Origin of the sequence: Ruegeria lacuscaerulensis (genome assembly GCF_013033355.1) — a bacterium.
Classification (GTDB): domain Bacteria; phylum Pseudomonadota; class Alphaproteobacteria; order Rhodobacterales; family Rhodobacteraceae; genus Ruegeria; species Ruegeria lacuscaerulensis_A.
Window position 1 is genome coordinate 1 of record NZ_WQDY01000006.1, and the last position, 57,671, is coordinate 57,671.

Genomic DNA, 57,671 nt, shown 5'->3' on the forward strand with positions numbered 1-57,671 from the left:
TCCACCATCCTTTTAAACTGTGATTACCCGCCCCCGATGACCGCGGCACCCGAAAGATGGGTTGCCACATACATCATAAATGGGAGCGGGCGGACTCGCCTTCGGTTACATCTGCTCGGGCAAAAGCGCGACAGGAATATCCTGATAGCAGACCGGACGCAGGAAGCGACGGATCGACAGCGTGCCCACAGAAGTTGCACCAAAATTGGTCGACGCGGGGTAGGGGCCACCATGCACCATGGTATCACACACCTCGACCCCGGTAGGGAAGCTGTTGGCCAGCAGACGCCCTGCTTTACGCTCTAGCAACGGCAGCAACGCCTGTGCGTCGGCCGTATCACCCGCGTCCAAATGCAGGGTACAAGTCAACTGACCTTCGATGGCGCGCGCCACCTGCAGCATCTGGTCGGCATCGCGAACACGTACAACTATACCCAGAGGGCCAAAGACCTCTTCCTGCAGCTTGTGGTCGGCCAGCCAATCGTCGCCCGAGACGGTAAACAGATAGGGTGCCGCGTCGCGGGTTTCGCAACTGGTGCCAATGATCTGAGTCACGCCGGTGCCGGACGCAACGCGCGATACGCCATCGCGATACGCGGCGGCAATCCCGTCGGTCAGCATGGTCTGGTTGGCAACAGCGGACAGGCCGGTTTCAGCCGCCGATTGGAACGCATCCGCGTCCGGCCCGTCGATCACAACGGCAATACCCGGATTGGTGCAGAACTGCCCCGCACCCATGGTCAGTGAACCCGACCAACCCGTCCCGATCTCGGCCCCGCGCGCAGCGGCGGCCTGAGGCAGGATGAACATCGGATTGACCGAGCCCAGCTCACCAAAGAAAGGGATCGGCTCATCGCGTTGCGCGCACAGGTCGAATAGGGCACGACCACCGCCAAGGCTGCCGGTAAAACCCACGGCCCGGATTAGAGGGTGCTGCACCAAACGAGTGCCCACATCGCGCTTACCGCCTTGAACCAGCGAGAACACACCCGGATGCACACCGGTCGCCTTGATCGCGGCATCAATGGCCTGCGCCACGATCTCACCCGTGCCGGGGTGCGCCGAATGGCCCTTGACCACCACCGGACAACCCGCGGCCAGCGCCGCAGCGGTATCCCCACCCGCGACCGAGAACGCCAGCGGGAAATTCGATGCGCCGAACACGGCGACGGGGCCCAGCGGGCGTTGGATCATCTTCAGATCGGGGCGGGGCAGGGGCGCGCGGTCCGGCATAGCCGGGTCGTGGCGCAGGTCCAGATAGTCGCCCTTTTCGATATGATCTGCGAACAGGCGCAGCTGGCCGACGGTGCGGCCACGCTCACCCTGCAGACGCGCCTCGGGCAGGCCGGTTTCTTGCGTTCCGATTTCGGTGATGGCATCGCCGCGGGCGTCGATCTCATCAGCGATTTTGCGCAGCAACGCGGCGCGATCCGCACGCGAAGACCAACCAAAGCTGGCAAATGCCTCTTCAGCGGCTTCGACGGCTGCATCAACCAACGCAGGCGTGCCCACGCAAAAGTCGTGGCTGGGCCCGTGCGCCGGTTCCGAGGTAAAAGGAGCGTCGGTCGCGACCCATTCGCCCGCGATCAGGTGTTTTCCGGTCAACATGTTCAAATTTTCCTTAAATCAGCCCGCGTTGGGCCAGGTTTCGCATCAGATGAGACGCCCCGAACGTCCATTCCGGGCATTCCGTCGACAGGCGCACCGTATTGGTCAGAGCGCCCAGTTTGTCGTTTGCAATCGTGACAGCGTCACCGATCTTGTGAGTGAACCCGCCACCCGGAGTGTCACGATCCTGCGTCGGAGCGAAAAGCGTTCCGAGGAACAGCATGAACCCGTCCGGATATTGGTGATGACGCCCGACGGTTTGCTTCACCAGATCCGCGGGATCACGGCTGATTTGGGACATCGACGAATTTCCGTTCAGCACAAACCCATCCGGGCCGGTTACAGTCAGGGTCAATTCGGCATTGCGCACGTCGTCCAGATCAAAGTTGTCGTCGAACAGGCGGATCATGGGTCCGATGGCGCAAGAGGCGTTGTTGTCCTTGGCTTTGCTCAGCAGCAAGGCTGAGCGCCCCTCAACGTCGCGCAAGTTCACATCATTGCCCAGCGTCGCCCCCTTGATTTCACCCTTGGACGTCACAGCCAGCACGACTTCGGGCTCGGGGTTGTTCCACGTCGAAATTGGGTGGAGCCCAACATCCGCACCGAATCCAACCGAGGACAGTACCTGCGCCTTGGAAAACACTTCGGCGTCTGGCCCGATGCCAACTTCCAGATACTGGCTCCACAGACCTTCCGAGATAAGCGCCGCCTTTACCTGTGCCGCATCTTCCGAACCGGGCACGATATTGGACAGGCTGTCACCAATACGGGCACCAATGCGCTTGCGGATGGCTTCGGCCTTGGCCGGGTCGCCGGCTGCCTGCTCTTCGATGACACGTTCAACCATAGAGCCGGCGAACGTGACACCACAGGCTTTCACCGCCTGCAGGTCACAAGGCGCCAGCCATTGATGTTCCCCATCTAGCGGCCCGAGCGTCTCGCCCGAAGCCGAGCGCACGTACCCCGCGGCATCGTCCATTTCGAGGATGTCGCGCACGGTCGGTGCAGTTTTCGAGGTGATGTCGACAACCTGACCATCGCGCAGGGTTACGACAGCAGGGCCAACACCGGGGCGTTCAACACGCCCGAGCCACAGCCCGTCTGAATCCAGTTTAGGAGAAGTCATTTCAGTCCCTGAGGTTATAGGCACGGGCGGCATTACCGCCCAGAACCGCATTGCGTTCGTTTTCCGAGAGATCGCTCAGAAGTGTGTCGGTGGTGTCCAACCAGCGCTGATATGTGCTTGCCAAGGTACAAACTGGCCAGTCGCTGCCCCAGATCAGGCGTTCCGGGCCGAACGTGTCCAAGAGGTGCTGGACATACGGGCGCAAGTCGTCAGTGCTCCAATCCGCAGCTGCTTCGGTCACAAGGCCGGACAATTTGCAATAGACCGAGGTTTCCTGCGCCAAGGTCGCCATATCCTGAGCCCATCCGTCGATCACACCATCGCTTATCAAAGGCTTTGAGCCGTGGTCGATGACCACGCGCATCTCGGGATGGCGCGCCAGCAACTGACGCAGAGGGGCCAGATGTTGGGGCAAAGTCAGTGCGTCAAATGTCAGGTCGTTCTGCTGAATGGCCAAAAACGCAGCAGACAATGCGTCGTCCAACATCCAAATGGGATCAGCTATGTCCTGAATCATCGGCCGCAAACCGACAAGCGCCGGATGCGCGGACAGCGCCTTGATCTGATCGGCCACGTCCTCCGCTTCGAAGTCGACCCACCCGACTACCCCTTTGACAAAAGGCGTGTGGTCCGCCAGAGACAACATATATTCCGTCTCGGCCACAGTCGGCGCCGCCTGTACAAGAACGGTCCCCTCGATCCCAGCCGCTTCGATCAAAGGGGCTAGGTCTGACGGACCAAAGTCCCGACAAATCGCGGCCAGTTCCGAAGTGAGCCAACCATAATCGCCCCGAGCCAAAGCCCAGAAATGCTGGTGCGCGTCGATCTTCATCCAATCACACCCTTTTTCAGGATGATGTTGCCATACAACCTGCGCTCACCTGTCTGAACAACGGCAAAAGCTGTTGCGGCGCGATCATAGAACGCGAAGCGTTCAAGACCCTGCACCACTGCCGGGTTGTCTGCCGTTTCATTGATGATCTGCTGAAAATCCGCGACCGCCTCTGGCACAGCATCGGGGTCTCCGACCACCTGCATCGTCAGTGCTGGGTCCGGCACAAAATTGTCCAGTGGCATCACCGACAAAACTGCGCGCAGGATCTCACTGACCGACGATCCGTCGGCCCGAATGCAGAGCGTTCCTGTACTCGTTCCCGGAAAATTGGCGTCCGCGATCACGATTTCATCGCCATGGCCCATCGCACGCAAGGTGTGCAGCAATTCGGGTGACAGGATCGGGTCGATGTCACGCAGCATCGGCGGCCTCCGAAGGAAGCGGGGCATCAGGCCGGATCAGCCCTTCGCCCCGCAGGTCGGACCAAAGGCCGGCAGGAATCTCGCGATCTAACAACGCGACATTGGCCTGCACCTCTGCGGCGTTTACCGCGCCCGGGATCACAGTTTTGACGGACGGATGCCCCAACACGAACTGTAATGCCGCCGCGATCAGAGGTGTCTTGTGCGCCTGACATAAAGCTTCGATGTTGCGGACGCGCTGCAAAATCTCCTCTGGCGCATCATCGTAGTTGTATTTTGCGCCCGGCACTGCACCGGTTGCCAGAATCCCCGAATTGTAGGGACCGCCCAGGATAATTCCTACGTCACGCTTTTCACAAAGCGGCAAAAAGCTGTCCAGCGCCTCTTGTTCCAACAGGGTGTAGCGCCCCGCCAGAAGGAAGCCATCGAAATCGCCCAGACCAAGTAGTTTTTCGCAAACTTGCCATTCGTTCACGCCCGCTCCGATGGCTGCGATTTCACCGGCGTCACGCAGCTCTACCAGCGCTTTGTAGCCGCCGCCGTCAAACAGCTCGCGCACCTTGGCATCGGACAGCTCCTGACTGCCCTGGCTGAAAACGCAGACGTCATGGATCAGCAGAATATCCGCGTTGGCCACCCCGATCCGTTCGCGGCTGGCCTCGTAGGAACGCATCACTCCGTCATAGGTATAGTCAAATACGATCCGCTTTTGCGGCACGTCAACAAAAGCCTCAGGGGTCACTTCATGCGGTTCACAATCCAGCAGAAGTCGCCCGATCTTGGTCGACAGCTGGATATTTTCGCGTCCAAAGCGGGCGATTGCTTCGCCAAAGCGTTGCTCGGAGCGTCCAAGCCCGTATTGCGGTGCAGTATCAAAAAAGCGGATACCCGCATCATAGGCCGCCTGCAGGGCCGCTTGGGCGTCTTCGTCGGAAACCTTACGATAGAGGTTCCCCAATGGTGCGCCACCGAAACCCATGCGGGTCAATGGTACAGGGCGCGCCGTGCGGTTGTTCAGTAATTCTGTAGTTGAAGCGGTCATCCTGCCTCTCGTTCGGTTTGGAGCGATAAGTTGAAAAGGTGGGGTTTTTCCTGACGCAAGACTTCGATCCGAGGCATGAGCTGGCCCATATGGCGGCGCATGGCCTGCTGCGCCATGTCTTCATCGCGCTCTACTATTGCGTTGAATATCGACCGGTGCTCATCAAGCGTTTCAACGATCCGGCCTGGCGTCGGCAGCAGCAGCATACGTGCGCGGCTAACCTGAAGGGAAACGGTCTGCGCAACATCTGCCAAACGGTGGAAACCCGTGAAATCCATCAGCAGAGCATGAAATTCCTCATCGGCCTGATAAAAGCCCGAGATATCCTCATCCTCGACCAGAAGCTCTTGCAAACGCATGTTGCGACTTAACCTGCGACGCTGATCCTCGGTTAGGTCGCGGGCGACTTTGGCAATTGTCGCCAATTCTAACGCTTCGCGCAGAAACATGCCTTCGCGTATCTCTGACATCGAGAAATAAGAAACTCGGGTTCCGGATTGCGGAACGACGTCCACCAACCCTTCTGCATCCAGTCGCGCGATGGCTTCGGCAACCGGCGCGCGGGACACGCCAAGCCGTTCGCATATCGGCGCTTTCCTGAGGTTCGCTCCGGGCGCAAAGTCCAGAGACAGGATTGCGCGTTTGATAGACAAATAAACACGGTTGGCCAACGAACCTTCGGTCGATGAAATGTCACGCAAAAGCGTCGCGTCGATATCTTGTGGCTTATTCATGAAAGTTGATCTAGCATACTAACATGTTAGTTGACAAGTATGTGATCGCAGTTTAGCAATCACTGGCAAGCAAGCAGGAAAACGATGCAAGCAGATCAAGAAATAAAGGCTTTCACGCCCCCGACTCGCGATACGGTGAAGCTGAGCCCCGATGACAATGTCGTTATCGCACTGCGTGAACTGCAAGCAGGCGAGCAGCCCAATGACGTGCCGGTTCCGTTGGTCTCTCAGATTTCGCGAGGCCATAAAATCGCGGTTGCGCCAATTTCCAAAGGGCAGAACGTGATCCGCTATGGTCAGATCATTGGTCAGGCGAAATCGGATATTGCGCCCGGTGACCATATTCACGTCCACAACCTGGGCATGGGCGCGCATCAACAGGATTATGCCTACGCGTCCGCAAACTCCGCGTTACCCGCAATTGCGGAAGAGCGGACTTTTTTGGGCTACCACCGCGCGGATGGCAAAGTGGGAACACGGAATTACATCGGGATTCTGACCACGGTGAACTGCTCGGGCTCGGTTGCACGGTTCATCGCCGAGGCAGCCGAGAAATCCGGAATGCTTGACGAGTTTCCCAATGTAGACGGCGTGGTCCCGATTGTGCACGGCACAGGCTGCGGGATGTCCGGTAAGGATGAAGGGTACGCGACCTTGTTCCGCACTCTTGCGGGCTATGCGCAGCATCCTAACTTTGCGGGTATTCTTCTGATCGGTTTGGGATGCGAAGTTATGCAGGTGGCCGATCTGGTGGGGGGTCGTCCGATCCGCCCCGATGGTGCTCTGCGCTATATGACTATTCAAAACGAAGGCGGAACGCGGCGCACGATTGACCGAGGCTTGGCCGAGATCAAGGGTATTGCCGAACTTGCCAATCAAGTGACGCGCGAACCCGCGCCAATCAGCGAAATTACGGTAGGGATGCAATGCGGAGGCTCGGACGGGTATTCGGGCATCACTGCAAACCCTGCATTGGGATATGCATCCGACCTGCTGGTGCGTCACGGCGGAACGACAATCCTGTCGGAAACGTCCGAAGTATACGGCGCCGAGCATCTTTTGACTCGCCGCGCCGAAACGCCCGAAGTTGGCGCCAAGCTGATCGAGCGCATCCAGTGGTGGGAAGACTACACCGAACGCAACGGCGGCGAGATGGACAACAATCCAAGCCCCGGCAACAAGCGCGGTGGACTGACAACCATCCTCGAGAAATCTCTGGGCGCGGTTGCCAAAGGCGGCACTGCTCCTATGCGGGACGTCTATAAGTTTGGCGAGATCGTGGACAAGAAGGGCTTTGTCTTCATGGACAGCCCAGGTTTCGACCCGTGTTCGGTGACGGGGCAGGTGGCCTCAGGCGCGAACCTGATCGTTTTCACCACCGGGCGGGGTTCGGTCTCGGGCTATCAGCCGACGCCTTGCGTCAAGCTGGCAACGAACTCTGAGATGTACGCACGGATGGCCGACGATATGGACCTGAACTGCGGTGACATCGTCACCGATGGTGTCAGCATCGAGGCGAAAGGAGAAGAATTGTTCGAAATTCTGATCCGCGTTGCCTCAGGCGAGAAAACCAAAAGCGAAGAGCTTGGATTTGGGGGGGTCGAGTTTGTCCCCTGGCAGATCGGCGCGGTAATGTAATTACGCACCCTGGGGGATGAGGGTAGCATGGGAGGGAACATGACAAAACTGGTCGACATGACGGGGATCGAAAAGTATTTCCCCGGCGTGCACGCGCTGAAAACGGTGCAGTTCGATCTGTTTTCGGGCGAGGTTCACGCACTTATGGGCGAGAACGGTGCCGGGAAAAGCACGCTGATGAAGATCCTGTCGGGGATTTATCAGCGCGACGGTGGTGATCTGGTGATCGAAGGCAAGTCGGTCAGCCCGACCACGCCCGGCGAAGCGCAGGATCTGGGCATCGGTATCATCCATCAGGAACTGAGCCTGATGAATGATCTGACCGTAGCGCAGAACATCTTTATCGGTCGGGAGCCCCGCAAGAGCTTTGGTCGATTGGACGAGGCCGCGCTAAACGCACAGACGGCCGAGATTTTCGCCTCGATGAACCTGTCGCTGGATCCAAAGACATTGGTAGGCAGCTTGACCATTGCGAAACAGCAGATGGTCGAGATTGCCAAGGCGCTGTCTTTCCGGTCCAAGGTTCTTATCATGGACGAACCCACAGCGGCCCTGAACGATGCCGAGATCGCCGAGCTGTTCGTAATCATTCGCCGCCTCAAGGCCGAAGGCGTGGGCATCGTCTATATCAGTCACAAAATGGACGAGCTTAAGCAAATCGCCGACCGCGTCACCGTGATGCGCGATGGCGAATATGTGGGCACCGTAGGCGCGGCTGAGACACCAATCAGCCAGATCATCGCCATGATGGTGGGGCGTGAGGTGAACGAGAAACCTCTGGACGTGCCCGATCTTGGCGACGCCGAAGTTTCGCTTGAGGTGTCCGGTCTAAATCGCGGCAAAGAGATCAAGGATGTCAGCTTCTCGGTCCAGAAGGGCGAGATTCTTGGGTTCGCGGGCCTGATGGGGGCCGGTCGGACCGAGGTTGCGCGCGCGATCTTCGGCGCGGATGTGAAGGACAGCGGAACGATCCGCGTTCATGGCCAAGAGGTTTCGATCAAGTCGCCCAAGGATGCCGTGACTGCGGGCATCGGTTATCTGTCCGAGGACCGCAAACATTTCGGGCTGGCCACCGGCATGAACGTGCGCGACAATATCGCGCTGGCTTCGATGGATCTGTTCACCGGCACCGGAGGGGTGTTGAATGACGGTGAAATCAGCACCACGGCCAAGGGATATATCGCACAGCTGGGCATTCGCACGCCCTCGGACGTGCAAGAGGTCCGACTGCTGTCAGGGGGCAATCAGCAAAAGGTTGTGATTGCAAAATGGCTGCTGCGCGATTGCGATATCCTGATCTTTGACGAACCCACGCGGGGCATCGACATCGGTGCGAAGTCCGAGATTTACAAGCTGCTCGAAGAACTCGCAGAGCAGGGCAAGACTATCATCGTGATCTCGTCGGAACTACCCGAGATCATGCGCCTGAGCCATCGCATCGCTGTGATGTGCGAAGGCCGACTGACCGGCATTCTGCCCGGCGGAAAAGACACCACTCAGGAAGACATCATGCATCTGGCCACCCAACGTGCGGCGGCGATGCAGGTAACGGGGGCACCACAATGACCACGGCAACAGACGTTGAAAAGAAGAAACCACTCGCGGGACTGTCCGACAGCGGCGCGTATCAAAAACTACTGGCATTCGCCAGTTTGATCGCGCTGCTGATCGGCTTCTCGATCGCGTCGCCAAACTTCATGCAGACCTCGAACATGATCGCCATTTTGCAGGCGACCTCGGTCAACGGGGTGCTGGCAGTGGCGGCAACGCTGGTGATCATCACCGGGGGGATCGACCTGTCGGTGGGCACGCTGATGACCTTTTGCGCCGTGATCGCAGGCGTGGTGCTGACCTATCTGGGGATGCCCCTGCTGCTGGGCGTGGCGGCAGCCATCGCGGCGGGCGCGTTCTGTGGGCTTTGCTCGGGCACTTTCGTTGCCAAAATGAAGATCCCGCCTTTCATCGCCACGCTTGGCATGATGCTGATCCTGAAAGGCCTGTCGCTGGTCATCTCGGGTACGCGGCCGATCTATTTCAACGACACGCCGGGCTTTGACCAGATCTCACGCGGGTCGCTGATCGGAGAGATTTTCCCGGCTCTGCCCATCCCGAACGGCGTGCTGATCCTGTTCCTGGTGGCGATTGCAGCGTCTTACATCCTGAGCCGGACGGTTCTTGGCCGCTACACCTTTGCCTTGGGTTCGAACGAAGAAGCAGTTCGCTTGTCCGGTGTGAACACCGACGCTTGGAAGATGCGCATTTACGCTCTGGCGGGCGCAATCTGCGGCATCGGCGGCATATTGATTGCCTCGCGCCTGAACTCGGCGCAGCCTGCGCTGGGTCTGGGATACGAGCTTGAGGCCATCGCGGCCGTGGTGATCGGCGGCACGTCGCTGTCGGGTGGACGCGGTACCATTCTAGGCACGCTGATCGGCGCACTGATCATGGCGGTCCTGACCAACGGCCTGCGCGTGCTGTCCGTGGCGCAGGAATGGCAAACCGTTGTCACCGGCGCAATCATCATTCTGGCGGTCTATGCCGACATGGCGCGGCACAAAAAGTCCGGCTGAAGAAACCAAATAACAAACGACCAACTGTGGAGGAGAAAAACATGTTTTCACGTCGTTTCATTCTGGGGGCGCTGAGCGCTGCCACCCTTGCAGCCCCGGCCTCGATGGCCACTGCAGAGGAAATCTATATCCCGCTGGTATCCAAAGGTTTCCAGCACCAGTTCTGGCAGGCCGTGAAATCCGGGGCCGAGCAGGCGGCAGACGAATACAACGTCACAATTACTTTTGAAGGCCCCGATAACGAAACCATGGTGGACCGTCAGATCGACATGCTGGCCGCTGCACTGGCCAACAACCCCAAAGCCATCGGCTTTGCTGCACTAGACAGCCAGGCGGCTATCCCGCTGCTGCGTCAGGCGAATGACAAGGGTATCCCGATCATCGCGTTCGACAGCGGTGTTGACAGCGACATCCCGCTTTCAACAGCTACCACCGACAATCTTGCTGCGGCCGGGCTGGCCGCCGACAAAATGGCTGAGAAAATCGGCGGCAAAGGCAAAGTCGCCGTTGTAGCACACGACCAAACCAGCCGGACCGGTATCGACCGCCGTGATGGCTTTGTGAACCGTATCGAAGAAAAATATCCCGATATCGAAGTTGTCACCGTTCAATACGGTCAGGGCGACCACCTGAAGTCGACTGAAGTTACCAAAGCGATCCTGACGGCCAACCCTGATCTGGACGGCATCTTTGGCACCAACGAAGGTTCGGCCATTGGCGTTGTGAATGGTGTTCAGGAACTGGGAACCGAAGGTCTGGTCATCATTGGCTATGACAGCGGCAAAGCGCAGAAGGATGCGATCAAAAGCGGCCTGATGGCTGGCGCGATCACGCAAAATCCCGTCGGCATCGGCTACGAGACTGTAAAAGCAGCGGTCTCCGCGCTGAATGGTGAAGAAGTCCCGGCCCTGATTGACACTGGTTTCTACTACTACGACGCGTCGAACATGGATGATCCGAAAATCTCGGCCGTTCTGTACGACTAAAGCCATCCACTCACGGTGACTTTTCCGGCCCGCCAATTTGGCGGGCCGGATGTCGTTTGGATTTTCAAAACGCAGTTTAAACTAAAGAATCGATCTGGCGATCGCTGCCAGTTTCGCAATGAAACTTAGAAATTGCGCAAGGAATGTGCTACTGTTCCCGATATAGTTGTTTTTATACGTTAAAGGTTATTGCTTCTGTGTCCGATAAATCGAAAAATCTGTTTCGGCTTCGACCTTTGGAAAGGGCTGATGTAGAAACCGTCGCGCCTTGGTTCCAAAACATTGAAGACCTCGCTCTGTTTGATCGAACATCCCGCATTCCCCAAAACCGCCTCCAGACTGAAGACAGTTGGAAAGATGCTTTCACATCTGAAGGTTCCGGCTGCAAATGCTGGTTCATTGTTGAGTCCGAGGAAGAAGAAGCCTTGGGCATGGCTGGTCTCGAGGGGATTTCGAATATCAATCGCGACGCGGTCGTTGCAATGTTTGTACACAAGTCCGCACGTCGACACGGAGTTGGAATCCGAGCAACCGCGATGATCGTTGACTTTGCGTTCCGACAACTCGGCCTGAATCGCTTGACTTCATATTACCGCGCCGACAACCACAGCAGCCGTGACCTTGTCAGTAGAATTGGCTGCCAGGTCGAAGGTACAATGCGGCAAGCTTGGTTTGCGGATGGAGAGTTCCACGACATGATTGTTGTGGGCATCCTAAAGGACTACTGGATGCAGCACAGAGAAGTTCTCGCCTCGGAATTATCCACGGATACTGTCGTGGAAATGGGAGCATCGGCCTCATCAAACTGGTCATGGCCACCCAGGTTGGCAACAGGCAGCGAAAGGTAGAAACAGCCGACAGTCGAAAAAACTAAAAATTGCTATATGTTGAAACGGGTGCCTATTTGGCACCAATTAAACGAGTATTGCCTGTGAATACCTCTAGTCCGAATTTTTCAATGACGCAAAAGCTCGGTGCTGTTTTGTTCGCCGACGTGGTCGGCTATTCCCGCTTGATGAGCGAGAATGAGCTGGACACATATAACGCTCTGAAATCGTTACTATCTCATCTTGAAACATGTTGTGCAAAATATGAGGGGCGGGTCGTCGAAGTACGTGGAGATGGGCTGCTTGCCTTATTTGAAACGGCCACAAGCGCAGTTGAATTTGGCATCGAACTGCATCGGATCGCAAGCCAACACAACGAAACTCGAACAGATGATCAGCGAATCAAATTCCGCGCAGGCGTTCATCTCGGTGAAATTCTGATCGATGATCGCGGGATTCACGGCGACAATGTCAATATCGCGGCGCGGTTGCAGGAAATTGCAGAACCCGAGCGTGTTTACGTCAGCTCTGCAGTCTATGACCAAGTCTGCAACAGGCTGCGGTACGGCTACGAATTCCTGGGCCCCAAGCAGTTAAAAAACATACTCAATCCTGTCTCGACCTATTGTGTGCGCAGCGAAGTTGCAGGCGCGACAATGGCCGGCACCATGCGCCCGGAAACGCCCACGAGTCAGGTTCTAGAACGACCGGACACTCCGTCCGTTGCGGTGCTTCCCTTCGGCAGCCAAGGCGGAGATGAATCCGACAGTTGGATTGCCGAAGGCATGACCGACGACATCATCATGAATCTGTCAAAGTTCAGGAACCTTTTCATAATCGCGCGAAACTCCTCTTTCTTTTTCAAGGCACAATCGATGCCTCCAAAAGAGGCCGCCCAGCGATTGAATGTACGCTACATCGCGCGGGGCAGCGTCCGCCGGTCGGCCAGTCGAATTCGCATTTCGGCGGAACTGGTGGACGCCACCACCGAACGGACGATTTGGGCGGAACGGTTCGACCGCAGAATCGACGATATTTTCGACATATTGGACGAGGTGACCGAGTGCATCGTTGCAGCGACCGCCGTGATGATCGAGTCCCATGAAAAGCAGCGAATGATCCAAGCGATGCCATCCGACCTCGAAGCGTACAGCTCGGTTCTTCAGGGGCAGCATCACATCTTCAAGTATACGCGAAACGACAATCGCAAGGCGCAAAGCTTCTATCAATCGGCACTGGAACGCGACGAAGGGTATGCCCGCGCGGCCGCGGCGCTGTCGCGCACCCTGAATATAGACTGGCGGTACTCCTGGACAGAAGACCCAAGCACCGCGTTGGATCAGGCTCTGAGATTTGCGCAACGTGCTATCGAGCTCGACCCGACTGACGCGCGTGGGTTTGGCGAACTGGGTTATGTCCACCTGTATCGCAAAGATCACGATGCATCGATCCAGTCATACCAGCGCGCCTTGGCGCTGAACCCAAATGATGCAGATATGCATTCGGACTATGCCGACGCGCTGGCGCATTCGGGCGACAACGAAACAGCAATCACCCATCTGCAACAAGCAATGCGGCTGAACCCGTATTTCCCGGATCAATATCTGTGGCACCTTGGCGGGGCATATTACAACCTTCGCCGCTACGAGGATGTTATCGAAACAGTCAACAAAATGAACAACCCAACCGAAGGCCAACGAATGCTTGCAGCGAGTCACGCCCAGTTGGGCAATATGGAGATGGCCCGGTTGATTGCTGACAAACACCGTGAGGCGCATCCAAATTTTTCTTTGCAACGGTGGGCCAAGGTTATGCCCGACCGTTTGGAAGACGATACCCAGCATTTTGTCGAAGGATTGAAAAAGGCCGGGTTCTGAATAAGAAAAAGGGCGCGACGAGCGCGCCCTCGTTACATTGATCGTAAGCGACCCTCAGTCGCCGCCCCGGACTTTGGCCCCACTTACTTTGGCGCCGCTAACCTTTGCGCCTGATACTTTGGCACCGCTTACCTTAGCCCCGCTCACTTTGGCTCCAGATACCTTTGCGCCACTGATCGCCGGGCTATCGAAGCCGAAATAGATATCCAGTAGGACTTGCTCGAACTGGCCAGCCATCACATCCATGCGCATGGTCTGATCGGACTTGTCGTAGTTCCAAACACGTATGTCATCAGCAACCTGATAGTCTGCGGCTGCAACCCCACCAATAGACGGGTTTTTCGGGGCCCGTGATGCGTTGTCGTCTGGAACGTTTGCTTTTGCAACTTCCTTACCGTCACCATGCACTAGAAAAATCACAGGTTCGGGAAGGTCATAATATGTGCCTTCGTAAGCAAACCCATAAATTTTTGCGAATTGTGCTTTGTTGTTTCCTTCATCGCCCAATTGCTTTTCCAGATGCTTGTTGTTGCCCTGGCCGTTGTTCGACTTTGCCGTATAGCTCAAGTCTTCCAATACTCTTCCGTAAATCAACACTTCTGAAAAACTGAGTAATGTCTCCGCCATAAACTCATCTCCCAATTGCGGTCGAGATGCACCAACCACCTCGCCCTCCACCACGACCCAAATTATAGACGGGCCAACAAATCCAAAAAATCATCCTATTCCTAAATGCCATAATTTGAATTGAAAAAAAAGAACTTACTCACTCTGTATCCGGCACCAAAGTTCGAACCGAATTGGCATGACTGTCTTCGTCTGGGTTCGGCAAACGCGGACCTGCCGTCGTCAAACCGATATCGCGCATCCGAAAATTACCCTCTATTATTTGCCGGAATGCGCCGCCGGTAATTTCCTGATCCACAGTAACTAGTGCTTTTTCGACACCAAAATAGCTGAGGGTATCAGCATCCAATAGGCTCCAGGTATCAGCTAAATAGGTCCCCAAGTAGTCGCGCGCCTCAAGTAGGGCAACGCGGAAACCCTCGGGGTTTTCCGCGTATCGCTTGTCAAAAACGTTTTGCATGATAGCGCTGTAATCGGGCGAGTCTTCCAATTGGTCCGACAGATCCTCTTCCTCAGGTGAAATCAGACCGTGTAGCAAAAGGCGTTCGTGATAGATGTCGACGAAAATGTCGAACATTGCTCCGGTCAACGGCTCAGAAAGGGCATGTTCGCTGGACCAACCCGAGGAAAATTCCGAGAGGGATCTGTTATTAGCCGCCGTTCTGATTTGCGCGTTTTCGGACAATTCTGCAAATCGATTCAATCGGTTGAATGTGTAGAGATTGCCCCGAGTGTTTTCCAACAGCTTTTCAACAACTGATCCAAAATGCAAAGACGCCAACAGCGCGACCAGATCGGCGGCGGATTCATGAAACCCGTAATACTCGCCCGAAGCGTCGCCATCGGCGGGCATTCCAATCACGCTATAAATTATGGCGTGACCAATTTCATGCGCCACGACATCGAAATTCAGACTGTAGGGGCGGTATTCGTTACCGTGCTCATGTGTTCCACCGGTTTCCAGAAAGCCCCACCCAATATGAGCATTGTCTAGGCTGGGTAATAAAGACAGTTCCAAACGGTCGAAATCACGCGCGAAATGCCACGGGATGGGGCGGTCGAAATAGCCTTGCCACACATCCATGGTGAAATGAGCGGAACCGAAAAGATGCGCCGCTTCGAAGGACGGATCGGATGGGTCGATATGGATGAAATTTCCCAGTTCATCTGGCATTGCAGGCGGTTGTATATATCCATCCCACGGGGGTAGGTACATGCCCGGTCCGTTGGGACCTGGAACAATGGCACCATAGGGTGTAGTTTTACCAACCGGATTCACCGTGTACATACGCGGACCAGAAGGTCCGGGACCGATGCTGCCTTGTGGTGCAGATATCTCGACCAGTTCCAATTCCGCGTCAGGTTCGAGAAAAGGCGACTGTGGAAAAAGCAAAAACCGAGTGCCCGGTTCCTCATTCTCCGTTTCTTCGGGTAAGTTCATAATGCGCCCTCCCGCTTGGTTCGCTGGTCCGTCACGCGCCAGAAGGCGACGAGCTATCGGTCCTATGGCAAAATAAAAACTCGGCTTCTATCAAATCGAACAAGGCATCCCGATCGGGAAGTCCCAATGAAACTGCGTATGAGTCAAAATCATCCGGTATGTCCCGGTCAAGTATTGTTTCAAAATACCACAACACCATCGACAACCTTTCGGCGTTCGCCATTTGGCTGGTCGAGAGGGATAAGGCTGCCTTTTCTTTTGCCCGGTCGCGAAACTCGGCATAACGGCCGGCACGGCATAGTTCAGAAATGAGCTGAACCTCAATCCGGTTTTTTCTATCGGCAATCGCCCCTTCAATTCGAGTATTATCGATCAGCATGGCCTCGTAGCTATCAAGACTTAGATCGTTGTCATCGAGCCACCGCATTAAATCGGAATGACGTGGCAGACCCACGCTGGCCCGGTGGAGCGACATTTGGCGCATGACCGCGTCTCGGTCTAGCGAGTTTCCAGGACGCACATCCGCTTCCTGCGCCAATAGGCTTAGCGCGGCGCGTTCGCGCAATCTGGAAAAAAGCTGAGGGTTCAGGCGCAATTCATCCAACACCGCGTGACCGTAGGTTGTTTCTCCATCAACCCGGGCGCGCAACCCCTTCCAAACCAGCGTCCTTTCCATTCGAATTGGGTTTTCTAATGATGGGGTAGATCTGGCCAAGTGTTCGGCCATCTGTCGAAGCATTGCACAAGCGTCCTCAGCCTTCGCATCGACCTGCCCGGTTTGCACCCAAGCTTGGAAGTCGGCGATACCCTTAAGATGACTGAGGGCCTGGCAGATACTTTCCCAGCTTCTTTGCTGGTAATGAATGCTTTTTGCCACGCCTAGCATTTCATCAGCATTCGCCAAAGACACCAGCCCGTCGGCCACCGCCTTTGCCACCGTCGCACGCACCGACACCATCGGGACACTAAGCGCAGGATATCCAAGCTCTGCTGGTCCATGCAGGACGGCAACTTCATCATCGTCCTGCAAAACATCCGCGCGGTAGTCTTCGAAAATCTGCCCGACACCGATCATTCCCATGTCCGACAGCTCTGCAGCCCTGAGCGCACCCATACTGGCGCTTCCGAAGACTGGTATACCCTGCTCCATAGCCCAAAGAATTTCCTTGTGCCAAACCGACGGCACCCCTTCGAAATATCCGTCGATAATCCCGATAGCATTTGGTCGGTCGCGCGCGGCCCGATAAACATCCCCCTGCCGAACCGGAGGGAGTATCGTGGCCTCCAAATACTCTGCTATCCTTTCATGGGGCAGAGTGGGGCCGACAAATACAACGACACTCATGCCTGGGCACCGCCAACAGCGTTCGCACGGCGCCCCGGAACATAATCGGGGTCATCATGCGGGGCCTCAAGACCGGGAATAATCGCCCTGACAACCGAAATATCCAATTCTGAGCGAGACAGATTGACGACTACTGTTTGAGCAAGTCCAACCTCGCGCAAACGGTTCAGTAACAACTCTATATCTTCGTCAAATGAATCGGTTGAGTAGGTGGCGCACTCTGAAAAATCCTGCAGCGGAGAGGTTTCTTTGATCAGGTTCTGTACAAAAGCGCTCCGATCAATTTTTGCCTGATCAGTAAACTCTGACGGATCCAAATCATCCCGTGCCCCAGAGATATAGGTCAGACGTGTCTGCGCAGCTTCGGTCACCGCGCGCAAAAGTGCAATCGCACGATCCGGGTGACACCCATCTCCGATGCCAATATGGCCGGTCTTACCTTCTGGTTCGCAGATCACACAGCGAAAACAAGCGATGCCAACATCAGACGTCGTGTCCCAAAGACCAATCTCCAACCCCGCATGTGAGATCATGTTCAGAGCCTGTTGGCATCGGTCGTCTTCAATTGTCCTGACATCTATCCGATGTGGATTTACCATATGATGCCAGAGGGTTGTCGCGTCTCTCTCAATCACTTCACAGATTGCATGGCAACTTGCTTCGGTCACCGTATTTCCAGACGCCAGCCCATTGGTGGTTCTTGGAAAAGCGCAATGCCCTCCAACTGGGGCACTGGTGTAATCCGTGTCTACCATCTCTAAAGGAACCCAACAGTCTAACTGTGTATTCAGTTCATGGCCCTGAACCCACATAATAGCTTGATCTGGATCGAAACGCCCTCCGGCCACACGGGGCAGGGCGTCAATGTCAATAATAAAGGCCCGCCGGATCAGATCATTGTAACGGGCCAACTGTTGCGGAAGTTGAATCTGTTCTGCATGCCAGGACTCGATCGCCTCCATGACGCCTGAAGCCCGGGCCGCGCTAAGCGACAAGCCTTTTCCTAAAGACACTGCAACCGACCGAGAGTTTGGTCGCGTCACCATAACCGTCGGCAAGCCTATTCGATCCAGACCTGTCAGGTTGGCCACTCGCGTAATACCCATCGCCTTCAGGTGTGGCTTGACCAAGCTGAGCGTTTGTTCAGGGTCACGCGCCCGATGCGTGTCCAAAATGTATTTTTTCTGTGAGTTTAAGGACATGAGACGAACCCAGAACAAACCAATCAGGTGTTTAACATGATGTTGAAATCAATATGAAACACGATGGTTGATCAAAGATCAGCGGTCAACAGTAACACGTAGAGCCAAGCAGAGTTGTCACGATTTTTAACATAACTATCATTAAGCCTATCTGGCGAGAGGAAGCGAACACGTCCTAAACTAGGGTCGCCACAAATACCCTACCTTGCTCAAAGCAACTGAAACGAGGATGGGCCCAAACAGAGCTCAGTCTATGTGAGTGTCTGTCTGATGTCAGCGCCAATGGGACAGTTCGGGTCGATTTGATATGAGCGAGTTTCTGGCTCATCGTACGGCCCCAATGGCGGGCCACTTTTTCCAGGTCAAGGTCATCGGAATCGGTAACCGCTTGTCCCACCCGACAAAGTCGCAGGAGTAGTTGATATCGGCCCTGCCGTCGAATTGCTGCCTGTCCGCAACAGGTAAAACCCGTCTCAAACCGACGAGCATTTTCTTTACCAAAGCTCGCTCGACACCCTGAGCATTGGTTGTTGCCAACCTTTCGGCCATGTTCAAAATCTGGTGCTTTGCGTTCATAGCAGCCCCTTCTTTCTAAGCCAGCCCACAAAGCCGCCACGAGATCTTGGAGCCATTTTTTACAGCAACCATTGCTGCGGCCTTTAGCTCTGTATCAGAGGCACCAGCTGCCCATAGAAGCGTGATACTCAGCGCTTCTGACGCACCTTGAGGTCCAATGGCGGAACCAGTCGCTGTGGTGTCCGTTGGCTCTTTCTGCTACGTCATACGCGGTCTCAGTGGGTAACGATCTGAGGCAAATGTAAGCCAATCCTGCCAAATCTTCTTCGGACAACAGGCGCGCAAGGACGTTCTGAGACCTTAGCCAATTTTCGGTATCACCAAGCACAAAACAGGCCCTTGTAGTCATCATGGCGCGATCCCTGCGGTCCAGTTTTGCCAGCTCTGTGGGCCAGGAGGCAACAACTTCGGCAAAGTCCTTCATTCGCCCTGCCCCTCCACCATTTGAGCCGCTAAGGCGATGGATGCCGCCCTAGCCAACACAGGAGGGGAAGGATGACGATTCAGACACCGATAGTCACAGACGAAGCTAAGTTCGATGCAGGCACTCAAGCCATTAGGTCAACCCACTGGCCATTCGGCAGACGCAAATTCCATGAGATGGTGAAAGCGAATCTCATTAAGCCGCATTTCGCGCATGCCGGCGCCCGGCCGATCTATTACGTGGAAGAAATCGACGCCGTTTTTCAGCCCCTAGCGTGTGAAAAGCTGGGGCGACAGTGGGGGCCAAAACTATACAAACACTAATTTAATTAATGATTACAATTTATACTTGGTGCGGGTGGAGGGACTTGAACCCCCACGCCTTGCGGCGCCAGAACCTAAATCTGGTGCGTCTACCAATTTCGCCACACCCGCATCCTAGACAGAACCTGTCAGAGTGATCGGGTGAATAGCAAAGCTTGAAAGCAAGTGCGAGAGGGAATTTCATCCAGAGCAAAGGTTTATTCCACGATTTTCAAAGAATCCTACGCACGAAATGCACGCACCACATTTGCGCCACAATTCAAACGCCAAAAAATCTTATTCGCGTCAAAATAACACCGCCTTGCCAGTAGTTGATGGGGGCTGAGGACTTACCGAGTCTTTTTGCCTTTGGGCCACATACGAGTTTCCAGCTCAACTTCAACAAAAGGGTCGTAACTGTGACCAACATGATGAACTCTGCTGCTACCGAGCAAGACGCCGTTGGTCTTGCACGCGAAAGTTTTCTTGGTGAACTCAAAACCCTGACCAAAGATCATCCCGACACAGGGTTTGGTATCTCATTGCGGACCCATTCGGGTGGCCACTACCTGTTAGCCAATTCCCGGATGCCTCTGCCTAAGACCAAATCCGCAGGTTTCCCGACCGGCCGTCGTCTTGCCTGCCTGGAAAACAGTGAGTGTTTCAGCTCGATCGAAGTGCTTGCCGATTCCGGAGCCTATGAAACAATCACCCCTGTCGACGAAGCGGCGATACTGGGGAATGCTTTGAACCTGATCGCACGCATCGATACGCTGACCAGCACCCAGCCCGATCAGGTCCCACACCATATCGCCGCGACCGGAACCGGAGGCTGAACTATGGCGCGCAATGACCATCTTTTGTCCGTTGGCAACGAAGCTCTGACGCCTATGACGTCGGCCATGTCCGCGCTGACGACGCAGATCGACCAGCTGACTGAGGTGGCAGACGCGCGCTCGACCGCCCGGCTTGCCACGCTGAAAACTAAAATCGAAAATTTCACTGCCAGCGTTACGTTGGTTGGTCAGGTTAAGGCGGGCAAGTCTTCGATTGTCAACATTTTGGCCGGGCGCCCTGCCCTGTTGCCCTCTGATGTAAACCCGTGGACCTCGGTGGTCACGACGTTGAACATAAACACCCGGACCGAAGGCGATACACGGTCCAAGTTCACGTTCTTCGAGCAGGAAGAATGGGACAACCTGATGATCGGTGGTGGTCGTTTGGGCGAACTGGCAAATCGTGCTGGGGCAGACGACGAAATGGACGATATCCGCCGTCAAATCGGCGAGATGAAGGATAAGTCAGAAGAACGCTTGGGCAAGCATTTCGACCTGATCCTGGGGCAAAGCCACCAATACGACTACTTCGACGAAGAGCTTATCCAGCGCTATGTCTGTCTGGGTGATGAGGATGATCCGGACATCAATCCGAAAACCGGACGATTTGCCGACGTCACCAAGTCCGCTGACCTGTTCATGGACATTCCGCAGTACCCAATTTCGTTGAAGCTCTGTGACACACCCGGCGTGAACGATACATTCATGGTGCGCGAGCAGATCACTCTGCGCAGCCTGCGGGGGTCCGAAGTCTGCGTTGTCGTTCTGGCTGCAAGCCAGGCGTTGACAACTATGGATATGGCGCTGATGCGCATTATCGCGCAGTTTGAAAACCGCCAGATTATCCTTTTCGTCAACCGAATTGACGAACTGGCGGACCCTGTAAATCAGGTTCCGGAAATCCGAGATCGCATCCAAGACACGCTCAAGCAAAACAACATCGACGCCAACACCAGCGTCGTTTTTGGCAGCGCGCTCTGGGCCGAGGCAGCGATCACCGGGAATCCCGATATCCTGACCGAGGAATCGCGCGAGGCTTTGAACACTTTCTATCTGGCCGCCGGGTTTGGCGATCAGGCACCCTCACTCGACAAAATCTGGGCGCTTTCGGGCTTGCCAGACCTTTTGCTGGCCATGAATGAACGGATCGCGGAGGGGGCGGGCAACCGCCTTCTCGAGCGCGTCCGCCACAGGGCGCGCAATATTGCAAGCCAAATCCGCGCCACTGCAGTCGCCAAGAGCCTGTCTAATAGCGACGGCATTGTCCGAGACCTGGATGGTGTGTCGACCGAAGAGGCAATCGCAAAGATCACCGAACAATACGAAAAGAAAGTGGCGGAACTGACCACGTCACTACGTGACAAAGTGATCGAACGTCTGAAGTCGGCGGAATCCAATTTTGTCAAACGTGCAACGGACTCTTTGATCTCTCATCTCGAGCAGAATGGAGAAGAAGGCACGTGGCAATATGATCCGGCAGGATTACGCACCTTGCAAAAAGCAGCCTATTTCAGCTTTGCACGCTCGATGCGCAAGGAAGCCGGTTCGCTGTACTCAACCGCGGCCTCGGATGTCGAAGCCCTGTATCAGAAGCTCTTGGGCAATCATCTAGGCGAGTTTGCCATCGAAGCCCCCATCGTGCCACGGGTCCCGCCCCCATTGGGAATTGGCCGGACCATCGCACTGGATTTGCAAAGCACATGGTGGCGTCGTTGGTGGCAGCGTCGTAAAGGGTTCGAAGCCTATGCTGCGGACTATACGCGGTTGATAGCTTCCGAGGCGAATTCGATCACCAAAGACATCGAAGAAAACCAGGTTGCTGCAGTGTTGGAAAATGTCCGTGCTGTTCTTTCAGACTTCTTGCGTGAGCAGAAAGAGACATTGCTGAGCATTTCGGCCTCGGCCGAAGCCGTTCCAAATCCAAACGCAGCACTGTTGGCGGGTGGGGCGCCCCAGAAATCGCGGGACGATATCCTGGGCGATATCCTGAAAGATCTTAGCAACGAGGCAGCATAAGTAGCGACATGGCAAAAGATTCACAAACCCGCTTCGTTTCATCCAAGGCATGGGAACGCGTCGAGCAATGGTCCCGCCGCAAACCTATCTTCGCTCTTATGGGCGAATTCAGCGCCGGCAAATCCACCTTGATGAACTTTCTACTGCGGTCGCACACGCTGCCAACGCAGGTGACGGCAACTCAACTGCCGCCGGTTTGGTTCAGCTGGGGCGATCAATCTGCTTACGTTCAGCGCGACGATGGCTCGCGCGATGATATCACGTTGGATCAACTGGAAACCGTCGGAGTGAACGATGCTCAGTTCATTCGGATTTTCCTTGAAGCTGACATTCTGGAGGCCGTTGATCTAATTGACACGCCCGGTATCTCGGACCCCAAAATCTCGGACGATGTCTGGCGGCGCGCCGTTGGTCAGGCCAATGGTGTGTTGTGGTGTACCCACGCGACCCAGGCCTGGCGCGAGACCGAACGCGCAACATGGGTGGCGTTGCCAGAACGGCTTCAGAATAACTCGTTACTGTTGGTGACGCGTGCCGACGTGTTGGGCCCCAAGGATCGGCAAAAAGTCCTGCGCCGCGTCAATCGCGAGGCCGGGCATCTGTTCAATCGCTCGATCTTGTTCTCGGCTCGTGATGCAATTACCGCACGCGACAAAAGCGGCGATGCCGAGCTTTGGGCACGCAGCGGCGGCGGCAAGATGGTCGACAGCTTCCTTGAGATTACGGAACAGATCATGGACCATCGCGCCGATCTTCTGGCGCGGTACCAGATTGACGACAGCCTATCTCCCATGGCGTTGCATGATCGTGTTGACGAGATTCAGCAGGACCAGTCTTCTCCATTGCAGTTGGTGAACCCGGAAGTCGATCCATTCGAACTGGATCGCGACGAAGTTGTCACCAGTTTCCCCGTGCGCCCTGCCCGCGTGGAATTGCGCGCTGACGACAGTGAACGCGCTCCTCGTATCGAGCCCGATGAGGCAGATCGCCTGAGGGCCGAGATGACCACCAGTACAGTTGACGCGGCACCGATTGCGGACACGCAGGAAGAAGAGGACGATCTGCGCGCTTTCTTCCGCGAGTCGCCGAGCCCTACGCTGAATCTGACCGATGCACCGCTAAACACGTCCGACGAAGATGAGTATGACCTGTTGGATGAAGAGGACTTCGAAGACGAAGACTTAGTCGCAGAGGTCGCGGCTGAAAACGCTGAACAGGATGAAGACGTTTCCGACACCTTTATGGTTTCGCTTGAAGATAAACTGTCGGCGACACCTGAACAGACGGAAAATACTCGGGAAGTTGCAGAAGAAACACCCGCTGAAACATCGGTTTCTTCTATCACGGCGCTCATGGCCGAGCAGGCGAAACATAGCGAAGAGTTCGAGCCAGAACCCGAGACCTCGGGGTTGATCGATATGCAGGTCGTTTCGCTGCCGAACGGGTCGGAACCACCGGTCCACAAGGAGCGACTGGAGGATGTACTGAACGCTCCCGCGGGCTCTCCTCTCAGCGCCGCCGCCATGTGGCGCGAGATCTCTGAAGATGAGGAGCTGCCGCAGGACGCCGAAGGTTTGAAAAAAAAGTTCATGTCTTTCCTGGACGAATACGATCAGATCGCGGCGGAACACTTTGCGCGCGGCACCAAATCCACGGTGACACCATTGCCTGAGGCAAACAAAAACGGCGGGGCCGAGTGGCATGTATTGTAACAGGTTTCTGAAATAGAAAAGCAGTACGTAAGATGAAAATCGAAGCCGCTTTGATCACAGCCACCGAGACCATACCCGACTGCATCGCAGCCGGGTATGTCGATATGGAAACGGGCATGTTGCTGGGTGCTCATGCGCCCGACCCGCAAGACCAGAGTGTTCTGGACACTCTGGCAATTGCTGTTGCCAACCTGTTTCAGGGGCGCGGTGTCCGTGGGTTTGAGGCACTTTTGCGCAGTACTGGAACGGAAGACACACAGGAAGAGGGCTTTGGCGAAATCGCGGTATTGGCTGGCGACCGGATCAATATCTTCCTGCGCACTCCTGCGTACCCGGATCACGTTGTCTGCTACATCTGCCGCAGCAGCGCCAATATCGGTTTGGCCCTAACAAAATCACATCTAAGCCTCGCGCCGGTTACGGCGGCGGTTTGAGCGAGACCAGAGGAGGTCAAAGTATGATGGATGCGGAAATACTCGACCTGCTCGAGGATATTGGACGTTCGTCCGTGGCACGCCAGAACCCCGCCGTTACGTTGACAGGTGATTCAGCGCAGACCCGGCGCGATCAGGTCCTGCGCACCATTCGGGGAACGATACTACCGCGCCGTCTGGAGTTTACAGCGGCAAATGGCGATTGCCTGGCTATCGAAGTGAACAGCTCTAGGGTGACGGATGTATTTCGCGTTCGAACCGGGATCGCCCCTGACTTCGAAACCCAACCGCGTGATACACTGGCTAAGAAACTGGCCGAAATCGTTACGGATATCGCGTCAGCTCCTGGACCGCTGAGTTTGATATCGTTGCAACCAGACGCCGTGCTAGAAGCCGACGACGTCGGCATCACTTTCAGCGAGATATCGAAAGCCTGTTTTCAGGTCGAACTGCCATCTGAACCGATCGTTTCAATCGTGCCAGAGCCCGCTACAGACGACGTGCCAGCCGACGAACAGTCTGTACTTACGAGCGGGTTCTTTGACGGCGCGGCATCTTTCGCGCTTGGCCGTATCCATATCGGGGATAAGTTCGACGTCCACACCGACGGCGTTTGTGCATCAGGGCAGCCAGCCTACGCCGACCAAACCGTTTTGGAACAATTCGTCAAAGACCTAGTCGGTTGGAGCGAGGATTCTACAAATGACGATCGCGGTCCTCAGTTGATCGTAATGCGACCAGCCGGCGGCAAGGGAACTGCGCTGGCCGCGCTCAAAGATGGTCAACAGACCGCTATTGTGATCCATGAAAGCCGCAAACTGGGTGCCGCGGTAAACTTGTGGAAGTCTCTAACAGGCTCAGGCAGATGACCGGGCCTGAAACGTTCAAATTTTCGGCGAATTCAATCTGTGAGTTCGAGTAACCAGGGTAAATGTTATGAGTGAAAATCAACGTCGCGAATTAATAAGGGTTGCCGAAGATCTGAAAGGTCTAAGCAACGAAGAAACACGTCAGTTTATTTCCCGTATTGTCGCTGATCTTACGGATCTCAAGCCCTCTATTGCCTTTGTCGGGCAGATCAAAGCGGGCAAATCGCGGCTGATTAACGGGTTCACCGGTCAGGCAGAGTTTCTGCCTTCGGATGTGAATCCTTGGACGACGGTCATTACCGACATGCATTTCGGGCATCCTTCGGGCCGCACCAGAGGGGCCGAGTTTCATTTCTTTGACAACCGGCAGTGGCAATCTCTGATCGCCGAAGGTGAAGAGCTGCGCAATATGTTCCCCGATGACGAGGACAGTTATAAGCGCGAGATGATCGAAGAGCAGGTTGATGCGATGAAAGCGCGCGCCAAACTGCGTCTGGGTATGAGTTACAAGGACCTGTTGGGTCAGCACCACGACCTCGATAATCTGACGACCGACGATTTGGCGCGGTACGTTTGTGCAGGCGACGACCCGACTGACGACGGGAACCATGACCCCGGCTCGGACCGCGGTCTATACAGCGACATTACCCGAAAGGCTGAGGTCTATTTTGACATCGGCCATTTTCCTTTTCCGCTGACAGTCACGGACACACCCGGAGTAAACGACCCGCTTCTGATCCGCGAAGAAATCTCTCGCCAGTACCTTAAAGAATCAGACTTTTTCGTTGTCGTATTGTCGGCGCACCAAGCCTTGTCACGGGCGGACCTGAAATTGTTCCGCTTGATGCAGGCGCTCGAACTGGGTCAAATCGTAGTCTTTATCAACCGCGTGGACGAGTTGGGCGGTGGTGCAGAGGATGCCGTCAAGGTGCGCGCCGACGTAATAGATGGGCTGGACAAGGCGCTTGGCAATTCGGACATCGATGTGCTGATGGGCAGTGCGCAGTGGGCCCACTACGCGCTTACGGGCGACGATACTGGCGTCAACCATGACCACGTCCTTGCATGGCTTCGCGCCCATCCCGAACAGATGAAGCAATATCTGGACGGCGTTGAAGAAATCAAACAAGGTCCCGGTCCGATCAGCCGCGAAGGCGTCCTGAGGTTTGCTGCGATGATCGCATCCGGGCTTCCCGATCTGCGTCGCCACGTCACCAGCGCTTTGACCCACGGCCCGCGCGATGAACAGCTTCGTATGGCATGGCAACACTTGGACAGTTTCGCCAAGGGAGAGTTGGAACGGTCTCGTGCGCATCTGCGGGCCATCGAGGAAGAAATTTCTGGCAAACCCGAAAGCGAAGATGACAACGACAAAACTCTGGCCGGGTTGCGTGCGAAAGTGGCTGACAAGACGTCTGAGATCATCGACGGAATGGATGAAGTTCTAGCCAATCTGCGCGGTGTCATGGACGATACAGTGGCCGAAGCGGTATCGGATGTGGTGCGTGGACCCAATGGGGATTCACCCTTGCTGGCGAAGGGCGGCGAGACGGAACTGAATTTCGGCCCGCTGCGCGATCGTATGCGCGAACTTGTCCAAGGCGCCACTCAGGTTATTCGCCAGCGAATGCTCAGTGAATTATACGCGATCGACATGCAAAGCAACGCCGCCTTGCGCGCCCTGCCCGGTTGGCAGGATCAGACCGACAACCGAATGAACACAAGCGCTGTACGGTGGTTCCGGCCTGACACAACGGCGCTGACACGCGGAATTACGGTTGAGCTGCGCGTGACATGGCTGTCGCGCCTGATTTCGCGTAAAAGCGTTGTTACCCGCGCTGAGAACATGATCGTTCAGGAATTTGAAATGATCGGGGATGACCTGGTCGACACTGCTCGCAGTGACTTGCTTGAGCGGTTGAACACAGTTTTGGATCATTACATGGCACTTTTGGCAGGGCACCTTGAAAGTCGCTCTGGTTCAAGCGAAACAAATGCCAAGGCCGAAGCGCAAGAGGCGTATAACAACGCCCGCCGTGTTGCAGATGAACTGGACACCGTTTTCGGAGCTGACGCCGCGAACGAGACTTTACCTGAGGCAGCTGAATGATCGAATTTCCGGGAACCGAGAAGGAAGTGCGTAAGCTTGAGCACTTTCTGACCGCGACTGAAGACCTTCCCACTGACGCCAAGCTGGACGACATGCGCAATCGCGCATTGGCCCATGCCGAGCGCCTTTCGAATGCGGTCAATATCGGCTTCGCCGGAGAATTCGGTGCCGGGAAATCCAGCCTTGCCAATATGCTGGCGGGTGCCGACATTCTTCCGACCGGCCCGCAGCATCTGAAACTGCCGCTGGTGATCGTTGCCTATTCCGAAACTCCTGAAACGACAGTGGGGTGGTGGGGCAAAGAACCCAAAGTGTATTCCGGTATTGCGCTGGAAAAGGCGGCTCAGGAAAATCCAGATTTTATCTCTGTGGGGATTAACACCCCTGCCCTGCAGGAGATTTCGTTGTTTGATTTGCCTGGAACCGGCGCATTGGACGACAGTTACAAGCCAACACTGGATTTGTTGAAATTCGTCGATTGCGCGATCTGGTGTACCAACGGGACCCACGCCTGGCGTGAGACCGAGCGCCATCTGTGGTCCCAGGTTCCTCAGGAACTGCGCGCTAACAGTTTGCTTGCCGTAACGCATGCCGATTTGCCACCTGTCCGTGATGCGCTGGACCGGGTCCTTGCGCGATTGAACAAGGAAAACGGCGAAACGTTCCGTTCGGTGGTGCCAATTGGTACGCCGGTGGCAGTACGGGCCATGGCGCAGGAACCCGAACCAGACTTCGCCCTTTGGGAAACTTGCGGCGGGCAGAACTTGGCCGAACAGGTATTGGAAATCGCGTCAAACCGCCGCCAGCATGACATCTCCGCTGCGCAAAGAGATCTTGAAAACGACTTTTTACCCTATCTGCAAACGCTGGATATTGACGAACCCGAACCAGCGCAGCCTGACACAGCCAAGATGCAGGCGGTCCTGGAATCCGCGCTGCCACCGCTGGAAAATCCGATCCTTGAAGACTGGCTTGCCGCGATTGCCAGTATCTATGAGGACTTGCGAGAATCCTCCGAAATTGAACCCACGGCCTTTTTGACCAGTTGCCAAGAAATCGTCGAGGATTTCGCCGAACGTTTGGAACAGGGCGGAGAAATAGATCCGCAGGCCGATTGGATTCCAGCTGAATTCGAAAAAGCCACGGATTTGCTGTTGCTGCTGCAATTTGAAAGCGGCGATGCGCCTTTGAAGGATGCGGTCAGTATTCTGGCCCAGCTCAGCGATAACCTCGCTTGGGCAGGCAGCCGGGTTGAGTCATCACAACCGCGTACCGGCACTTAACGCAATCACGTTAGGATTGTGCCTTTAAGCTGCGATTCGTCGTGTCAAGAATCATGCGTTCATTGTTTCGGAATCAGTGAACAATCATTCCAAAACCGGCCTTCAGTCCGCATTCTTTTGCACCAACACATCAACATTTAGACTTCTGCCTTAGCGCACCACCAGATGTTGATTATTGCACCTTCCCGTTCTCAGTGAAGCCATGAGGCGGCCCCAATAAAGTCAAATTTGAATCGTCTAACATTCTTAGTTGTCCTGCGGTTGTGTTTGTTTGTGAGTTGACGCGCTGTTTCAGCAAAAATGCGGCCGCAAAATGATTAGAATGGGCGGGAAGAAATGAGCCATAATCAGGCTGTCGATGCGACGCACGACGAACCTAAAATTGAAGGTCTGCAACCGGGCGCAAAGCTATTGCGCGGCCAGTACGAGATCCTGCGGTTTCTCAGCAATGGCGGTTTTGGGATCACATATTTGGCGCGTAACAGCCTGGACCGTGAGGTCGTGATCAAGGAATGCTATCCGGGCGCTCTTTGCCAGCGTAACGGTGATGCGGTCGAACCCATCGACCCCCGGCAAAAAGAAGACTTGCGCGCAATCATTGATCTGTTCATTCAGGAAGCCCGCAATCACGCACGGCTGGTCCATCCCAATATTGTCGACGTGCATCAGGTGTTCGAAGACAACGACACCGCCTACATTGCAATGGACTTCATCCAGGGTTGCGATCTTCTGGACTACGTCGAGAATCCCGACAACAACGCCGGACCTGACTTTATTGTTCAGGTAACCGAGAAAATGTTGTCGGCGGTGTCATTCATCCACCAAAGTGGAATGTTGCATCGCGACATCTCGCCCGACAACATCCTGATTGACAGCAACGGTGAACCTGAACTGATCGATTTTGGCGCCGCCCGCGAGCAGGCCGCGAACCAGTCTGCTGCACTTTTGACACTGCGGGTGATCAAAGACGGCTACTCTCCGCATGAGTTTTACGTACGCGGGGCAGAACAAGGCCCCAGCAGCGATCTCTATGTACTGGCGGCGACTTTGTATCACGCGATCAGTGGCGAGCGTCCGGTCGATGGGCAATCCCGGTTGAACGCATTCAACAATGGCACCAAAGATCCGTACCTTCCTCTGGCTGGACGGTACAAGGGATATCCCGACGGCTTCTTGGAAGCGATCGACAAAGCGATGGAGGTTCACGCTACAGACCGTCTGCAAACGGCATTGGACTGGTTGCGTATGTTCCGCGGCCCCGGCGTGATGTTCGATACGTTTGAATATCGCCCTGTTTCCGTCATCGTCGCGATGGATCGTTTGGACGAAGAGGCAGAAAAAGCTCGGGTCAAAGCAGAAAGCGAAAACGCCGAGGCTGTCGTGACAGCCTTGCTTGCGGGTAATCCTGACATCGCCCTGGGTCATGAAGACAAGAAAGAGGACGAACTGGCGACTTTTCAAGCACCCGAGGAGCCTCCGGTCGCAGTTGACACGATCGTAAAGAACGGCTCAGGCGGCGGGGCTAAAATGATGGCCGGTGTTGCGGTTGTTGCTATTGCCCTAGCCGCGGGCGGCTATTTCGCAATGTCGGGCAAAGACGAGCCTGCAATACAGCCAACCGACCCCGAGGTCGCCCTCGCGAAGATTGAGGCGGCCGCCGAGATCCCGGAACCCGCCGCTATAGATGAAGCCGAAGTTGCAGAACCAGCCACAACAGACGACGCAGTCAACGTCGCGATCGAAGAAACACCCAAGCAGGTGGAGTCAGAGCCGGAACCTGTCGAGCAGACCCTGGCTGAACCGGCTGTCACACAAGAGGCAGAAGCCCAGACAGCCGAACTCCCTGCCCCTGCGGATGACACCCCAATTACTCTTGCCGAGGTTCAATTCGCCTTTTCACATTGGGACGTGGAAATCCCATTTCAGATTTCCAAACGGCGTGTCTCGACTGGCAATGTAATCGCCGTCACTGGAATCGACCCGACACAAGATATGTCGGTGATCGGCGAATGGGTCGAACGTGGCGCCGCAATCTATACCCTCAACGGAGAGCCAGTACAGTCCGACGCAAGTTTTGCAGCACAGGTGTTGAACGACCTGAACGTCGACCCCGATGGCTATATCCGCGTCACAGCTCGGTATCGTCCGCTGGGTGAAAAAAGAGCGATGAACGGCCTTCTGGCATTGCCGGCGATGCGCATGGTCGGCCTGGAAAACGGCTATGGCCTGACAATCCGAAATTCAGACGGCCAGGGGTGGTCAACGATAGTCAAGACAGTACCGACTGACACTGCAGGCGGACTGCGCGAAGGCGATGTTTTGGTATCGGAAGCGCAGACGGGAAATGTGTTGGATGGCCCTGAAAGCCTGGATGCAATGCTGACGGCTCTGGTCGCCGAGAACCAACCACAAGCCCGCCTGACCGTTTTGCGCAACGGAGCCCAAACCGATGCCGTCATGCAACTAGCGCAGGAGTAATTCACCCGGTTCGTTTTGTATCCGCCAGTGTGTGTTTGCTGAGGATCGTGCGCAAGTTCGTACATCTCTGTCGGGGCCCGGCCCGTCGCGGAAAGTAACAGTGACTACGGTTTCCAATCATCAGTGCCATTGCGCAGACCTGCGCGAAGGTGAGTAGCAGCCCCATGGGACTGAAGTCCCGTGCACAGAAGCAAAGGTGTCGTCACCATGTTCAAATACAAAAGCCCTCTGAGCCGGCTTCTAGAAGGTGCCGGCAAGCCGAAAGAACCCGAAACCGAAGAGGTTACCGAGGTCAGCGCTGACAAACCCGAACCGATTGCGGATTTCAATGCGCTGCGAGTCGCTCTGGCGGGTAACAACATGCCGTCATCGGGTAGCTACGAAGACACAGAAGATCTGCTTCCCGAAGAGGACATGCCAGAGTTCGCAGAGAATGAACCCGTGGCCGACACCTCGGATGACAAAATCCTGTCTGAAGTTGTTGCCGAAGCGCACGAGCCTGCAGACGAGATTGAGCCAGAACAGGTCGAAGAAGACCCAATTGTAACGCTCCACGTCGCCACCGAGGAAACCATTGCCGAAACCGAGGTCGTTCTGGTCGACGCCACCACTTCGGAACCCGTGATCGAAGTCGTTGCCGAGGAACCCTCAGCCCAGATCGAAGAAGTTACCGCGGAAGTGGTCGATGGACCTCTGGCGCCTCAGTCAGAAGAAACCACAGCCGAGGTGGTTGAGACACCTCCCGCCCCGCAAGCGGTACAATCGGATCGTCGTGGACGGGTCAAAACCACCTTCTTGGGCTTTGAGCGTGCCGACACGCATGTGCAGGATCTGATGGAAACATCCGAACCAGTGGCCAAGACGGAAAGCGCGCAGCAAACATTCCCGGTTGGTTGGTTGGTTGTGACGGCCGGCCCAGGACGCGGAGCCTGCATAACGCTGACAGAGGGCCTGATGCAAATCGGGCGCAACGACGATCAGGCCATTCAGCTGGACTTTGGCGACACCGGCATTTCCCGCAGCAACCACGCTGTCATCGCCTATGACCCCGAAGATCGCAAATGCTATCTGGGTCATGGCGGCAAGGCCAATCTGGTGCGCCTGAACGGCAAGCCCGTCCTTAGCACCGTAGCGCTGAACAGCGGCGACTTGATCCGCATCAGCGAAACCTCAGTTCGGTTCGCGGCCTTCTGCGATGATGGCTTTGACTGGCGGGACGCCTGATAGATGCTGGCAACCCCGGCATATGACATTGCGCTGATCCTAGATCAGGGTCGGCGTGAATCGCAGGAAGACGCGGTCGCTGCCCGCATGTTCGATGCAGCGGGAGCCGGGTATATCGTGGTCGCCGATGGCATGGGAGGGCACGCGGCGGGCGATGTAGCATCAGAACTTGTCATAACCGCCTGGCGCGAGGCGCTGGACGCTGAACTGGAAGAAACCGTACCGTCCGAGAGTGCGCTGATCGACGCGTTGCCATTGGCCGCCATGCAGGCCAATGCCGCCGTGGCACAGCATTCCGAAGAACAGGGTGAGGGGTTCAACATGGGTTCAACCATGCTGGGCATCCTGCTTTTGGAACAGCGGGTTTTTTGGATCTCGATTGGCGACAGCCCCTTGTATTTGTTTCGGGACGGAATGTTGCGGCAAGTCAACGAAGATCACTCGATGGCGCCGATCATCGACGCGCAACAGGCCGAGGGCAAGTTGACCCGAGAAGAGGCGCTGTCGCACCCGGATCGGAACCAATTGACCTCGGTCATCATGGGTGCCGCTATCCCGAAAGTGGATTGCCCTGAACTCCCGCTGGAACTGACCACATCGGACGTACTGATCGCTGGCAGTGATGGGCTTCAGTATCTTAGCAACCCCGAGATTGAGCACATCCTGCAGACGCAGTCGAAGGCTTTGGCACAAGATATCGCAGACGCGCTGTGGCGCGCCTTGCGCGACAAAAACGACCCCGATCAGGACAATGCGTCCATCGCAGTTCTGAAACTGACAAGAAACGATTAAAGGCAAAGCGACAGGACACATGAGACCTCATCTGATCATCTCCAGCCTGGCTCTTGCGGCTGCGACCGGCACCGTCTCGGCGCAAGAGGCGTGCTCGACTTACGAAATTCAGCGCGGCGACAGTCTGCGCGAGCTGGCTATTCAAGTTTATTCGACCGAAGATTTTGGCATCATCTTTGACGCCAACCGCGACGTAATCGGGAACAATCCGAACGTAATTCGTGTGGGTGACGTACTAACCCTGCCTTGTCTTGAAGATGTAGGCCGGGCCCCCACACCCCCTGCAACCGAGGCTGAGGCAATGGCCGCCGAGATGGCGTCCGAACTGGTGAAGGCCGCAGAAGAACGTGCTGCAAAGGCCATTGCTGAAGCTGAAGCGCGCGTCGCGGCAGCCGAAGCAGAAGCCGAGCAAGCCAGCCAGGAAGCAGTTTTGGAAGCCAAAGCTGCAGCCCGCCAGGAAATTGAAGCCGCTCGCGCCGAAGCGGCCGCGCTGATCCGGGATGCGGATGAAAGCGAGCAGCCTGAAATTCGCGACCGTCAGCTGTTGCTGATTACCGGCGGCAACTATGCACCTTTCACAGACGAAGCTCTGCCGCATCGGGGGCTATACACAAACCTTGTGGAAACCGCGATGCTACGTGCAGCGCCGGAACAGGGATACAAGATCCAGTTCGTCAACGACTGGTCCTCGCATCTGGACCTTCTGATGCCGACACTGGCCTTTGACGCAACCTTCCCTTGGTCGCGACCGAATTGCGACGAACCCGCGGCCTTGTCGGAAAAAGACCGCAGCCGTTGCGAAACCTACGACTTCTCGAACCCATTCTACGAAGTGGTCGACACCTATTTCGCACGCGAAGGTTCTGGCTATGAACAGACCCTGACCTATGCTGATTTCGCCGGCACCACGATCTGCCGACCCGAAGGTTGGACGTTGTCCCACATGGACGCGGTTGGCCTTTACGAACCGGCAATCTCACTTTTGCGCCCAGTGTCCCCTGACGACTGTTTTCATGCAGTTATGGAAGGCCGCGCAGATATCGTGGCAATCGAAGCCCATCTGGCTGTCGAGGCGATATCGCGCCTGGGATACGAACACCGCATCATCGAAAACCCCAACCTTGCGGCGATCAAGTCGCTTAACGTCATGACCCACAAAGATAATCCGGATGGGGAAGCGATCCTTGAGACGCTCAACCAGGGTCTGGCGATCATGCAGCAATCCGGAGAGTGGCGCGACATCGTGTCAAACGCTCTGCGGTATCAAATGGAAAATGGCTAAGGCCCCAATTGGCCTAACAACAATAATGTCTGGAGGATGAGGACATGTTTAATATTGATCTGAAGAAAGTTGCGCTGTCGGCCACCGCCGTCACTGCCCTGAGCGCCGGAGCCGCCGCGGCACAGGAAGCCTGCACAAACTACACCGTTTCCGATGGCGACACGATGGCGACCATTGCAATCGCAGCCTATGGCACATCGAACTACCAGCCGATCTTCAACGCGAACCGCAACATCATCACCAACCCGAACGCTCTGGAACCCGGCCTTGTTCTGGCTCTGCCCTGTGAAGATGGCAGCCTTCCCAACGGTCAGTCCGCGCAAGAGATCATTGCAGCCGAAGAACAGCGCGCGGCAAGCGTCAAACGTTCGAACGTATATGCGCCGCCCATCAAAATGGTTGCGGGCAACGGCTGGGAGCCCTTCACCACTGAAGGCCTGAGCGGCGGCGGCATTATGACCCGTCTGGCGACAACCAGCCTACAGCGTGCGGGCAACCAGCGTGACTATTCTGTCAGCTTTGTCGATGACTGGTCTTCGCACCTGGAAACTTTGCTGCCACTCGGCGCGTTTGACATTTCGATCGCCTGGACTGTGCCGGATTGCACGAACCGCACCTATGAATGGTCCCCCGAAACCGAAGCACGTTGTACGCAATTCGTGGCCTCGGTGCCGGTTTATGATGTGGTTGGCGGCTTCTATACCCTGCCCGAAAGTGACTACACAAACGCCACCACTTTCAAAGATTTCGAAGGTGCAACTGTCTGCCGTATGCAGGGTTGGAGCATGGTCGTTCTTGAAGAAGTTGGCCTGAACTACGACAACACAACTGTGGTTCAACCAAACTCGGCACGCGAATGCCTGGATGCGGTTTTGACCGGTACTGCAGATGTCGCCGCATTCGAAGTGGAACTGTTCGCTGCGACCATGAAAGACATGGGCCTGACCTCGAGCGACATCGTAGAAAACCCGTATGTCTCAACACTGTCGTCGATGAGCTTCCTGGCGCACCGCACCAACCCGTTCGCTCGTGAATACATCGCGATGATGAACAAGGGTCTTAACGAGATGCGCGAATCCGGCGAATGGTACGCGATCATCTCGGATACGTTGCGCGAGCAGAACGAAAAGCTCAACGCAGCGTCCAACTAAGGCTAAACAAGAAAGGGCCGGTTGAAAAACCAGCCCTTTCTTAGACTACCCAGCCCCTAAGGGAATCCCCCAATTACCAGACTTTTCTGGAAGTACAGGATGCAGCTAACATACCCGGTGAGGTTTCTACCTCTCCACTCACTCTAAAAGGGGCCGACTTTGGGGGTCGGCCCCTTTTACTTTTCTAGTTTCTTTGCGCCTCACGCCATAACGCGGGCCAACCGATGTTAATCGATCAAACCGTTCAAAGTTGCGCTCGGGCGCATAACCTTTGCGGTCTTAGCCGGATCGGTGTGATAGTACCCACCCAGATCAGCAGCGCTGCCTTGCGCGGATGCCAGTTCCGCCAGGATCGTCTCTTCTCCGTCTGCAAGTGCCGTCGCCAATGGTGCAAATTCGGCGGCCAGTTCGGCATCGTCCGATTGCGCGGCCAAAGCCTCGGCCCAGTAACGGGCGAACCAGTAGTGGCTGTCGCGGTTGTCGGGCTGGCCAACTTTGCGGCTGGGCGAGCGATTGTGATCCAGAATACCTTGCGTTGCGGCCTCGGCCGCAGCACCCAGAACGCCTGCCTTGGCGTTGCCTTTGCTGTCGGCCAGGAAGTTCAGCGATTCACCCAGCGCGCAGAATTCACCCATCGAGTCCCAGCGCAGGTGGCTTTCCTCGACCAGCTGCTGCACATGTTTTGGGGCCGAACCGCCCGCACCGGTTTCAAACAGGCCGCCGCCATTCATCAGTTTGACGATGGACAGCATCTTGGCCGAGGTGCCCAGTTCCAGAATGGGGAACAGGTCGGTCAGATAGTCGCGCAGCACATTTCCGGTGATCGCAATCGAGTCGTTGCCTGTGGTGATCGTCTCCAGAGATTGACGGGTCGCTTCACGCGGGGCCAGGATCATGAACTTGTCAGCCACGCCAGCCGCCTCAAGCGCCGGTGTGACGTATTTGATTAGTTCAGCATCATGGGCGCGATTGGCGTCCAGCCAGAAGATCGCTTCGGACCCGGTCAGGCGCTGACGGTCCATGGCCAGCTGGATCCAGTTCTCGATCGGGGCTTTCTTGACGGTGCAGGACCGCCAGATATCGCCCTGCTCGACGTCGTGCGAATGCAGCGTCTCGCCATTGGCCAGAACGATACGGATAGTGCCGTCGGCAGGTGCCTGGAACGTGGTCGGGTGGCTGCCGTATTCCTCAGCCTTCTGCGCCATCAGGCCCACATTGGCGACCGCACCGGCAGTGGCCGGGTTCAGCGCGCCATTGGCTTTGAAAAAGTTGATCGTCTCGTCATAGACGGGTGCATAACAACGGTCGGGGATCACGCAGTTGGTGTCACCTTTGGCACCGGCCTCATCCCAGCCTTTACCGCCCGCGCGGATCACGGCGGGCATTGAGGCGTCGATGATCACGTCCGACGGTACGTGCAGGTTGGTGATGCCCTTGTCGCTGTCGACCATATACATGGAAGGACGGTCGGCCTTAATCGCGTCGATGGCGGCTACAATCTCGGCATTGTCTTTGACCCGCTCCAGCAGATCACCAAGGCCCGAGTTCGGGTTCACACCCAGCGCATCCAGCTCAGCACCAAATTTGTCAAACACCGGAGCCAGCCACGCCTTAACCGCATAGCCGAATATAATCGGGTCCGAGACCTTCATCATCGTGGCCTTCATATGCAGCGAGAACATGGTGCCGTCTTTTTTCGTGTCCTCAATGGCCTCAGCAAGAAACGCGGACAGAGCTTTGACGGACATGAATGTCGCGTCGGCCACGGTGCCCTCGGCCAGCGGCCAGCCGTCTTTCAGAACGGTGGTGGTGCCGTCTTTGCCCACGAATTCGATCTTGGCATCGCCTGCCTGGGCGGCGGTGATGGTGGCCGATTTCTCGTTTGCGTAGAAATCATTGCCGGACATGGACGACACTTTGGTTTTGCTGTCCGAGACCCATTCACCCATCGAATGCGGGTTCTTTTGGGCGTAGTTTTTCACTGCTTTTGCGGCACGACGGTCGCTGTTGCCTTCGCGCAAAACCGGGTTCACGGCCGAACCCTTGATGGCGTCATAGCGCGCACGAATGGCCTTTTCTTCGTCGGTCGAAGGTTCTTCGGGATAGTTCGGAATGTCGTAACCCTGTGATTGCAGCTCTTCGACGGCGGCCACCAGCTGCGGGACCGAGGCCGAGATGTTGGGCAGCTTGATCACGTTGGCTTCGGGGGTTTTCACCAGCTCACCCAAAGCGGCCAGATCATCGGTGATGCGCTGTGCATCTGTAAGGTTCTCTGGGAAGGTCGCCAAAATGCGCCCGGCCAGAGAAATATCCTTGGTTCCAACGCTCACGCCCGCGGCGGATGCGAATTTGCGAATGATGGGCAGGAACGAGGCGCTGGCCAGTTCGGGCGCTTCGTCTACAATGGTATACAATATGTCGAAGTCTGATTTATCTGCCATATTCTTTTACCTTTTTTAAAGCCTTTCGGGGCGTGCGTTCCAAGAGCTGGCCACTTCTGCGTGGCCAAAGCGGGGCGCGACAAGATTACCGCCCCAACGGTGACTCTGATTTGACAGGGCCTCCCTTAAATCAGGATCGCCTTGGGATCAATTCCCTATCTGGGGCGCAAATTGACACGGGTGGGTCGATTGTTCCGCATCCAGCACGACAAAAACACAAACCGAAGGAAAAAACGCAACTATTGGTCAGTCGATTCCGACACCGGTTTCTCAAGTTGGAAGAAGCTCATGTCCCAGGCAACTCGTAGGACATAGTCCTGGACCAACTGATCCAAATGATCTTCGGACCCGGCATAGGCCGCCCATGGAACGGAAAGGCCAGCCGGGGCAAACAAACAGTTCAAAACCCACATTCGCCCGGCATATCCGAACCTGTGCAGCGCCGATTCCAATTCTGATTTCGCCAAGTCAGGCCTGCCTGCCAAAGCAAAAAGCCGACCGCTCGATAGCAACTCTCTTTCGCCGCGCCACATATACCAATCAATCGCTGCGTCATACCATCGCGTGAAAAAGGTGCCCTTAACTTTTTCAACGTCACCCTTCTGAAGGACGGCAAGCTTCTTTATATATTCGATCCCCTTGTTCTCATCACCGATCTTGAGATGAACCAAAGCCGGCCAGTACAAATCTGATGTTTTGCCCTGCTCTAGCCGCGCAAGGTTATGTGCCGCCTCAAGCGCGCTGTCGCGGTTCCCGGTGTATTTCAGATCGTAAAGCAGTTGAGAGAAGTACACCCAGTCTTCGTCCGGCCAGCGATCCTTGGCCTGTTTTAGAAATGCCTCGACCCCGTCAAAGCCGTTCAACTCATAGCTTAGATCCAGCAACTCATAACCCGCCCTGCCATAGCCTGAGTCAATCTTCAGGGCCGCTTGCAACCCGCGCCTTGCAGCGTGCGGGCGCCCGTTCCGTCTGTCAAAACCGGATTTGCGGTACAGGGCAAACAAACTGTCAGGATCTATCTGCAACGCGCTGTCGTAATCCGCTGCTGCCGCCTGAGTGTCACCAAGGGCGTCATAGGCGAACGCGCGTCTTAAGAATGAATTTGCGTCATTGGGATACACCGCCAAAGCACGAGTGTAATCCGCAACCGCCATGTCAAATTGCCGGTCGCGATAGTACGCCCGCCCTCTGAATCTAAACAGCGCATTACGATTGGCCTCGGTGGCTCCGTTCCCATTCAACAGCGCCGTACACGCAGACACTGCCTGGGTGTGCTTTGCCTTGCCGCCGAAACAAGTCAGCGAAAGCTCGGAATAATTGACCGAGGATTGAGACGGCGCGTTTGCTGATAACAGCAGCGCGGTTGCGACAATAAATAGGGCGGCAACCCGAATTTTCATGAGGATCCTTTAGCATAGAAAACTTTCCTTAAGGTAGAAATGAGGCCTGCCGCAAAAAAGGTTTGAGCCGTGAAACGGATCGCACGTGATGCCTGCAAGGCACGGTGTCGTCTAAACGCCCCAAGTGTCGCTTAACCGATACCCGCCTTGCCATGGGTCATCGGGATCCAGCATGTGCTGATGGGTGCCGGTGATCCAACCCCGGCCGCTGATCTCTGGGATAATTGCAGGTCTGCCTTCCAGATCCGCATGCCCGGTAATGCGGCCTGTGAAACGCGAACCAATGATCGAAACGGCCTCGAATGTTTGACCAACAGCCAGTTCTCCCTTGGCGGCCATCAAGGCCATTCGAGCCGAGACAGCCGTTCCCGTTGGCGAGCGGTCGATCTTGCCCGGTTGAATCGCCACGGCAGATTTTCCGGTCAAGCCAGTCGGAGTCGCCTGAACCGGGCCGCAAAACGCGCAGAATGAGATATGGGTCCAATCCGGGTTCTGAGGGTGGGTAAAACCCAACTGTTCATTCGCAGCGTTGGTAATCGCTACCCCAATGCGCGCGAGATCCCGAGCCTCGTGCGCTACGATATCAAAACCCAATGTCGCCGCGTCGACCACGACAAAGCTGTCGCCGCCATATGCTGTGTCAACGACCAGCTCCCCTACACCGGGCACATCCAGTGTAGCGGCAATTCTGTCCGCGAAACTGGGCAGGTTCCGAACATGAATACGTTGGGCTTTGCCATCGCGACATTCAGCACGAACCCTTACCAGACCTCCCGGCGCTTCCAGCGTCAGATGCGCTTCCGGCTCTTGCATCGGGATCATACCGCTGTCCAGCAAAACGGTGGCAACGCAGATCGCGTTCGAACCGGACATGGGCGGCGTATCTTCGGGTTCCATGATGATGAATGCGGCATCCGCCTCGGGATGTTTGGGCGGCACCAAAAGGTTCACGTGGCGAAAGACACCACCGCGGGGTTCATTGAGAACAAAATTGCGCAAAGTCTGATCCTGCGCAACGAACGAGCGCTGTTCCCACAGGGTATCTCCGGGCGGGGGCAACACACCCCCTACTATGACGTCACCCACTTCACCCTCTGCATGGGCCGATATGACGTGGAGTGTTTTGACGCTGCGCATTTGACCTCTCTAAAATCGAGTAGCCGCGTAAGGCGTCATCGGGATGGGCAGTTCATCGCCGTCGACCAACCCTGCTACAAGTTCAGCCGTACCCGCAGATTGAGTTAGCCCCAGATGCCCATGCCCAAAGGCGTAGATGACATCAGGTGCGTGCGCAGCCGCCCCAATGACCGGGATACTATCCGGCAGGGATGGCCTGAAGCCCATCCATTGCGTTCCCCCCGCCGTGTTCAACCCCGGCAGAAATTGAGTCGCTTTGTTCAGCAGCGTGTCGGCGCGCTTGAAATTAGGAGGCAAAGTCAGCCCACCCAATTCGACCGCACCACCAATGCGCACGCCGCCGTTGATGCGGCTGGCGACAAACCCATGTCTTGAAAAGGTCAGATGCATCCGCAGATCGAAAGCGCCGGGTGGCAAGGTTGTGTTGTAGCCGCGCTCGGTTTCTAGCGGGATATGGTCGCCCAGTGTTTGCGCCAGATGATGCGACCAGGCACCCGCAGCCACAACAACTTTTGTTGCGTCCAGTGTCCCGTCGTCAACGGTTATCCGCACACCATGTTCTAACGGAGTCAACGCGCGAATATTGCGCGTTTCGATCCGCCCCTGCCTTTCACGAAACGATTTGGCCAAATGGTCGACCCACTGCTTTGGGTCGATCACGTTAAGCCAGTTCGGGGTGAAACCAGCATGGGTGAACCGTCGACTAAGTCCCGGCTGTTTCTCGGCGATCGCCTCGGGTGTCTCAAGCAGTTCAAATTCGATTCCGTGCGCGCGTCTAAGATCCCAGGTTGGCAGGCTGGCGCGATATTCGGTCTGGGACTCATACAATTGCAGTTGCCCATCGCGCTGCATCATCTCTTCGCCATTGACAGAAGGGATCAGTCGCTCCAGAGCGGCGCTGGAAATCTTCATAAGGTTCGACTGCGCGCCCAACAAATCCGTATAGCGCGACGGCTGGCTAGCTCGCCAAAAGCGATACATCCAAGGTGCAATCTTGAACGCATAGGCTGGAGGTATCGACAACGGGCCCAGTGGGTCCAGCAACCATTTCGGCGCTTTGCGCATGATGCCTGGAGTCGCCAGCGGTTCGACCTCGGGGAAGGCAAAAGCCCCGGCATTTCCGGCCGAGGTTTGCGCGGCGACTCCGTCTTTGTCCAGCACCAGCACCGAGTGTCCCCGGCGCTGTAACTCCAGCGCGGTTGTGATGCCGATGACTCCGGCCCCAATGACAACAACTTGCTGAGTCATAACTGAATGCCGTTGCGGAACGAATCAGCTGCGGCAAAAATCAAATTGGCCTGAGCCATTATATGAGCCTGCCCGGTAATCGAAGGGATAACTCCACCTTCGTGGCCAGGCTGATACGACAGGCGATACGTGCTACCAATAATGCTTTGTTGAACGATTTCCTCGCCTGGGACCAAAGCACCATCTGCCGCCATACAAGCCAACAGGGCCGAGCATCCCGTCCCGCAAGGCGAACGGTCATAATTGTCGTCCGGGCACAGCACAAAGTTGCGGCTGTGAAGATCCGGGTCGATTGGCGTGTCCTGAAGGATGACATGATCAATCAGCTCGCCCTTTTCGCCCCCGATGCCCTGAGCGATCGACGCCTTGCGGATGGCAACAGTCAGATCGGTCAACGCGCGAATTCTGTCAGACGTTACGGGGATCGGGCTGGGATCAACGATAAAGAACCAATTGCCCCCGTAGGCAACGTCGCCCACGATTTCACCGTGGCCCGGTACGCTTATTGTCACGTCACTATGGACCCGTCGGCTTTCGATATTTCTGACTGTCACAGTGTTTTCGTCATGCAAAGTAACCGCCACTACACCGGCAGGAGTTTCAATTCGGTGCTCTCCGACATCAATGCGACCCAGATGAGCCAGTGTAACCGCCAGCCCGATTGTGCCGTGGCCACACATGCCCAACACCGCATCCACGTCGAAATAGATCACACCAGTCACGCAGGTCGGGTCGACCGGTTCAACCAACAAAGCACCGACCATTGCCGGTTGTCCACGAGGTTCAAGAAGGACGGAGCGATAGAACTCTCTATGATCGGACTCCAACCTCCGTGCACGGTCAGCCAATGGACCAGTCCCCAGATCCGGCGCGCCGTCAAGGATGACCCGCGTGGGCTCCCCGCCGGTATGGCTGTCGATCACATGCATTCAGCAATCACTCCACCCTGTTTCGACCAGTTTGCGAACCATGCACCGAACAGCGCGTATTGCTGTTCGCAATAGTTGCGTTGTGCATCTGTTAGTTCATCTGTTTCGTTGAAGTGCAGACGGTATTCCTCTTCCCCGTTCAGAACCAGCAGGTGTTTGTAGTAGAGCACCAGATCCGGCCCTTCGTCAAAGCTGGACAATACATGAATGGCCTCGGTCAGCTCTTGTGCGCGTTGGCGGGCTTCCGCGTGGCCTTTGGCTGCCTTTTTAGACAACGCGGCCAGCAATAGCGCTTCGCGCGGCAATGCAGTCCCAATCCCGGTGATCGAGCCGGTGGCACCGCAATTGACAAAACCGTGGTAAACCTCGGTATCAACCCCGACCATAAGCGTGACTTGATCGTCTTGGCTGGTGATGTTTTCAGCCGCATATCGCAGGGCAGCCTTGCCCCCGAACTCTTTGAAACCGATCAGGTTGGGATGTTCCGCGCGCAAAGCAAAGAACAGGTCAGCGCGCGTTGCGAACCCATAATAGGGACTATTGTAAATAATCGCGGGCACGTCGGGCGCGGCACTCAGGATCGCTTTGAAGTGGTTCCGCTGCGCAGTCGGAGAGCTACCACGGGTCAGAACACGTGGGATCACCATCAGCCCCACAGCTCCGACTTTTTGTGCGTGGGCGGCATGGTCAACAGCGGACTTGGTGTTGATTGCCCCGGTGCCGACAACGACGGGCAGACCGGCAGCGACCAGACGCTCTACCCCTTCCATGCGTTGGGCATCAGTCAACAGCGGCCAATCCCCCATCGAGCCGCAATAGACAACCGCCGACATGCCTGCGTCGATCATCTGACGTCCTTTGCGAACCAAAGCGTCAAAATCCGGCTGGCGATCCGCTGTGCATGGGGTCATGAGCGCGGGCATAGTGCCGGTAAAAACGTTGGTGGCCATCGGACAATCCTTCGAAAACACAAGTTTGAGAACGCAGCGCATGCGCTGCTTTTCTTTGCGTTATCGGATATTGGATACAAAATCCACACTCAAATAGCTAAAAAGGCGTCGAACTCAATGCACGACGCCCTTCTAGCCCAAAATCTACAAAGACTATCGCAGCCGTTCGCCTGTTTCGTTGTCAAACAACATCGCCCGCTCGGCCGAGAACGAGATTCCGATTCGTGCGCCTTGCTTGCTGCGTTCATCGTCACGCTCTTCGATGATCAGCTTGTCGCCATTTGCGGTCAACAGATAAGAATAGCTGACACCGCCAAGCGCTTCGGTCAGGTCCACGGTGCAGGTATCACCTGTACGATCGACCAGAAGGTGCTCAGGCCGTATCCCCAACGTCACTTTCGTCGCATTTGCGGGGACAGAAGACGTCACCGGTACAGGATGATTGAACGCGGGGTGCGTTACACGGCCATCAACCACGTTACATTCCAAAAAGTTCATCGCTGGCGAACCAATGAACCCGGCAACGAATCTGTTGTCTGGGTCGCGGTACAAATCCATCGGAGCACCAACCTGTTCGATCCGACCGTCTCGCAAAACAACGATCTTGTCGGCCATAGTCATCGCCTCGACCTGATCGTGGGTCACATAGATCATGGTTGCGCCGATTTCATTGTGAAGGCGCGCGATCTCAACCCGCATTTCGACCCGCAATTCGGCGTCAAGGTTCGACAACGGCTCGTCGAACAGGAACACGTCGGGACCGCGTACAATGGCCCTGCCAATGGCAACACGCTGACGCTGACCGCCGGACAAGGCCTTTGGTTTCCGTTTCAGGTATTGATCCAACTTCAGAATAGCTGAAGCCTCTTGAACTTTTTGGTTTATCTCGGCTTTCGCCACGCCGTTCATGCGCAGACCGAACCCCATATTCTCGGCCACAGTCATGTGCGGATAGAGTGCGTAAGTCTGGAACACCATCGCAACGCCACGCTTGGCTGGGTCCAGATGTGTCACATCTCTTGCGCCGATGTGGATTTCGCCTTCGGTGGTTTCCTCAAGTCCAGCAATCATCCGCAGCAGTGTGGACTTACCGCACCCTGAAGGGCCAACGAAAACACAAAACTCTCCGTCTTCGATCTGCAGATCGATTCCATGAATAACCTGCGTCTCGCCATATCGCTTGATCGCACCGTTCAGAGTGACCCCTGTCATGTCCCTTGCATCCTGTCGCTATTTCCGTTTGGGCGGGTTTCCGGGAACCGCCATGACTGCGCCTCAGCTCCGATCTGATCGGCCACACGGCGGACCCGAGGCACCCAAGCTTGTAGCTGGGCAAAACTCATCCGCTCAGTTGACCCGGTGATCGAGATGGCCCCCAACATGCGCCCCCCTTCTGTCAAAACCGGGCAGGCAACGCAGATGATTCCGGGCTCATGCTCTTCATCATCCACAGCATATCCGCGCTCTCGGATCGCAACCAAATCAGCAACCAATAACTGCTCGGATGCGAGCGTCTTGTCTGTAAAGCGGTAAAAGCTCTGCTGTGAAAGAGCTTTGGCCAGTTGGTCCGGTTCCAAATGTGCCATCATTGCCTTGCCGACACCCGTGCAATAGGCAGGACCCACCTTCCCCGCTTGCGAAAACATTTCGACCGGCTGCGTCGCGTTTCTTTTGTCTACGTACAGAACCTGACCGGAATCCAGCTGCGCCAAATGAACAGTTTCCCCGGTTTCACGGCTAAGCGCGTCCAAAAATGGCCGGGCAATCGGCGCGAGCGAGCTTTGTGTCCACGCTGCGTGGGCCAGACGCACCAGACGCAGCCCCGGCGCATAAGTCTGTCTGTCGGGGTCATAAGACAACATACCCTGATTGGTCAGCGATTGGAGAAACCGATATAGCGTGGCCTTTGGGAAATCGCTGTGTTCAAGCAATTCGCCAAAGCGAACCGGACGCGCGAAAGCCGCAACCTGATCCAGCACATCACATGCTTTACCTATCGTTCCGTCACCAGCCACGGGCGCGCATTCTCCTCCACTTACCCAATGGCCGAGGCCACGAGGGTCTTGACAAGACTAACCGAGTCGATGTGTAGTTTTCAACATATAAAACTGAGTTCCACAATATGGAACCATATGGAAGCTAAGGGAGGAAACCATGCATTCCATCTACAAGCGCACAACGGCCGCGCTGGCCATGAGCGTTGCACTTGCTGTTCCGGCATATGCCGAACTGACCGGCGAGCTGCGAATCTTCCTCGATACATCGAACCCGGCGCCCCGCGCGACGATGGAAGCGATGATCGACCGTTTCGCAGCCGAGCACCCCGGACTGGAAATCGAAACCACGGTGATCGACCGTGAGGCGTACAAAACGCAGATCCGCAACTTCCTGACGGCTGACACGCCTGATGTTGCCACTTGGTATGCGGCCAACCGTATGAAACCCTATGTCGAAGCTGGCCTGTTCGAAGATGTCTCGGACCTATGGGCGGAGCCTGAGATCGCGGAAAACCTTGCCTCGACCAAAGGTGCGATGACCATCGACGGCAAGCAGTGGGGCGTGCCCTATACCTATTACCAGTGGGGCGTTTACTACCGCAAAGACATCTTTGATGAGTTGGGCCTGTCCGAGCCGACCACCTGGGAAGAAGAACTGGCGAACTGCCAGAAGATCGTCGATTCAGGCCGCGCCTGCTACACGATCGGTACCAAGTTCCTTTGGACCGCAGGTGGCTGGTTCGATTATCTGAACATGCGTACCAACGGCTTCGATTTTCACAACCAGCTCGCCAATGGCGAAATCAGCTGGGAAGACGACCGCGTCAAACAGACCTTCGCCAACTGGAAACAGCTGATCGACATGGGCGCGTTCATCGACAATCACCAGACCTATAGCTGGCAAGAAGCCCTGCCCTTCATGGTCAATGGCGAAGCAGCGGCATATCTGATGGGTAACTTCGCCGTGGCGCCGCTGCGTGAAGCAGGCCTGTCCGACGACCAGCTGGACTTCTATCAGTTCGTGGCCATTAACCCGGACGTTGAACTGGCCGAGGACGCGCCGACCGACACGTTCCACATCCCTGCCAATGCTTCGAACAAAGAAGCCGCACGTGAATTCCTGCGCTTTGTGGTCTCGGCTGATGAACAGACCGAAATCAACAACGGTTCGAACCTTGGTCAGTTGCCGGTGAACGCCAAATCCTCGGTGGACAATGACAAGTTCCTGCAGCAGGGCTTCAACATGCTGTCATCGAACAGCCCCGGCGGCGTTGCCCAGTTCTGGGATCGTGATGCGCCTGCTGAAATGGCCAAAGTATCGATGGAAGGGTTCCAGGAATTCATGGTCAAGCCAGACAACGCTGACCGTATCCTGGCCAAGCTGGAACGCGCACGCCAGCGTATTTACGACAACTAATCCGGGCAGAGCGGGGCAAAGCCCGCTCTGATCCAGAACCTGCGTAAGGCGGGTGCCAACCCGCCTTACTCCATTGACCAAACCCCGAGATCCAAAATGTCCGCTGTCGACGTTCCCGAACAAGAAAGCTGGTTCCACAGAAACCAACAGCGTATCGCACCGTGGCTGTTTCTGGCCCCCGGCCTGCTGTTCTTCATGGTCTATGTGATCATCCCGGTCTTTCAGTCTTTCAACCTGTCGCTTTACGAATGGGACGGGCTGGGCGCGGCGGAATATGTGGGGTTTCGCAATTACGAAGACCTGTATTGGGAATGGGTCGACCGGGATGCGTTCTATACCTCGCTCAAGAACAATCTGATCTGGCTGATCCTCTATCTGGCCGCGATCCCGGCGGGTCTGTTCATCGCGCTGTTTCTGAACCAGACGGTTGCGGGCATTCGCCTGTATAAGTCTCTGTTCTTCTTTCCCTTCGTAATCTCTCAGGTCGTGGTGGGGCTGGTCTTTACATGGTTCTACGACCCAACCTTCGGCCTTCTGAACGAGTTTCTGAGCTTTTTTGGCCTAGGTCCGCTGAACGTGCTGGGGGATGAGCGGTTCGTGACCTATGGCATCATCGTCGCCGGCCTTTGGCCGCAGACGGCATATTGCATGATCCTCTACCTGACCGGCCTGAACGCCGTGGACCCCGAACAGATCGAGGCCGGACGTCTGGACGGTGCTAAAGGTTGGCGGATGCTGTGGCACATCATCCTGCCGCAACTGCGCCCCGCCACCTTCATCGCCTTTGTCGTCACAATCATCGGCGCGCTGCGCAGTTTTGACCTGATCTCGATCATGACCCAGGGCGGCCCGTTCGGATCGTCCCGCGTACTGGCCTATTACATGTTCGAGGTCGCCCTGTCCGAATACGGCTTCCGCATGGGATATGGCGCTGCCATCGCCGTGATCCTGTTCCTGATCATGCTGTGTTTCATCGCCTATTTCCTGTGGTCGATGTACCGCGAAGAAAGGGGGCACTGACATGTTCCCCAAACCCATAGAAAAACAACCCCGCGCGGCCCAGATCACCTATCAGGCCATGCTGCCCATTGCCCTGCTGTTGTGGCTGGGGCCCTTGCTGGCGGTGGCGCTGTTTTCGGTCAAACCGGCGGCAGACTTCACCAATGCAAACTACTGGGGCCTGCCCTCCAGCTTTGAGGGCGCAGTCAACTATGGGCAGGTGTTCTTCAATTCCGACATGCCGCGCTACCTGCTGAATTCATTCCTGATCACCATCCCCACCGTGATCGGCGCGGTGGCACTCAGCTGCATGACCGGTTTTGCATTGGGCATCTACAAGTTCCGCTCGAACCTGTGGATTTTCTTTCTGTTCGTCGCCGGCAATTTCGTACCCTTCCAGATCCTGATGGTACCTGTGCGCGACCTGACGCTGGAACTTGGCCTCTATAACACTAAAACCGGGCTGGTGCTGTTCCACATCGCGTTCCAGACCGGGTTCTGCACGCTGTTCATGCGCAACTTCATCCGCGCCCTGCCGTTCGAGTTGATCGAAGCCGCGCGGGTTGAAGGCATCAGCGAGGTCCGCATCTTCTGGTACGTGGTCCTGCCACTGATGAAACCGGCGATTGCGGCGCTCAGCGTGCTAATCTTCACCTTCATCTGGAACGACTATTTTTGGGCCGTCGTGCTGACCCAAGGCGCCGAAAGCCAGCCGGTCACGGCGGGCATTACCAGCTTCAACGCCCAGTTCCGCGCAGCCTACCAACTGATGAGCGCGGGTTCGATCGTCGCCGCCCTGCCGCCTGTGGCCATGTTCTTCCTGATGCAGAAACACTTCATCGCAGGCCTGACGCTGGGGGCCGTGAAATGACATCAAATCAGAGGTTTGCAACATGGTAAAGATTGCCTTTATCGGCGCGGGCTCGACCATCTTTATGCAAAATATCGTGGGTGACGCGCTGCTGACCCCATCTCTGGCCGACAGCCACTTTGCCCTGATGGACATCGACCCCAACCGTCTGGCCGAAAGCGAGGTCGTCGCTCGCGCCATGATCCGATCAGTTGGCACAGGGGCCAGTGTCACCACCCACACCGAACGCCGTGCGGCGCTGGAGGGTGCAGATTTCGTGATCACCGCCTTTCAGGTCGGTGGCTACAAACCCTGTACGGTAACGGATTTCGAAATTCCCAAGCAATACGGCCTGCGCCAGACCATTGCCGATACTTTGGGCGTAGGCGGCATCATGCGCGGGCTGCGCACGGTGCCTGTGCTGTGGGACATTGCACAGGACATGATGCAGCTGTGCCCCAACGCCACCCTGCTGCAATATGTCAACCCGATGGCCATCAACACCTGGGCCTTGGCCGAGCAATTTCCGGCGCTGAAGCATGTGGGCCTGTGCCATTCGGTCCAGAACACAGTCGAAGAGCTGGCCCATGATCTGGATCTGCCCAAGCACGACATCCGTTACAAGGTCGCCGGGGTGAACCACGTTGCCTTCTTCCTGCGGCTAGAGCATCAGGGGCGCGACCTCTACCCCACCTTGCGGCAGGGATATGCCAGTGGGCAAATTCCGAAGCCACCGCTGCTGATGCCGCGATGCCCCAACAAGGTGCGGTATGAGGTGATGGATCATCTGGGGTATTTCTGCACTGAAAGTTCTGAACATCTGGCCGAATATGTGCCATGGTTCATTAAGGACGGACGCCCGGACCTGATCGAGCAGTTCTCGATCCCGCTGGACGAATATCCCACCCGCTGCGAGGAGCAGGTCGCCGCTTGGCAGGAACAGGCCAAGACCCTGACGGATGGGCGCGATATCGACGTGACCCGCAGCCATGAATTCGCCGCCGACCTGATGAACGCCATTGTCACTGACACGCCCTATCTCGCTTACGGCAACCTGCCCAACACGGGCCAAATCCCGCAATTGCCGCTGGGCGCTGCGGTCGAAACCCCCTGTCTGGTGGACAGCAACGGTGTGCAGCCTTCGGTCGTGACCGACATCCCGCCGCAACTGATCGCGCTGATGCGCAGCCAGATCAACGTGCAGGAACTGACAGTCCGCGCGCTGCTCGACCAGAACCCTGAACACATCTATCACGCCGCGATGATGGACCCCCACACCGCCGCCGAGCTGGACCTGCGCCAGATCCGCCATCTGGTCAGTGATCTGCTGACCGCGCATTCCGACTGGTTGCCGGACTGGTGCCAGCCCGCCAAAGCCGCTTGAAAGGGCTTCGCAAATGACCAAGAAACGCCGATCAGAACACTGGTATGGAAAGCTGGACAAGGACGGGTTCATCCACCGCTCGTGGATGAAAAACCAGGGCTTTCCAGACCACGCTTTTGATGGCCGCCCCATTATCGGCATCTGCAACACATGGTCGGAACTGACACCCTGCAACTCGGGCCTGCGCGATCTGGCCGAGGGCGTAAAGCGTGGCGTGTGGGAGGCAGGTGGCTTCCCTGTCGAATTCCCGGTCATGTCGCTGGGCGAGACCCAGATGAAGCCCACCGCCATGCTGTTTCGCAACCTTTTGGCCATGGATGTCGAGGAATCGATCCGCGCCTATGGCATTGACGGTGTTGTCCTGCTGGGCGGGTGCGACAAGACCACGCCGGGCCAGTTGATGGGCGCGGCCTCGGTCGATCTGCCGTCAATCGTGGTCAGTTCCGGCCCGATGCTGAACGGCAAGTTCAAGGGCAAAGATATCGGCTCGGGCACGGATGTGTGGAAGTTCTCGGAAGAGGTCCGCGCGGGCGAAATGACCCTGCAGGATTTCATGAACGCCGAATCCGGCATGTCGCGCAGTAAGGGTGTCTGCATGACCATGGGCACGGCCTCCACTATGGCGTCCTTGGTTGAGGCAATGGGCATGTCCCTGCCCACCAATGCCGCTCTGCCCGCCGTTGATGCGCGCCGTATGGCGCTGGCGCATCTGACCGGAAAACGGATTGTCGAGATGGTGGACGAAGACCTCAAACCCTCGGATATCCTGACCAAAGAGGCGTTCCAGAACGCTATCCTGACCAATGCTGCGGTGGGCGGGTCGACCAACGCGGTGGTTCACCTGCTGGCGCTGGCGGGTCGCGTCGGCGTGGACCTGACGCTGAAGGATTTTGAAATCGGGTCAGAGATCCCGCTGCTGGTGAACTGTATGCCCTCGGGGCAATACCTGATGGAGGATTTCTGCTATGCCGGTGGTGTTCCGGTGGTGCTGAACGAACTCAAACCCTTCCTGCGGCCAGCGAAAACGGTTCTGAACAAGGATATCTCGGCCCATTTTGACGGTGCTGAGTGTTATAACTCCGATGTTATCCGGCCCTTTGACGGTCCGGTCAAACCTGCGGCGGGGCTGCGGGTCTTGCGCGGCAACCTCGCGCCCAACGGAGCCATCGTGAAACCCTCGGCGGCGACAGATGAATTGCTGGAAACCGAAGCCGAAGCCTATGTTTTTGAAAGCATCGAAGACCTGAAGGCCAATATCGACCGCGATGATCTGCCGGTGAAGCCCGAGACCATTCTGGTGCTCAAGGGCTGCGGCCCCAAGGGCTATCCGGGCATGCCCGAGGTCGGCAACATGCCGATCCCGGCCAAGTTGGTAAAAGAAGGCGTGCGCGACATGATCCGCATCTCGGACGCGCGCATGTCGGGCACCGCCTTCGGCACCGTCATCCTGCATGTCAGCCCCGAGGCGCAGGCGGGCGGCACGCTGGCGTTGGTCAAGACCGGTGACCGCATCCGTGTATCGGCCAGCAATGGCGAACTGGAACTGCTGGTGGATGAAAAGGAGCTGGACGCCCGCCGCGTCGCGTGGCAACCGGACGATCCGCACTACACCCGCGGCTATGCCCGGCTTTACATCGACCATGTGCTGCAAGCCGATCAGGGCGCGGATCTTGATTTTCTGGTGGGCAAAGACACCCGCCTTGTCACCCGAGAGAGCCACTGATGACCCAACCCGCCACCTTCCACGACCTGAACGGGGCCTCGGTCTACATCACCGGCGGTGGGTCCGGCGTGGGTGCAGCCCTGACCGATGGGTTTATGGCTCAAGGGGCCAATGTAGCCTTTATCGGACGCTCAGACGCCAGCGAATTTGTCGAGCAGATGCGCGACAAGCACGGCCGCGCACCCTTATTCCTGCAAGGCGATATGACCGATATCGACTTGCTGCACGCCACCATGCAACAGGCCGCCCAGGCACATGGCCCCCTGAACGTGCTGGTCAACAACGCTGCCAATGACAAGCGCCACTCGCTTGAAGAAACCACGCCCGAATTCTGGGACTGGATGATCGAAGTCAACCTGAAGGCTTATTTCTTTGCCTGCCAGCAGGCCGCGCAGCAGATGACGGCGGGCGGGGCGATCATCAATTTCAGCTCGATCAGCTACATGATGGGGAATGGGGGCTATCCCATCTACACCACCGCGAATGCCGGTATCACCGGCATGACCCGGTCGCTTGCGCGTGAGCTCGGGCCCCAGAACATCCGTGTCAACGCCCTAGCCCCTGGCTGGGTTCTGACGCAAAAACAGCTGGATATGTGGGCCACGCCCGACGATCTGGCCGCCCACATGGAACGGCAGTGCCTCAAGGAGCACTTGACCCCCGAAGACATGATTGCGCCTACCTTGTTTCTGGCTTCAAACGCCAGCCGCGCCATGACCGGACAGTGCATGGTGGTAGATGGCGGCGTCGTGGTAACGGGGTAGCAGCATGAGTATTGAATGGATTGCAGCGGATTGGGGCACCTCTCACTTGCGGGTTTGGGCCATGCAGGGCGGCAACGTTCTGGATCAGGCTCAATCCGACAAAGGGATGGGTAAGCTTCCGAAAGATGGGTTTCAAAACGCGCTGTTGGAACTGATCGATGACTGGTTAGGGGACGCACCGGTCGATGTCGTCGCCTGCGGCATGGTCGGTGCGCGCCAGGGTTGGGTTGAGGCCCCCTACTCGGCCGTGCCAACGGCCCCGGTGCCTGAAACGCCTATTCGTGTACCAAATACAGACCCCCGCATTCGCGCTTTTGTGGTGCCCGGTCTGAAACAGGCTGCCCCGCCAGATGTGATGCGTGGCGAGGAAACGCAAATCGCTGGTTTCCTGTCTGGGCGCAAGAACTGGGATGGTGTGATATGCCTGCCCGGAACGCATACCAAATGGGTCCAAGTCAGCGCCGACGAGGTCGTCAGCTTCCGAACTTTCATGACAGGCGAGATGTTCAGTCTGCTTAGTGAGCAATCTGTTCTCAGACACTCAGTCAGTGACGGCTGGGATCAGGACGCTTTCGCCGAGGCCACGGCGGACACCCTGTCGAAACCCGAACAGATGGCGGCGCGCTTGTTTGGGCTGCGCGCATCGGATTTGTTGAACGCAGATGATCCGGGCGCCGCGCGCGCGCGATTGTCAGGTTACCTCATCGGGGCAGAACTGGCCGCCACGCGCCCCTACTGGCTGGGGCAACAAATCGCAATCATCGGGGCCGACAACCTTTCTAAAATCTATGCGCACGCGCTTAAACAGCAGGGCGCATTTGCTGAAATTGCGAACAATACCCAGGCCACTCTGGAGGGTCTGCGGCAAGCCCGGAACCGCACGAGGCAAACAGCATGAGCAGACCCATCATCGCCATTCTCAGAGGGCTGCGTCCTACCGAAGCTGCAGATGTAGGCGCCACCCTGATCGACGCTGGCATCGACAAAATCGAAGTTCCGCTGAACTCTCCCGACCCGCTCGATAGCATCGGGATTCTAGCCGACAAATACGGCGAAAAATCCCTGATTGGCGCTGGTACAGTCTTGGCCACATATCAAGTGGAGGCCGTGGCCGCTGTCGGAGGTAAGCTGATCGTTTCACCGAACTGCGACATCGATGTCATCAAACGATCGGTCAGTCTGAACCTGCAAAGCTGGCCTGGCATCTATACACCTACCGAAGCGTTCAATGCTCTCAAGGCCGGGGCAACCGGCCTTAAGCTGTTTCCCGGCGTAATGGCAGGCCCCGCGGGTTTGGCTGCATTGCGCCCCGTTTTGCCTGCAGGCACACAAGTCTTCGCCGTCGGTGGCGCAGGCCCTGAAAACTTTGGCGAGTGGATCAACGCCGGCGCAGATGGGTTCGGCATAGGATCAGCCCTGTTCAAACCGGGTATGTCAGTGTCCGAGATTGCCGAGCGCGCCCGCAAGATCGTTGCGGCCTATGACAAGGCGGTTGGATGAACTCCGTCTACGACGATCGCCCCTGCGAGCTGGGCGAGGGGCCGCTGTGGCACCCCGGTCGGCGACAGCTGTTCTGGTTCGACATTCTTGGCAAACGGCTGCTCACGCAACGTGACGGTGTGCCCCAAAGCTGGCAATTCGATGAACATGTCTCAGCCGCAGGGTGGGTCAACCGGGGCGTGCTGCTTATTGCGTCTGAAACCGGCCTGTGGCGGTTCAGCCTGGACACTGGCGAAAAAGAGTTGATCGCAACACTAGAGGCAGAGAATTCCATAACGCGCTCGAATGATGGCCGGGCTGATCCGTGGGGCGGGTTCTGGATCGGAACGATGGGCAAGAACGCGGAACATGGGGCTGGATCGATCTATCGGTTCTGGCGCGGCGAAGTCCGCCGTTTGGTGCCAGATGTCACGATCTCTAACGCCATCTGTTTCGCGCCGGACCGATCCTGTGCCTATTTTTCTGACACAATGACCAAACAGGTTATGCGCTGGTCGCTGAACCCTCAGACTGGCTGGCCGGAAGGCGACAGCACCGTTTTCCTTGACCTGCGCGATGATCACCTGAACCCTGACGGCGCGGTGGTAGATACCGAAGGCCAGATATGGATCGCGCAATGGGGTGCGCATCGCGTCGCAGTGTATTCTCCTGACGGGCAGTTCCTGAAAGCCGTGACCTTTGACGCGGCGCATACGTCATGCCCGGCGTTTGGAGGCGACGATTTGACAACCCTTTTCTGCACAACCGCGCGCCAAGGGCTGGATGCCGAAACGCTTAGAAACCATCCCACAAACGGTATGACCTTTGCCGCACCAAATGCGGGGCAAGGCCAGCCAGAACACAGAGTGATCCTATGACTCCCGAACTCGGCGTCTGCTATTACCCCGAACACTGGCCAGAAGAAAACTGGGCTGAGGATGCCGCCCGCATGGTCGAGACCGGGCTGTCCTGGGTACGCATTGGCGAATTCGCCTGGAGTCGGATGGAGCCTACTCCAGGCGATTTGCAATTCGACTGGCTGGATCGGGCCATTGAAACACTCGGTGCAGCCGGTCTGAAAGTGGTTCTGGGAACCCCGACTGCCACACCTCCGCGGTGGATGATTGAGAAACATCCTGACATGCTGGCAATGAATCCGGATGGAAGCCCACGCGAATTTGGTTCTCGCAGGCACTACTGCTTTAGCCATGAAGGTTATATCGCGGAATGCGCGCGGATCACCCGTATCATGAGCGAACGCTATGGTCGAAACCCTCACATCGCAGCATGGCAGATAGACAATGAATACGGCTGCCATGACACAACCCTCAGCTACAGCCCGGTCGCGCTTGTCGCGTTTCAGAGCTGGCTTGAAGCGAAATATGGCTCGATTGACACGTTAAATACGGCGTGGGGTAATGTGTTCTGGTCGATGGAATATGACGGGTTCGACCAGATTGACCTGCCCAACCTAACTGTGACTGAACCCAACCCCGCCCATGTTCTGGCCTTTCGCCGGTTCAGCTCGGATCAGGTGGTGGTGTTCAACAAAGCACAAGTGGACGTGTTACGCGGGCAGACCGACGCGCCGTTGTTGCACAATTACATGGGTCGCGTGCTGGAGTTCGACCATTTCAAGGTGGGCGAGGACTTGGATATCGCCACGTGGGATAGCTATCCGATCGGTTTTCTGTCGGACCGTCTTGAGGCGGATGAGGCGCACAAGACCGCCTTTTTGCAACAGGGTGATCCTGACATGCAAGCCTTCCACCACGACCTCTACCGCGCGGTGGGGCGGGGTCGCTGGTGGGTGATGGAGCAACAACCCGGCCCGGTGAACTGGGCCCCATACAACCCGGCGCCGCTGCCGGGTATGGTCAAGCTCTGGTCGCTTGAGGCTGTCGCCCATGGCGCCGAGGTGGTCAGCTACTTCCGCTGGCGTCAGGCACCGTTCGCACAAGAACAGATGCATGCCGGGCTTTTGACGCCGAATGATCGCCCGGCCCCCGGATTAACTGAAGCGCGGGAAACTGCAGACACCTTAGCCGAAATCGGTCCGGTGGCCCAAACAAGGGCAGACGCTGCCATTCTGTTCGACTATGCCTCGGATTGGGCATGGGCGACACAGCCTCAAGGCGCTGGGTTTGATTACTTCCGGCTGGTGTTCTCGGCCTATCGCGCCCTGCGCCGGGCGGGGCTGTCGGCGGATTTCCTTTCACCCGACACAATCCCAGAGAACGGATACAAAATCATTCTGGCACCGGGCCTGGCGACAATCGACAAAGACCTTGAACATCGCATCCAACAGGGATGCACTCTGGCGATCCTTGGACCGCGCAGTGGGGCGATCACACACGATTTTCAGATCCCAAGCACAGGCCGCCCCGGATTAACCGGATTGGACAGCGAAGTTGATCTGATTGAGACCTTGCCACCGTCGATCCAACGAAACGTCACAGGTGGTGGTGCGGCCCAGCATTGGGTTGAGCGGTTGTCGGGAACAGCTCCGGCCTTGTTGACTCATGCAGATGGCACCCCCGCGCTTACAGGTACAGATACCCTTTGGTACCTCGCTGGGTTTCCCGATGAGCCTCTATGGGATCGCGTCGTTCAAATGGCGGCCCAACATACCGGTTTGAAACTGCATCCTGTTCCCGGTGGCCTGCGCCGCCGCGAGACTGAACACCACGTGTTCCTGATCAACTACAACGCGACGCCGGTCACGTGGAACGGGCACGTGATTGATGCCTGTGATGTACTGATCGTTGAGAAAGAAACGCCCGCCGAAGGATAATTCCGGCGGGCGTGATTGACGTCGCTAGTCTGTCTTCAGACTGTTCGGATCAAAGGCCCCGCCGAACCCACCGTTTGTCGACGGCTGCGGCTCCGAGCTCGACTCCTCGTCGCCTCCGCCCAACGTGTTCGGTGCAAACACATTGCCAAACCCGCTGTTGTTTGACGGTTTCGGCATTGATTGCGCACCACCCTGTTCGGCCTCTTCCGCTTCGCGCTGTTTGCGGCGTTCTTCACGTTGCTTGCGCAGTTCTTGAATACGTTGCTCCGCCTCAAGCTGCTTTTGCTCTTTGACGTTGGCGATGCATTGCGCAGGGTTATAGGCTGTCGCGGTGCCAACCACGGTGATCGTGGCCACGCCGAAGACAACCACCAAAAGGGCCGCCACGTT

At 56.5% G+C, this 57,671-nt stretch carries 49 protein-coding genes and 1 tRNA gene (1 of these 50 running past the window's edge); 29 read left to right on the forward strand and 21 right to left on the reverse strand.

Translation table 11 applies throughout. The features are described from left to right. Positions 1-105 precede the first annotated feature (105 nt). The 6 genes from GOW48_RS11975 to GOW48_RS12000 are packed head-to-tail and all read right to left on the reverse strand — an operon-like array spanning position 106 to position 5,767. Entirely contained in the window at positions 106-1,608 is a 1,503-nt protein-coding gene (locus GOW48_RS11975; protein WP_170754002.1) for an aldehyde dehydrogenase (NADP(+)), read from the reverse strand. A 13-nt stretch (positions 1,609-1,621) separates the two neighbouring features. Then, positions 1,622-2,734 (reverse strand): fumarylacetoacetate hydrolase family protein, encoded by a 1,113-nt coding sequence (locus tag GOW48_RS11980; protein ID WP_170754004.1) that lies wholly within the window; start codon positions 2,732-2,734, stop codon positions 1,622-1,624. A 1-nt stretch (position 2,735) separates the two neighbouring features. Beyond that, positions 2,736-3,566 carry an amidohydrolase family protein gene (locus GOW48_RS11985; protein ID WP_170754006.1) on the reverse strand — a complete coding sequence of 277 codons (831 nt, stop codon included), beginning with the start codon at positions 3,564-3,566 and terminating at the stop codon, positions 2,736-2,738. Further along, positions 3,563-3,991, reverse strand: a complete 429-nt coding sequence (locus GOW48_RS11990; protein ID WP_170754008.1) for an RbsD/FucU family protein — start codon at positions 3,989-3,991, stop codon at positions 3,563-3,565. The genes GOW48_RS11985 and GOW48_RS11990 overlap by 4 nt, the downstream gene beginning before the upstream one ends. Next, positions 3,981-5,033, reverse strand: coding sequence for an aldo/keto reductase (locus GOW48_RS11995; protein ID WP_170754010.1), 1,053 nt, complete (start codon positions 5,031-5,033; stop codon positions 3,981-3,983). The genes GOW48_RS11990 and GOW48_RS11995 overlap by 11 nt, the downstream gene beginning before the upstream one ends. After that, a complete protein-coding gene (locus GOW48_RS12000) occupies positions 5,030-5,767 on the reverse strand; it encodes a GntR family transcriptional regulator (protein ID WP_234899474.1) in 738 nt (245 codons plus the stop codon). The genes GOW48_RS11995 and GOW48_RS12000 overlap by 4 nt, the downstream gene beginning before the upstream one ends. 84 nt (positions 5,768-5,851) lie before the next feature. Here GOW48_RS12000 and GOW48_RS12005 point away from each other — a divergent pair, with 84 nt between their 5' ends. The 6 genes from GOW48_RS12005 (at position 5,852) to GOW48_RS12030 (ending at position 13,665) form a co-directional block, all read left to right on the forward strand. Then, a complete protein-coding gene (locus GOW48_RS12005) occupies positions 5,852-7,405 on the forward strand; it encodes a UxaA family hydrolase (RefSeq protein ID WP_170754012.1) in 1,554 nt (517 codons plus the stop codon). A 39-nt stretch (positions 7,406-7,444) separates the two neighbouring features. Further along, positions 7,445-8,971, forward strand: a complete 1,527-nt coding sequence (locus GOW48_RS12010; RefSeq protein ID WP_170754014.1) for a sugar ABC transporter ATP-binding protein — start codon at positions 7,445-7,447, stop codon at positions 8,969-8,971. Further along, complete coding sequence (locus GOW48_RS12015) at positions 8,968-9,975, forward strand: ABC transporter permease (RefSeq protein ID WP_170754016.1); 1,008 nt, start codon at positions 8,968-8,970, stop codon at positions 9,973-9,975. Before GOW48_RS12010 ends, GOW48_RS12015 begins: the two co-directional genes overlap by 4 nt. 41 nt (positions 9,976-10,016) lie before the next feature. Next, complete coding sequence (locus GOW48_RS12020; protein WP_170355084.1) at positions 10,017-10,961, forward strand: ABC transporter substrate-binding protein; 945 nt, start codon at positions 10,017-10,019, stop codon at positions 10,959-10,961. A 197-nt stretch (positions 10,962-11,158) separates the two neighbouring features. Then, positions 11,159-11,809: a GNAT family N-acetyltransferase gene (locus GOW48_RS12025; RefSeq protein WP_331251813.1), complete on the forward strand. Its 651-nt coding sequence runs from the start codon at positions 11,159-11,161 to the stop codon at positions 11,807-11,809. 110 nt (positions 11,810-11,919) lie between these two features. Then, positions 11,920-13,665 carry an adenylate/guanylate cyclase domain-containing protein gene (locus tag GOW48_RS12030; RefSeq protein ID WP_170754020.1) on the forward strand — a complete coding sequence of 582 codons (1,746 nt, stop codon included), beginning with the start codon at positions 11,920-11,922 and terminating at the stop codon, positions 13,663-13,665. Between the two features lie 54 nt (positions 13,666-13,719). Here the strand turns inward: GOW48_RS12030 and GOW48_RS12035 are convergent, their stop codons facing one another. The 5 genes from GOW48_RS12035 to GOW48_RS12055 form a co-directional block, all read right to left on the reverse strand. Beyond that, positions 13,720-14,292 carry a pentapeptide repeat-containing protein gene (locus GOW48_RS12035; protein WP_170355087.1) on the reverse strand — a complete coding sequence of 191 codons (573 nt, stop codon included), beginning with the start codon at positions 14,290-14,292 and terminating at the stop codon, positions 13,720-13,722. Positions 14,293-14,431: 139 nt separating this feature from the next. After that, entirely contained in the window at positions 14,432-15,733 is a 1,302-nt protein-coding gene (locus tag GOW48_RS12040) for a gluzincin family metallopeptidase (RefSeq protein WP_170754021.1), read from the reverse strand. 31 nt (positions 15,734-15,764) lie between these two features. Then, complete coding sequence (locus GOW48_RS12045) at positions 15,765-17,078, reverse strand: TfuA-like protein (RefSeq protein ID WP_170754023.1); 1,314 nt, start codon at positions 17,076-17,078, stop codon at positions 15,765-15,767. Then, a complete protein-coding gene (locus tag GOW48_RS12050; protein WP_170754025.1) occupies positions 17,075-18,280 on the reverse strand; it encodes a YcaO-like family protein in 1,206 nt (401 codons plus the stop codon). Before GOW48_RS12050 ends, GOW48_RS12045 begins: the two co-directional genes overlap by 4 nt. Before the next feature lie 324 nt (positions 18,281-18,604). After that, complete coding sequence (locus GOW48_RS12055; RefSeq protein WP_170754027.1) at positions 18,605-18,856, reverse strand: hypothetical protein; 252 nt, start codon at positions 18,854-18,856, stop codon at positions 18,605-18,607. A gap of 495 nt (positions 18,857-19,351) precedes the next feature. Between GOW48_RS12055 and GOW48_RS12060 the strand changes: the two genes are divergently transcribed. After that, complete coding sequence (locus GOW48_RS12060) at positions 19,352-19,603, forward strand: hypothetical protein (RefSeq protein WP_170754029.1); 252 nt, start codon at positions 19,352-19,354, stop codon at positions 19,601-19,603. A 26-nt stretch (positions 19,604-19,629) separates the two neighbouring features. Here GOW48_RS12060 and GOW48_RS12065 read toward each other — a convergent pair. After that, positions 19,630-19,714: transfer RNA gene (locus GOW48_RS12065), tRNA-Leu, on the reverse strand. Positions 19,715-20,010: 296 nt separating this feature from the next. On the opposite strand from GOW48_RS12065, the gene GOW48_RS12070 reads away from it, so the two are divergent. The 12 genes from GOW48_RS12070 (at position 20,011) to GOW48_RS12125 (ending at position 35,769) form a co-directional block, all read left to right on the forward strand. Continuing rightward, positions 20,011-20,418 carry a hypothetical protein gene (locus tag GOW48_RS12070; protein ID WP_174821893.1) on the forward strand — a complete coding sequence of 136 codons (408 nt, stop codon included), beginning with the start codon at positions 20,011-20,013 and terminating at the stop codon, positions 20,416-20,418. A gap of 3 nt (positions 20,419-20,421) precedes the next feature. Further along, positions 20,422-22,434, forward strand: a complete 2,013-nt coding sequence (locus tag GOW48_RS12075; protein WP_170754041.1) for a dynamin family protein — start codon at positions 20,422-20,424, stop codon at positions 22,432-22,434. An 8-nt stretch (positions 22,435-22,442) separates the two neighbouring features. After that, positions 22,443-24,146: a dynamin family protein gene (locus tag GOW48_RS12080; RefSeq protein ID WP_170754050.1), complete on the forward strand. Its 1,704-nt coding sequence runs from the start codon at positions 22,443-22,445 to the stop codon at positions 24,144-24,146. A 32-nt stretch (positions 24,147-24,178) separates the two neighbouring features. Next, positions 24,179-24,580, forward strand: coding sequence for a hypothetical protein (locus tag GOW48_RS12085; protein WP_170754052.1), 402 nt, complete (start codon positions 24,179-24,181; stop codon positions 24,578-24,580). 23 nt (positions 24,581-24,603) lie between these two features. Then, complete coding sequence (locus tag GOW48_RS12090; protein ID WP_170754054.1) at positions 24,604-25,449, forward strand: hypothetical protein; 846 nt, start codon at positions 24,604-24,606, stop codon at positions 25,447-25,449. Positions 25,450-25,516: 67 nt separating this feature from the next. Next, complete coding sequence (locus tag GOW48_RS12095) at positions 25,517-27,559, forward strand: dynamin family protein (protein ID WP_170754063.1); 2,043 nt, start codon at positions 25,517-25,519, stop codon at positions 27,557-27,559. Beyond that, positions 27,556-28,842 (forward strand): dynamin family protein, encoded by a 1,287-nt coding sequence (locus GOW48_RS12100; protein ID WP_170754073.1) that lies wholly within the window; start codon positions 27,556-27,558, stop codon positions 28,840-28,842. Before GOW48_RS12095 ends, GOW48_RS12100 begins: the two co-directional genes overlap by 4 nt. Before the next feature lie 336 nt (positions 28,843-29,178). Beyond that, entirely contained in the window at positions 29,179-31,320 is a 2,142-nt protein-coding gene (locus GOW48_RS12105; protein WP_170754082.1) for a serine/threonine protein kinase, read from the forward strand. A 207-nt stretch (positions 31,321-31,527) separates the two neighbouring features. Beyond that, positions 31,528-32,544 (forward strand): FHA domain-containing protein, encoded by a 1,017-nt coding sequence (locus tag GOW48_RS12110; protein WP_170754091.1) that lies wholly within the window; start codon positions 31,528-31,530, stop codon positions 32,542-32,544. A 3-nt stretch (positions 32,545-32,547) separates the two neighbouring features. Continuing rightward, entirely contained in the window at positions 32,548-33,336 is a 789-nt protein-coding gene (locus GOW48_RS12115; RefSeq protein WP_170355101.1) for a PP2C family protein-serine/threonine phosphatase, read from the forward strand. A 19-nt stretch (positions 33,337-33,355) separates the two neighbouring features. Then, positions 33,356-34,618, forward strand: a complete 1,263-nt coding sequence (locus tag GOW48_RS12120; protein WP_170754093.1) for a transporter substrate-binding domain-containing protein — start codon at positions 33,356-33,358, stop codon at positions 34,616-34,618. Between the two features lie 44 nt (positions 34,619-34,662). Further along, on the forward strand, positions 34,663-35,769 hold the full coding sequence (locus GOW48_RS12125) for a transporter substrate-binding domain-containing protein (RefSeq protein WP_170355103.1): 1,107 nt from the start codon (positions 34,663-34,665) through the stop codon (positions 35,767-35,769). 227 nt (positions 35,770-35,996) lie between these two features. Here the strand turns inward: GOW48_RS12125 and GOW48_RS12130 are convergent, their stop codons facing one another. From GOW48_RS12130 to GOW48_RS12165, 8 genes are all read right to left on the reverse strand, one after another. Next, on the reverse strand, positions 35,997-38,210 hold the full coding sequence (locus GOW48_RS12130) for an NADP-dependent isocitrate dehydrogenase (RefSeq protein ID WP_170754095.1): 2,214 nt from the start codon (positions 38,208-38,210) through the stop codon (positions 35,997-35,999). Positions 38,211-38,449: 239 nt separating this feature from the next. Next, entirely contained in the window at positions 38,450-39,610 is a 1,161-nt protein-coding gene (locus GOW48_RS12135; protein WP_170754098.1) for a tetratricopeptide repeat protein, read from the reverse strand. Between the two features lie 111 nt (positions 39,611-39,721). Continuing rightward, entirely contained in the window at positions 39,722-40,747 is a 1,026-nt protein-coding gene (locus GOW48_RS12140) for a trans-3-hydroxy-L-proline dehydratase (protein WP_170754099.1), read from the reverse strand. Positions 40,748-40,756: 9 nt separating this feature from the next. Then, positions 40,757-41,995, reverse strand: a complete 1,239-nt coding sequence (locus GOW48_RS12145; RefSeq protein WP_170754101.1) for an NAD(P)/FAD-dependent oxidoreductase — start codon at positions 41,993-41,995, stop codon at positions 40,757-40,759. Further along, positions 41,992-42,924 carry a 4-hydroxyproline epimerase gene (locus GOW48_RS12150; RefSeq protein ID WP_170754103.1) on the reverse strand — a complete coding sequence of 311 codons (933 nt, stop codon included), beginning with the start codon at positions 42,922-42,924 and terminating at the stop codon, positions 41,992-41,994. Before GOW48_RS12150 ends, GOW48_RS12145 begins: the two co-directional genes overlap by 4 nt. Further along, entirely contained in the window at positions 42,915-43,874 is a 960-nt protein-coding gene (locus tag GOW48_RS12155; protein WP_170754105.1) for a dihydrodipicolinate synthase family protein, read from the reverse strand. The genes GOW48_RS12150 and GOW48_RS12155 overlap by 10 nt, the downstream gene beginning before the upstream one ends. Positions 43,875-44,027: 153 nt before the next feature. After that, on the reverse strand, positions 44,028-45,086 hold the full coding sequence (locus GOW48_RS12160; RefSeq protein ID WP_170754107.1) for an ABC transporter ATP-binding protein: 1,059 nt from the start codon (positions 45,084-45,086) through the stop codon (positions 44,028-44,030). Further along, positions 45,083-45,889, reverse strand: a complete 807-nt coding sequence (locus GOW48_RS12165; protein ID WP_170754109.1) for an IclR family transcriptional regulator — start codon at positions 45,887-45,889, stop codon at positions 45,083-45,085. The genes GOW48_RS12160 and GOW48_RS12165 overlap by 4 nt, the downstream gene beginning before the upstream one ends. Positions 45,890-46,028: 139 nt before the next feature. Between GOW48_RS12165 and GOW48_RS12170 the strand changes: the two genes are divergently transcribed. The 10 genes from GOW48_RS12170 (at position 46,029) to GOW48_RS12215 (ending at position 57,281) form a co-directional block, all read left to right on the forward strand. Next, on the forward strand, positions 46,029-47,288 hold the full coding sequence (locus tag GOW48_RS12170; RefSeq protein ID WP_170355111.1) for an ABC transporter substrate-binding protein: 1,260 nt from the start codon (positions 46,029-46,031) through the stop codon (positions 47,286-47,288). Positions 47,289-47,384: 96 nt separating this feature from the next. After that, complete coding sequence (locus GOW48_RS12175; protein ID WP_170754110.1) at positions 47,385-48,308, forward strand: carbohydrate ABC transporter permease; 924 nt, start codon at positions 47,385-47,387, stop codon at positions 48,306-48,308. A gap of 1 nt (position 48,309) precedes the next feature. Beyond that, complete coding sequence (locus GOW48_RS12180; protein ID WP_170355113.1) at positions 48,310-49,158, forward strand: carbohydrate ABC transporter permease; 849 nt, start codon at positions 48,310-48,312, stop codon at positions 49,156-49,158. A gap of 22 nt (positions 49,159-49,180) precedes the next feature. Next, entirely contained in the window at positions 49,181-50,521 is a 1,341-nt protein-coding gene (gene melA / locus GOW48_RS12185) for an alpha-glucosidase/alpha-galactosidase (RefSeq protein WP_170754112.1), read from the forward strand. Positions 50,522-50,534: 13 nt separating this feature from the next. Beyond that, positions 50,535-52,244 carry an IlvD/Edd family dehydratase gene (locus tag GOW48_RS12190; RefSeq protein ID WP_170754115.1) on the forward strand — a complete coding sequence of 570 codons (1,710 nt, stop codon included), beginning with the start codon at positions 50,535-50,537 and terminating at the stop codon, positions 52,242-52,244. Beyond that, on the forward strand, positions 52,244-53,008 hold the full coding sequence (locus GOW48_RS12195; protein ID WP_170754117.1) for an SDR family NAD(P)-dependent oxidoreductase: 765 nt from the start codon (positions 52,244-52,246) through the stop codon (positions 53,006-53,008). Before GOW48_RS12190 ends, GOW48_RS12195 begins: the two co-directional genes overlap by 1 nt. A 4-nt stretch (positions 53,009-53,012) precedes the next feature. Next, complete coding sequence (locus tag GOW48_RS12200) at positions 53,013-53,906, forward strand: 2-dehydro-3-deoxygalactonokinase (protein WP_170754119.1); 894 nt, start codon at positions 53,013-53,015, stop codon at positions 53,904-53,906. Then, positions 53,903-54,508 carry a 2-dehydro-3-deoxy-6-phosphogalactonate aldolase gene (locus GOW48_RS12205; RefSeq protein ID WP_170754121.1) on the forward strand — a complete coding sequence of 202 codons (606 nt, stop codon included), beginning with the start codon at positions 53,903-53,905 and terminating at the stop codon, positions 54,506-54,508. Before GOW48_RS12200 ends, GOW48_RS12205 begins: the two co-directional genes overlap by 4 nt. Then, positions 54,505-55,365: an SMP-30/gluconolactonase/LRE family protein gene (locus tag GOW48_RS12210; RefSeq protein WP_170754123.1), complete on the forward strand. Its 861-nt coding sequence runs from the start codon at positions 54,505-54,507 to the stop codon at positions 55,363-55,365. The genes GOW48_RS12205 and GOW48_RS12210 overlap by 4 nt, the downstream gene beginning before the upstream one ends. Further along, positions 55,362-57,281, forward strand: a complete 1,920-nt coding sequence (locus tag GOW48_RS12215) for a beta-galactosidase (protein WP_170754125.1) — start codon at positions 55,362-55,364, stop codon at positions 57,279-57,281. Before GOW48_RS12210 ends, GOW48_RS12215 begins: the two co-directional genes overlap by 4 nt. A gap of 24 nt (positions 57,282-57,305) precedes the next feature. On the opposite strand, the gene GOW48_RS12220 is transcribed toward GOW48_RS12215, so the two are convergent. Further along, positions 57,306-57,671 carry the 3' portion of an ABC transporter permease gene (locus GOW48_RS12220; RefSeq protein WP_170754127.1) on the reverse strand. The gene runs 888 nt beyond the window's last position, so only the last 366 of its 1,254 coding nucleotides appear in the window; its start codon lies off the right edge, out of view; its stop codon occupies positions 57,306-57,308.

What these genes read in the sequence shown, in the direction of transcription:
- GOW48_RS12115 (WP_170355101.1), top strand. Translation starts at nt 32,548, where the DNA reads ATGCTGGCAACCCCGGCATATGACATTGCGCTGATCCTAGATCAGGGT.
- GOW48_RS12180 (WP_170355113.1), top strand. Translation starts at nt 48,310, where the DNA reads ATGTTCCCCAAACCCATAGAAAAACAACCCCGCGCGGCCCAGATCACC.
- GOW48_RS12175 (WP_170754110.1), top strand. Translation starts at nt 47,385, where the DNA reads ATGTCCGCTGTCGACGTTCCCGAACAAGAAAGCTGGTTCCACAGAAAC.
- GOW48_RS12190 (WP_170754115.1), top strand. Translation starts at nt 50,535, where the DNA reads ATGACCAAGAAACGCCGATCAGAACACTGGTATGGAAAGCTGGACAAG.
- GOW48_RS12125 (WP_170355103.1), top strand. Translation starts at nt 34,663, where the DNA reads ATGTTTAATATTGATCTGAAGAAAGTTGCGCTGTCGGCCACCGCCGTC.
- GOW48_RS12215 (WP_170754125.1), top strand. Translation starts at nt 55,362, where the DNA reads ATGACTCCCGAACTCGGCGTCTGCTATTACCCCGAACACTGGCCAGAA.
- GOW48_RS12135 (WP_170754098.1), bottom strand. Translation starts at nt 39,610, where the DNA reads ATGAAAATTCGGGTTGCCGCCCTATTTATTGTCGCAACCGCGCTGCTG.
- GOW48_RS11990 (WP_170754008.1), bottom strand. Translation starts at nt 3,991, where the DNA reads ATGCTGCGTGACATCGACCCGATCCTGTCACCCGAATTGCTGCACACC.
- GOW48_RS11980 (WP_170754004.1), bottom strand. Translation starts at nt 2,734, where the DNA reads ATGACTTCTCCTAAACTGGATTCAGACGGGCTGTGGCTCGGGCGTGTT.
- GOW48_RS12045 (WP_170754023.1), bottom strand. Translation starts at nt 17,078, where the DNA reads ATGAGTGTCGTTGTATTTGTCGGCCCCACTCTGCCCCATGAAAGGATA.
- GOW48_RS12010 (WP_170754014.1), top strand. Translation starts at nt 7,445, where the DNA reads ATGACAAAACTGGTCGACATGACGGGGATCGAAAAGTATTTCCCCGGC.
- GOW48_RS12055 (WP_170754027.1), bottom strand. Translation starts at nt 18,856, where the DNA reads ATGAACGCAAAGCACCAGATTTTGAACATGGCCGAAAGGTTGGCAACA.
- GOW48_RS12195 (WP_170754117.1), top strand. Translation starts at nt 52,244, where the DNA reads ATGACCCAACCCGCCACCTTCCACGACCTGAACGGGGCCTCGGTCTAC.
- GOW48_RS12170 (WP_170355111.1), top strand. Translation starts at nt 46,029, where the DNA reads ATGCATTCCATCTACAAGCGCACAACGGCCGCGCTGGCCATGAGCGTT.
- GOW48_RS11985 (WP_170754006.1), bottom strand. Translation starts at nt 3,566, where the DNA reads ATGAAGATCGACGCGCACCAGCATTTCTGGGCTTTGGCTCGGGGCGAT.
- GOW48_RS12090 (WP_170754054.1), top strand. Translation starts at nt 24,604, where the DNA reads ATGATGGATGCGGAAATACTCGACCTGCTCGAGGATATTGGACGTTCG.
- GOW48_RS12155 (WP_170754105.1), bottom strand. Translation starts at nt 43,874, where the DNA reads ATGGCCACCAACGTTTTTACCGGCACTATGCCCGCGCTCATGACCCCA.
- GOW48_RS12000 (WP_234899474.1), bottom strand. Translation starts at nt 5,767, where the DNA reads ATGAATAAGCCACAAGATATCGACGCGACGCTTTTGCGTGACATTTCA.
- GOW48_RS12095 (WP_170754063.1), top strand. Translation starts at nt 25,517, where the DNA reads ATGAGTGAAAATCAACGTCGCGAATTAATAAGGGTTGCCGAAGATCTG.
- GOW48_RS12020 (WP_170355084.1), top strand. Translation starts at nt 10,017, where the DNA reads ATGTTTTCACGTCGTTTCATTCTGGGGGCGCTGAGCGCTGCCACCCTT.
- GOW48_RS12145 (WP_170754101.1), bottom strand. Translation starts at nt 41,995, where the DNA reads ATGACTCAGCAAGTTGTTGTCATTGGGGCCGGAGTCATCGGCATCACA.
- GOW48_RS12050 (WP_170754025.1), bottom strand. Translation starts at nt 18,280, where the DNA reads ATGTCCTTAAACTCACAGAAAAAATACATTTTGGACACGCATCGGGCG.
- GOW48_RS12120 (WP_170754093.1), top strand. Translation starts at nt 33,356, where the DNA reads ATGAGACCTCATCTGATCATCTCCAGCCTGGCTCTTGCGGCTGCGACC.
- melA (WP_170754112.1), top strand. Translation starts at nt 49,181, where the DNA reads ATGGTAAAGATTGCCTTTATCGGCGCGGGCTCGACCATCTTTATGCAA.
- GOW48_RS12205 (WP_170754121.1), top strand. Translation starts at nt 53,903, where the DNA reads ATGAGCAGACCCATCATCGCCATTCTCAGAGGGCTGCGTCCTACCGAA.
- GOW48_RS12210 (WP_170754123.1), top strand. Translation starts at nt 54,505, where the DNA reads ATGAACTCCGTCTACGACGATCGCCCCTGCGAGCTGGGCGAGGGGCCG.
- GOW48_RS12105 (WP_170754082.1), top strand. Translation starts at nt 29,179, where the DNA reads ATGAGCCATAATCAGGCTGTCGATGCGACGCACGACGAACCTAAAATT.
- GOW48_RS12075 (WP_170754041.1), top strand. Translation starts at nt 20,422, where the DNA reads ATGGCGCGCAATGACCATCTTTTGTCCGTTGGCAACGAAGCTCTGACG.
- GOW48_RS12015 (WP_170754016.1), top strand. Translation starts at nt 8,968, where the DNA reads ATGACCACGGCAACAGACGTTGAAAAGAAGAAACCACTCGCGGGACTG.
- GOW48_RS12200 (WP_170754119.1), top strand. Translation starts at nt 53,013, where the DNA reads ATGAGTATTGAATGGATTGCAGCGGATTGGGGCACCTCTCACTTGCGG.
- GOW48_RS12100 (WP_170754073.1), top strand. Translation starts at nt 27,556, where the DNA reads ATGATCGAATTTCCGGGAACCGAGAAGGAAGTGCGTAAGCTTGAGCAC.
- GOW48_RS12060 (WP_170754029.1), top strand. Translation starts at nt 19,352, where the DNA reads ATGACGATTCAGACACCGATAGTCACAGACGAAGCTAAGTTCGATGCA.
- GOW48_RS12085 (WP_170754052.1), top strand. Translation starts at nt 24,179, where the DNA reads ATGAAAATCGAAGCCGCTTTGATCACAGCCACCGAGACCATACCCGAC.
- GOW48_RS12070 (WP_174821893.1), top strand. Translation starts at nt 20,011, where the DNA reads ATGATGAACTCTGCTGCTACCGAGCAAGACGCCGTTGGTCTTGCACGC.
- GOW48_RS11995 (WP_170754010.1), bottom strand. Translation starts at nt 5,033, where the DNA reads ATGACCGCTTCAACTACAGAATTACTGAACAACCGCACGGCGCGCCCT.
- GOW48_RS12080 (WP_170754050.1), top strand. Translation starts at nt 22,443, where the DNA reads ATGGCAAAAGATTCACAAACCCGCTTCGTTTCATCCAAGGCATGGGAA.
- GOW48_RS12140 (WP_170754099.1), bottom strand. Translation starts at nt 40,747, where the DNA reads ATGCGCAGCGTCAAAACACTCCACGTCATATCGGCCCATGCAGAGGGT.
- GOW48_RS11975 (WP_170754002.1), bottom strand. Translation starts at nt 1,608, where the DNA reads ATGTTGACCGGAAAACACCTGATCGCGGGCGAATGGGTCGCGACCGAC.
- GOW48_RS12160 (WP_170754107.1), bottom strand. Translation starts at nt 45,086, where the DNA reads ATGACAGGGGTCACTCTGAACGGTGCGATCAAGCGATATGGCGAGACG.
- GOW48_RS12005 (WP_170754012.1), top strand. Translation starts at nt 5,852, where the DNA reads ATGCAAGCAGATCAAGAAATAAAGGCTTTCACGCCCCCGACTCGCGAT.
- GOW48_RS12150 (WP_170754103.1), bottom strand. Translation starts at nt 42,924, where the DNA reads ATGCATGTGATCGACAGCCATACCGGCGGGGAGCCCACGCGGGTCATC.
- GOW48_RS12110 (WP_170754091.1), top strand. Translation starts at nt 31,528, where the DNA reads ATGTTCAAATACAAAAGCCCTCTGAGCCGGCTTCTAGAAGGTGCCGGC.
- GOW48_RS12040 (WP_170754021.1), bottom strand. Translation starts at nt 15,733, where the DNA reads ATGAACTTACCCGAAGAAACGGAGAATGAGGAACCGGGCACTCGGTTT.
- GOW48_RS12130 (WP_170754095.1), bottom strand. Translation starts at nt 38,210, where the DNA reads ATGGCAGATAAATCAGACTTCGACATATTGTATACCATTGTAGACGAA.
- GOW48_RS12035 (WP_170355087.1), bottom strand. Translation starts at nt 14,292, where the DNA reads ATGGCGGAGACATTACTCAGTTTTTCAGAAGTGTTGATTTACGGAAGA.
- GOW48_RS12030 (WP_170754020.1), top strand. Translation starts at nt 11,920, where the DNA reads ATGACGCAAAAGCTCGGTGCTGTTTTGTTCGCCGACGTGGTCGGCTAT.